The sequence below is a fragment of the Bartonella phoceensis genome, assembly GCF_902825145.1.
GTDB classification, from domain to species: Bacteria; Pseudomonadota; Alphaproteobacteria; order Rhizobiales; family Rhizobiaceae; genus Bartonella; species Bartonella phoceensis.
This window is the reverse complement of the sequence record NZ_CADEAD010000008.1, coordinates 1-45,111: the sequence shown is the minus strand read 5'-3', so window position 1 is coordinate 45,111 and position 45,111 is coordinate 1. Positions and strand designations below refer to the sequence as shown.

The 45,111-nt window shown below is 37.7% G+C and carries 37 protein-coding genes and 1 pseudogene; 12 read left to right on the top strand and 26 right to left on the bottom strand.

The features are described 5' to 3' along the window. Positions 1-136 precede the first annotated feature (136 nt). From J7R07_RS07120 to J7R07_RS07030, 19 genes and pseudogenes are all read right to left on the bottom strand, one after another. On the bottom strand, positions 137-2,176 hold the full coding sequence (locus J7R07_RS07120; protein WP_208436179.1) for a BID domain-containing T4SS effector: 2,040 nt from the start codon (positions 2,174-2,176) through the stop codon (positions 137-139). 205 nt (positions 2,177-2,381) lie between these two features. After that, positions 2,382-3,680, bottom strand: a complete 1,299-nt coding sequence (locus J7R07_RS07115; RefSeq protein ID WP_208436178.1) for a BID domain-containing T4SS effector — start codon at positions 3,678-3,680, stop codon at positions 2,382-2,384. Between the two features lie 308 nt (positions 3,681-3,988). Continuing rightward, the gene (locus J7R07_RS07110; protein WP_208436177.1) at positions 3,989-4,831 is read right to left on the bottom strand and encodes a BID domain-containing T4SS effector; all 843 of its coding nucleotides are present in this window, start codon (positions 4,829-4,831) and stop codon (positions 3,989-3,991) included. 322 nt (positions 4,832-5,153) lie between these two features. Then, positions 5,154-6,752 carry a BID domain-containing T4SS effector gene (locus tag J7R07_RS07105; RefSeq protein ID WP_208436176.1) on the bottom strand — a complete coding sequence of 533 codons (1,599 nt, stop codon included), beginning with the start codon at positions 6,750-6,752 and terminating at the stop codon, positions 5,154-5,156. A gap of 588 nt (positions 6,753-7,340) precedes the next feature. Next, positions 7,341-7,742: pseudogene (locus tag J7R07_RS07100) on the bottom strand (type IV secretory system conjugative DNA transfer family protein); the annotation flags it as partial. Between the two features lie 133 nt (positions 7,743-7,875). Further along, positions 7,876-9,504: a BID domain-containing T4SS effector gene (locus tag J7R07_RS07095; RefSeq protein ID WP_208436175.1), complete on the bottom strand. Its 1,629-nt coding sequence runs from the start codon at positions 9,502-9,504 to the stop codon at positions 7,876-7,878. 586 nt (positions 9,505-10,090) lie between these two features. Further along, positions 10,091-12,010 (bottom strand): Ti-type conjugative transfer system protein TraG, encoded by a 1,920-nt coding sequence (gene traG, locus J7R07_RS07090; RefSeq protein WP_208436174.1) that lies wholly within the window; start codon positions 12,008-12,010, stop codon positions 10,091-10,093. A 111-nt stretch (positions 12,011-12,121) separates the two neighbouring features. Beyond that, positions 12,122-13,780, bottom strand: coding sequence for a BID domain-containing T4SS effector (locus J7R07_RS07085; protein ID WP_208436173.1), 1,659 nt, complete (start codon positions 13,778-13,780; stop codon positions 12,122-12,124). Positions 13,781-14,098: 318 nt separating this feature from the next. Then, positions 14,099-15,580, bottom strand: a complete 1,482-nt coding sequence (locus J7R07_RS07080) for a BID domain-containing T4SS effector (RefSeq protein ID WP_208436172.1) — start codon at positions 15,578-15,580, stop codon at positions 14,099-14,101. A gap of 236 nt (positions 15,581-15,816) precedes the next feature. Beyond that, positions 15,817-16,887: a P-type DNA transfer ATPase VirB11 gene (virB11, locus tag J7R07_RS07075; protein ID WP_208436171.1), complete on the bottom strand. Its 1,071-nt coding sequence runs from the start codon at positions 16,885-16,887 to the stop codon at positions 15,817-15,819. Next, a complete protein-coding gene (gene virB10 / locus J7R07_RS07070; protein WP_208436170.1) occupies positions 16,884-18,041 on the bottom strand; it encodes a type IV secretion system protein VirB10 in 1,158 nt (385 codons plus the stop codon). The genes virB11 and virB10 overlap by 4 nt, the downstream gene beginning before the upstream one ends. Continuing rightward, complete coding sequence (gene virB9, locus J7R07_RS07065) at positions 18,034-18,900, bottom strand: P-type conjugative transfer protein VirB9 (protein WP_208436169.1); 867 nt, start codon at positions 18,898-18,900, stop codon at positions 18,034-18,036. Before virB9 ends, virB10 begins: the two co-directional genes overlap by 8 nt. Then, positions 18,897-19,565 (bottom strand): VirB8 family type IV secretion system protein, encoded by a 669-nt coding sequence (locus tag J7R07_RS07060; protein WP_208436168.1) that lies wholly within the window; start codon positions 19,563-19,565, stop codon positions 18,897-18,899. The genes virB9 and J7R07_RS07060 overlap by 4 nt, the downstream gene beginning before the upstream one ends. After that, positions 19,552-19,845: a type IV secretion system protein VirB7 gene (locus J7R07_RS07055; protein WP_208436167.1), complete on the bottom strand. Its 294-nt coding sequence runs from the start codon at positions 19,843-19,845 to the stop codon at positions 19,552-19,554. The genes J7R07_RS07060 and J7R07_RS07055 overlap by 14 nt, the downstream gene beginning before the upstream one ends. Positions 19,846-20,058: 213 nt before the next feature. After that, positions 20,059-21,084, bottom strand: a complete 1,026-nt coding sequence (locus tag J7R07_RS07050; RefSeq protein WP_208436166.1) for a TrbL/VirB6 family protein — start codon at positions 21,082-21,084, stop codon at positions 20,059-20,061. After that, on the bottom strand, positions 21,071-21,517 hold the full coding sequence (locus J7R07_RS07045) for a type IV secretion system protein VirB5 (RefSeq protein WP_208436165.1): 447 nt from the start codon (positions 21,515-21,517) through the stop codon (positions 21,071-21,073). Before J7R07_RS07045 ends, J7R07_RS07050 begins: the two co-directional genes overlap by 14 nt. After that, on the bottom strand, positions 21,514-23,877 hold the full coding sequence (locus J7R07_RS07040; RefSeq protein ID WP_208436164.1) for a VirB4 family type IV secretion/conjugal transfer ATPase: 2,364 nt from the start codon (positions 23,875-23,877) through the stop codon (positions 21,514-21,516). Before J7R07_RS07040 ends, J7R07_RS07045 begins: the two co-directional genes overlap by 4 nt. Next, the gene (locus J7R07_RS07035) at positions 23,874-24,185 is read right to left on the bottom strand and encodes a VirB3 family type IV secretion system protein (protein WP_208436163.1); all 312 of its coding nucleotides are present in this window, start codon (positions 24,183-24,185) and stop codon (positions 23,874-23,876) included. The genes J7R07_RS07040 and J7R07_RS07035 overlap by 4 nt, the downstream gene beginning before the upstream one ends. A 14-nt stretch (positions 24,186-24,199) precedes the next feature. Beyond that, entirely contained in the window at positions 24,200-24,514 is a 315-nt protein-coding gene (locus J7R07_RS07030) for a TrbC/VirB2 family protein (RefSeq protein WP_208436162.1), read from the bottom strand. 374 nt (positions 24,515-24,888) lie between these two features. On the opposite strand from J7R07_RS07030, the gene J7R07_RS07025 reads away from it, so the two are divergent. Then, entirely contained in the window at positions 24,889-25,632 is a 744-nt protein-coding gene (locus J7R07_RS07025; protein WP_208436161.1) for a thermonuclease family protein, read from the top strand. A 1,459-nt stretch (positions 25,633-27,091) separates the two neighbouring features. Further along, positions 27,092-27,232, top strand: coding sequence for a hypothetical protein (locus J7R07_RS07020; protein WP_208436160.1), 141 nt, complete (start codon positions 27,092-27,094; stop codon positions 27,230-27,232). Positions 27,233-27,405: 173 nt separating this feature from the next. On the opposite strand, the gene J7R07_RS07015 is transcribed toward J7R07_RS07020, so the two are convergent. From J7R07_RS07015 to J7R07_RS07005, 3 genes are read right to left on the bottom strand one after another with little or no spacing between them, the layout of a single operon-like run. Next, positions 27,406-28,149 (bottom strand): ABC-2 family transporter protein, encoded by a 744-nt coding sequence (locus tag J7R07_RS07015; protein ID WP_208436180.1) that lies wholly within the window; start codon positions 28,147-28,149, stop codon positions 27,406-27,408. Between the two features lie 28 nt (positions 28,150-28,177). Next, on the bottom strand, positions 28,178-29,002 hold the full coding sequence (locus J7R07_RS07010) for an ABC-2 family transporter protein (RefSeq protein ID WP_208436159.1): 825 nt from the start codon (positions 29,000-29,002) through the stop codon (positions 28,178-28,180). Then, on the bottom strand, positions 28,977-29,996 hold the full coding sequence (locus J7R07_RS07005; RefSeq protein WP_208436158.1) for an ATP-binding cassette domain-containing protein: 1,020 nt from the start codon (positions 29,994-29,996) through the stop codon (positions 28,977-28,979). The genes J7R07_RS07010 and J7R07_RS07005 overlap by 26 nt, the downstream gene beginning before the upstream one ends. 608 nt (positions 29,997-30,604) lie before the next feature. On the opposite strand from J7R07_RS07005, the gene J7R07_RS07000 reads away from it, so the two are divergent. Next, entirely contained in the window at positions 30,605-30,793 is a 189-nt protein-coding gene (locus tag J7R07_RS07000; protein WP_208436157.1) for an antitoxin VbhA family protein, read from the top strand. Continuing rightward, positions 30,783-31,517 carry a Fic/DOC family protein gene (locus J7R07_RS06995; protein WP_246464870.1) on the top strand — a complete coding sequence of 245 codons (735 nt, stop codon included), beginning with the start codon at positions 30,783-30,785 and terminating at the stop codon, positions 31,515-31,517. The genes J7R07_RS07000 and J7R07_RS06995 overlap by 11 nt, the downstream gene beginning before the upstream one ends. Positions 31,518-31,635: 118 nt before the next feature. Here the strand turns inward: J7R07_RS06995 and J7R07_RS06990 are convergent, their stop codons facing one another. After that, positions 31,636-32,001, bottom strand: a complete 366-nt coding sequence (locus J7R07_RS06990; RefSeq protein WP_208436155.1) for a hypothetical protein — start codon at positions 31,999-32,001, stop codon at positions 31,636-31,638. Between the two features lie 1,033 nt (positions 32,002-33,034). Between J7R07_RS06990 and J7R07_RS06985 the strand changes: the two genes are divergently transcribed. Further along, positions 33,035-33,880, top strand: coding sequence for a TIGR01459 family HAD-type hydrolase (locus tag J7R07_RS06985; RefSeq protein WP_208436154.1), 846 nt, complete (start codon positions 33,035-33,037; stop codon positions 33,878-33,880). Beyond that, the gene (locus J7R07_RS06980; RefSeq protein ID WP_208436153.1) at positions 33,880-34,881 is read left to right on the top strand and encodes a bifunctional riboflavin kinase/FAD synthetase; all 1,002 of its coding nucleotides are present in this window, start codon (positions 33,880-33,882) and stop codon (positions 34,879-34,881) included. The genes J7R07_RS06985 and J7R07_RS06980 overlap by 1 nt, the downstream gene beginning before the upstream one ends. 392 nt (positions 34,882-35,273) lie before the next feature. Here the strand turns inward: J7R07_RS06980 and J7R07_RS06975 are convergent, their stop codons facing one another. Continuing rightward, on the bottom strand, positions 35,274-35,639 hold the full coding sequence (locus tag J7R07_RS06975) for a protein tyrosine phosphatase family protein (protein WP_208436152.1): 366 nt from the start codon (positions 35,637-35,639) through the stop codon (positions 35,274-35,276). Between the two features lie 734 nt (positions 35,640-36,373). Then, positions 36,374-36,526 (bottom strand): hypothetical protein, encoded by a 153-nt coding sequence (locus J7R07_RS06970; protein ID WP_208436151.1) that lies wholly within the window; start codon positions 36,524-36,526, stop codon positions 36,374-36,376. On the opposite strand from J7R07_RS06970, the gene parA reads away from it, so the two are divergent. From parA to J7R07_RS06940, 6 genes are all read left to right on the top strand, one after another. Continuing rightward, positions 36,519-37,148 (top strand): ParA family partition ATPase, encoded by a 630-nt coding sequence (gene parA / locus J7R07_RS06965; protein ID WP_208436150.1) that lies wholly within the window; start codon positions 36,519-36,521, stop codon positions 37,146-37,148. The two genes, J7R07_RS06970 and parA, sit on opposite strands and share 8 nt — an antisense overlap. After that, positions 37,145-37,375 (top strand): hypothetical protein, encoded by a 231-nt coding sequence (locus tag J7R07_RS06960; protein WP_208436149.1) that lies wholly within the window; start codon positions 37,145-37,147, stop codon positions 37,373-37,375. The genes parA and J7R07_RS06960 overlap by 4 nt, the downstream gene beginning before the upstream one ends. 1,445 nt (positions 37,376-38,820) lie before the next feature. After that, complete coding sequence (locus J7R07_RS06955) at positions 38,821-39,036, top strand: EexN family lipoprotein (RefSeq protein ID WP_208436148.1); 216 nt, start codon at positions 38,821-38,823, stop codon at positions 39,034-39,036. A gap of 51 nt (positions 39,037-39,087) precedes the next feature. Beyond that, positions 39,088-39,294 (top strand): EexN family lipoprotein, encoded by a 207-nt coding sequence (locus tag J7R07_RS06950; RefSeq protein ID WP_208436147.1) that lies wholly within the window; start codon positions 39,088-39,090, stop codon positions 39,292-39,294. 1,160 nt (positions 39,295-40,454) lie between these two features. Beyond that, positions 40,455-40,598: a hypothetical protein gene (locus tag J7R07_RS06945; protein WP_208436146.1), complete on the top strand. Its 144-nt coding sequence runs from the start codon at positions 40,455-40,457 to the stop codon at positions 40,596-40,598. Positions 40,599-41,488: 890 nt separating this feature from the next. Next, on the top strand, positions 41,489-41,932 hold the full coding sequence (locus tag J7R07_RS06940) for a flagellar protein FlgN (RefSeq protein WP_208436145.1): 444 nt from the start codon (positions 41,489-41,491) through the stop codon (positions 41,930-41,932). A gap of 314 nt (positions 41,933-42,246) precedes the next feature. Here the strand turns inward: J7R07_RS06940 and J7R07_RS06935 are convergent, their stop codons facing one another. Continuing rightward, complete coding sequence (locus tag J7R07_RS06935; protein WP_208436144.1) at positions 42,247-44,856, bottom strand: autotransporter outer membrane beta-barrel domain-containing protein; 2,610 nt, start codon at positions 44,854-44,856, stop codon at positions 42,247-42,249. Positions 44,857-45,111: the final 255 nt, after the last annotated feature.

Here is a 45,111-nt window from a genome sequence, read left to right as displayed (position 1 = left end):
TAAAATTTAATCAATAAGTTATAGCAATATCTTAGTGAGCTTTTGCTCCACCATTACACTCTCTTTTTGGTGCAAATTCTTCAAAACGATTTGCACCAAAAATCTGCTTAAAAACTAAATCTTATTTCATCTTTCTTCAAAGAGCGAAAACTACTCCTTTTTCGCCTTTACCTCTTTGGTGTTGAGTCTGTTGCCTTTCTTGAGATTTCTGAATCTTTTGTGTAATCTCTTGTTTCTGGCTTTCTGACGCATCAACGCATCTTTGTTGTACTTCTTGTGCTTGTGTAATATCTTCTCGTGCTTCTTGTACAGCGGCTGCGTAAGCTTTCACAGCGTGCTGAAGGTGTTGTCGAGACTCTTCAGCATTTCGACGTGCACGACTTCTGAAGCCGCAGATGCTATAACCGGCGAGTTTATGAAAAGATGTAGGACTTGTTGTGAGATCCTGTAAAAGTTGTTCTGCTGTTTCAGGACTTGTTAAAATATTCTCCATATGCTGCCGAAAAACATTCTCGTTGCCAAATACAGAGTTGCTCCAATATCTAACGCGTCTGTGTTGCCTTTGAACATTATCGTCATTTCTAACCGCGGCAATCACTTCCGCATTTGAGAGAGGAGCTTTTGGTGGAGAAACTGTTGCCTGCGCTGTTGTAACTGCCGATTTGCTTGCTTGCATACCAGGCTGTGAAATCTGTTGCTGTTCTTGTAAGATAGCTGCTTTTGCATCTTTTACAGCAAGTGTGTAACGTTCTATAGCCTCGTTGAGGTATGAGAGATAATTTTCAGCATGTACGCGCGCAGCGCTTTTAAAGCCGCATATGTTATGACCGGCAAGTTTATGAAAGGATGCAGGTTTTTCAACAATCTTCTGTGAAAGTTGTTCTCCCATAGCAGGATTTTTTAGAATATCCTCCATTGCTGTTTGAAAAATATTCGGGCTGCCATATACAGATTGGCTCCAATATCTGACTCGTACGTAATGTTCTTGAACAGATGGGGAATTGCGTAAACGAGCAATCTGCTCATTTGAGAGAGATGTTTTTTGTGCTGCTGTAACTCCAGATTCGTTTGGTTGCGTGTCATGCTGTGGAGCGTATTGCTCTTCTGGGATTGTCGGAAGCTTTTGTCTCAGTTCTTGTTGCTGGCTTTTTGACATACCAAAACGTTTTTGTTGTGTTTGTTGTTTTTTTATAATACGCTCTTTTGCTTGCTTTACAGCAGATAGGTAATTTTCAAGAGCCTCACACAGGTATACCACACGCTCCTCAGCACATATGCGCGTATTACTTTTAAAGCCGCAGATGTTATGACCGGCGAGTTTATGAAAAGATGCAGGTTTTTTAGTAAGATCCTGTAAAAGTTGCTTTCCCGCAGCAGGATCTTTTAGAATATCCTCCATTTGCTTCTGAAAAACGTGCGCGTTGCCATATACAACTTGGCTCCAATGTTCGGTTCGTGTGTAATATCTTTGAACAGATGGATTACTTTGGACTAATAAATGGGTTATCCTTTCGTTTAAGAGAGATTCTGCCTTTTTTCTAGCATCAGATGATTTTCCTAGGCTTCGTTCCATCACTGCATTTTGTTTTGGAATCCTGATGCCCATATTTTTGTATGCATATTCTACAGCTGCTGCATAAACATTAATGGTGGAATGTAAGTAGGAAAGACCTTCTTCAGCTTGTTTACGTGAGGTTGTTTTCAAACCACATACTTCCATACCTGCAAGACCATGAATAGAGGCAGGACTGTTTGCCACGCGTCTTAAAAGTGAATCTTTTATCGCAGGATTTTTGAGGATCTTGTTCGTTTCTTTACGTAAGGCATGCTTATAACCATAAACAGTTTTAGACCAACGTTGGATTTTTTCTGCACACACTTTGACTGCTGGATCACTTTCCACCCTTTTAATCATTTCTTCTTTTGAGAGAGGTGGTCTTTGTGGTGTAGTTGTTGTGTGTGAAGGCTCTGAATTTAAAAACATATCTTCATTGCCATAGACAGTTTTGGACCAACGTTGGATTTTTTCCATTTGTAGGCCGGTCATTGGATTATATTGCGTCTTATCAATGGTTTTCTTATGCGAGAGAGGCGATCTTTGTGTTGTGGTTGCTGTATTGAGAGCCTCTAAATTAAAAGATGCTGTGCTAGATTTTTCAGGGTGTTTTTTTCCCATACATTTGTTCCTTTCAAGCTTTTACAATATCTTTCTAGAAAACTCCTTTAGGGTATTTCTTATGCCCTTTATTGGATAGTTTTTATGCAAAAGAATCCTTTAATCTGAACGATATTATTATACGACACCTTTGGCGCAAATTATCTTATAAAATTCACGCTAAGAAACCAAATTAAAAGCTGCAGCTTATCTCATTTATGCAAGCTTAGCTGGCAAAAGCTAGCGTTTTTGATTCGGGAGCTTTGCGTGGCCGAACATTTTGTACTTTTTCATGTTTATGTTTAGAAGTTTCAGGGACCTCTGTTGATGAACACTCAGGAGATGGAGAATCCTTCGAAAAGCCTCGTTGTTTGTGGAGGTTTTGAGAGAATACAAAAAACGGTTTTCTAGATTCTTGTGCCTTCTGATGCGTCGGTAAGATACCTTCTTGTACCTGCTGTATGGTCTCGGCAAGATTATTCACAGCTGCCACCAGTTGCGGTATCGTTTCTTCAGCGTGTTTGCGTGCGTGATTTTTAAAGCCACATACCTTGAGACCAGCAAGTTTATAAAAAGAACGAGGTTCTTCTGCAAGTTGCTGTGTGATGTCAACTGCCATAGAAGGATCACCCAATATATCTGCAATTTGTTTCTTTAAAGTATCTGCCTTTCCAAAAACAGTTGTACACAAATTTTCTATTTGTTCTTGAGATCTTTTAACTGCAGAATTTTGTTTAGTTATTTCAATAACTTCTTCCTTTGAAAGGAATCCGCTCTCCCCTCTGATACAATATGAGTCTTGTAAGATTTGGGACAGTTTATTACTACCTAAGATTTCCTCGTAGCGCCTTAATTCTAATTGTGGGTGAAGATGCAGACTTTCCCTTGCAACTTTTACAGCTTCCCCGTAACAATTAAGAACATCACACAGGATAATCAAACTCTTTTCAGCTTTTTTGCGTGTTTTATTTTTTATGCCACATACGTTGATACCAGCAAGTTTACCGAACTGGTCATGATGTCCTGCAAGTTGCCATGAAAGCTTTTCTCCTAGAGAGGGGGTGTGCCGAATTTCTTTAGCCTTTTCCTGCAAAATATCTTTTTTGCCAAAAGTTTCAGCAGACCAGAAGGCAATTTCTTTTTCATACGATTTGACCCACGGATCATGCGGTATGAGGCGCGTAATTGTTTCCTCTGAGGGGGCAGGGGCTCTCCTTGGTGGAGCAATTATTGTGTATATAGTCTTTTCTGGGCTTTTCTCCTCAGTGGCTCTCTCTCTTTGCGGATTTTTTATAACAATCGATGCGTATGTATGTTCTTCTTTATTCGCTGCTGTAGTACTTTCTTTCAAAGGAGAGATATTTTTCTCTTCTTTTTTTGGCGTAGGAAGTGGGCTTTTGTGGTTGTCGACGCCTGTTGTACGAGAGGATTCTCCTACAGATGATTGTGCGGCAGTCGCTTCATAGTATTTTATGAGTTCTTTTACCGAAAAATGTGGAGAAGGGGATGGTTGATTTTTTTTCATGTATGTTTCCTTTCAATAATCTTTCAGAAAACTTCTTTGGTGCATGCTTCACCTTTATGTTTTTATAATTCTGATACAAAGGAAATATCAAATTTGATGACCTCCAAAGGATTTGTGCTATTTGTAATATGAAGAAATATGTTTTTTTAATTTTTAATATCAAAACGTTATAAAAATTAGGGGCTATTTTTTATTGGATATTTCTTGCAATATCCCATCCCCCGTCTCTTGACATAACCAAAATAAAACAATTTATGCCAAGAGCTTAAATTAAAGACAAAAGCTTTTACGCATTACATTATGCATGCTTATAGAGCCATGCCCATTCCTTTTGAGGGAGATTTGCGTGTTTGCTCCTGGTCTCCGGCAGTTTGTTCTTGTGTTTTATGATGTCTGACGGCACCTCGCCTCTGAAGTGCTTTGTGTTCTTGAGGCTCAGGACGAAATAATTCTTGTTTTACCGCTTGTACATTTTCTGCATGTCTATCAAAAGCTGCACACAGTTTGACAAAACCATCTTCAGCGTTTTTGCGCTCTTGATTTTTCACGCCAAGCACTTTTCTCCCTGAAAGTGGTCCAGGACCTTCAGGATTTTCAGCAAGAGACCACGAGAGTTGCTCTGCTTGACTCGGATTAATAAGAAGTTTTTCAAGTGTTCCGTCCAAAGCGTTTCTGTTACCATAAACAACTTCACACAATTTTCTAATTTCTTCTTGACCACTTTGGATGAGATCGTTCCTTTGAAGCCCTCTCGTAACCGCTCCTCTCGTAAGAGGTCCTTCTCTTTTTGGCGAATCCGCATATGGAGAGGCTTGCTCTGATCCATATCCGCCACCAGGTCCTCTTGGTCTAACCGTTGCGTATGTTGGCTCCTCTCGGTTATTTCCACCACCAGGTCCTCTTGGTCTAACCGTTGCGTATATTGGCTCCTCTGGTTTTGGTGTTCTAGGGCTGCTACTGGATTCTGGTAGATTAAGATCTGCGTAGACAACTTCCTCTGATTCACGGTTGCCACTCGATCCTGGTAGATTAAGATCTGCGTAGACAACTTCCTCCGGCTGATTTGGATGCTGTGTTCTTCCTTGTTTATTAACCCGTGCATACAGTTCTTCTGGATTAAATGGAGGACGGGAAGGATTATTTTTTTTCATATTTGCTTCCTTTTAGTTTTTTTTATTTAGAAAACTTCTTTGGCGCATTCTCCATCATCTAAATGCTTTGATAGCTTTTATACAAAGAAGAGCGTTGCTTTGAATGATCTCTAAAAAATCGTCCGCTATTCACATTTATCTGTAATAGACATTTGTGTCTTTAATACAGTTTTTTTGTGATATTCTATTCATGTATTCTATAAAATTATGAGGTTTATTGTGATAAAGATTTTCTGTCACATTGGGCAACAACACTGAGTACAATTTACATAAAATACTTTGTTTCAAGCAATCAGATACAAAAAGAAAACCATATCCATGTTTAATTGCTAAAAGACATGGATGGAATACGATTAACCCTAAAGGAGCGTGTCTGATATTGTGCTACTTTCATGCGTTGCACAGTTTGAGAAATTTCCTTAGCTTTGCTTTCTGATATACCAAGAAGACGAGAAAGTTTTGTACAATTGTTTTCCTTTATGGCTTTATGATCTTCTGATGATAGACGATTTTGTAATTGACGCCAAAAAATATGGAGTTGTCGTTGCAGTGTTGTGGAACGAGAGAGGACGTCTGTTTGTTTTTGTGGTGGTAAGGAGAAAAGGTTTTGCAATTCTTTCCCTGGTTTTTTGACGGATTTGCCTAGACGGTTTTGTTCTCTTTGATGTTGCTCTAGAATTTCCTCCTTGGTTTGTTGCGTTACTATAACATAATTCTTGATCATTTTACTGAGTTGTGGAACTGCCTGTTTAGCCCGTCTGCGTTCTGGGCTATTCAGACAAAATATTTTCATACCTGCAAGCTTACAGACTGATTCAGGATTTTGGGCAATCTGATTGGCAAATACTCTACCCAATCCTGGATTTGCATCTATCATATCCATTTTCATACTTAAGATTTTCCGGTTGCCATAAACAGTCTTTGACAATTGCTCAATTTCTTTTCGGCATGCTTTGACATAAGGATTGTTTGCAATTTTTTCACACAATTCACCCTCTGTGAGAGGTGCTAATTTTTCTGCGGGAATGAGTATTTCTTGTAAGTTTTGAACATTGGACTTTTGAAAAGAGAGATAGTCACCGTTGCGTAGTTCTTTCACGTATTCTGGGGGTAGATCATCTTTGTGGGCAACAACAAAAATATCTCCTACCTCTATAACAAAACCTTCTGCTGCACAATCTCTGTAAATACCATCATAAGACACACCTTCTTTTGCGGCGATGACCATGCAATTATTGATTTCTTCAAGTCCAGAATGCTTCATCTGAGAAACAAATTCCTTCAAAACAAGTGATTTTTGCGGATGGGTAACATCCTCAAAGAGATGTTGCATCGGTTCTGAATTGCCATGTTGCATTGCTTCAATACTGGCATGTGTCAAGCGTTCTTTTGTTATAAAGGAAAAGTCAATGGGATGGCCTGCAGCTTGTCCAAGTTTTTCCATAAACATTCGTTGTGTACGCCCGTTCCCTTTTCTGAAAGGATGCGCGTGGTCGAGAAGCATAAAGACTTCAGTAGCATTTTCAGCAAATTCTTTGCGCGATAGACCTCGTAAATTATTCTTTTCAAGAAGTATTTTCTCTAATTTCTTAAGATCTTTTTGAATCTGTGAACCGATGGCAAAAGGAACTTCATAGCCTTTTGGTCGTATAGCTGGCATACGCGCTGTGCTCCCATCTTCAAATGTAAAAGTGATATCGCGAGTCTGTCCAGCCCATTCAAAACTCTCATGGAAAAGGTTCCAGTGAATTAATTTTAGATAGGCAGCATCAAATCTTTGTGGTAGTGGTTCATAGCGGAAATTTACTGCCGCTCGGTCTGCGTTATGGGTACAGCGTTCATAAAATTTTTGTGGGTTTTTAATACCGTATTTATTTTTTAGTGTTGTACTATTCTTATATAGGTAATTATGCTCTAACATATATTCTCTCCTTGTAGGATAGGATAGCTGATGAAAGAGTATTGAATTTTTTGCGCAAAAAGTACCCCTTTGCATACTCTTTCGAGATTTCAGGCATTTTAGGAGGATGTATTATTACCTCAAGTCTGTAGGTTTTGGATTATATCAACCGTTTCACGGTGCTTTCGTAATTCTTTTTGTGTGAGGAATACAAAATGATCCGTGTAGGTCGTTTTGATGCATATTTTACTTTTTTATTTTTTTGTATAAACACTCTCCGCTGCATTTTTCATTCTTAAATTATTATTGTTAAACAGACAGAGCTTTCTAAACGCTTTTTCTTCAAAAAAGCTGCATTCAAAAGTTCTTTGAGGGGTGTTGAAAATGTAGATATGATTGCTATTAATTTTTGGATTATTGCGCGACTCCTCTTAAAGAATGTTGGCATTGATAGCCACACGCATCAAAACAAAAAATTAAGGATTTTTCTTGTTAAATCGTCTAGAAATTCCTTTTTAATGAGTTGTGAGGAGAGAGAACGTGCACTTTTTACCTTCTATGCGGTTGTTTTTGTGGCTTTAATGGTCCATACACATGAGAAGGCCTTTTTTATTTTTTCTTTGCTTGTGGGGCAAAACGGTTCTTTTCAGCAGCCGCTAACATTTCTTTTCTTCTAAAATAGATTGCTCTACCACATCGTAAGGGAGGCTGTCCTTGCATAAGAATAATTTGTTCATCTTGACGCATTTCTTGAATAATTTCGTGTGGTAAAATCAATGCTCTTTGTTGGTAGTTGATGTTGTAAGAGCTTTTTCCTAAAGATAAACCTCTCGATTTGTTTGTACCAGCTACTTCAACGGTCATTTGACCACAACGCTCTGAAATGTCTTTAGCTGTTTGGAGATCTTTAATGGCAGCATAACTTACAAAGGAGCAGCTTTCAAACCATGAGCGCGCACCCGATTCCCCAAAGTGATTGACCAACTGACCAGAGGATTGGTAAAAAAGCATCTTCACCAAGGAACGCCGTACAATGATATCTTTAAATTTAAAATGATGTTAAGCACCCCTTCTCCATGAGCGGCAGAATATCAAAATATCTCCGCTCATGAATGCTTAAATGAGGATAGAATACCTCATGCTTTTAGCTGGCTATAGCGAGTGCATTTTTGCGCTGTATTTTGTATTCATAGGCTTGCTGATGTGCTGTTTTGGCTTTTTGAACAATGCTGGCAACTTCTTGTGCTTTTCGTTCTGATACTCCAATATTTTTAGCAAATGTTGCATGAGCATTCTGTCTGATCGCTCTCAAATCATCTCCTGAGAGACGCAATTCTAAACTGTGTACAAAATTACGAAGTTCGCTGTACAATGCAAAATCTTGAGATAAGACTTCTTTTTGTGTTTCTGGTGATAAGCGAAGGAGTTTGTTTAAACTTCTACTCGGCTTCTCTATCTTGATTGCGCAGCGTTCTTGTTCATTTTTATGTTGTTGAGTGACTAAATGCTTCGCCTGTTTGACAGTTTGTCCATAATCCATAACTGCAGTACAGAGCAAATTAAGACGATCTTCAGCATTTGCACGCCTTTGGCTTTTTATGCAAAGAAAATCAACACCTGCAAGGGGAGCAATAGAGCCTGGAGAGTGTTCAATCTGATAAGCAACATGTTTGCTTAAGTCTGGATTTTCGAGCATTTCTTCCATATGTTTATTTAATGCTTTTGAGTTGCCATAAATAATTTTTGATAAATTTTGGACTTGCTCTTGAGCTGTGCTGACGTGGCTATTTGCCAAAATCCTTTTGTGAAGTTCACTTGTTGTGAGAGGCTCTATTATTTGTTCGGGGATGAGTGTATTTTCAAGCGTGTCGTCTTTTGGTGCTGTAAAGGTAATTTGATCACCGGGTTTTAATGTTTCCATTTGTTCTTGCGTGAAATGCGCTTTATCGCTGATGATATAAGTGCCGTATGCGTCGATCATTACGCTATTAAAATTAGTACCTCTATAGGTACCCATGTAAGTTATATTTTCTTTTGCAACCATAACAGAACGATTATCAACATCGCGTCCAAGATCTTTCATGTTATTTATGAATTCTTCTAGCATACATATTTTGTCTATATTGGAGATATCCTCAAATATATGTTGCATAGGCTCTGGATTGCCATGTTGTATTGCTTCGGTACAGGCATGCTTCATGCGTTCTTTTGTTACAAGAGAAAAATCAAGGCGATGGCCTGCTGCTTTAGCGAGGTTTTCAAAGAAAATTTCTTCGGTTTGTTCATTGCCATCTATGAATGGATGTATTTTTTTGAGCGAGATAAACATTTCTGACGCTTTAGCAACGAATTCTTTGCGCGTTAAGTCTTGCAAATTGTTTTTTTCGGCAAGCTTTTTCTCTAATCTTTGTAGGTGTTCAGGGATTTCCTTATCGGTTACAAAAGCCTTATTTCCTTCCGTACTTTTCATTTCTGGCATAGCGGCAATGCTACCATCTGCAAATGTAAAAGGAGCGGAACGCATCTGTCCAGCCCATTCAAATGTTTCCTTAAACAGCAGGTGATGAATATGGCACAGATAAGCGGAATCAAGAATTTCTGGTACCGGTTCTTTACGCAGAACCTCTTTTGCCTTTTCTACATCACGCAAACATTTTTCCTGAAAGCGCTCTAAATTTCTTTCTCCATATTTATTTCTGAGAACTTCAGTACCAGGATAGATATAATTATGAGGTGAGGGGATTCCTTTTGTTTTTGATTTTGCTTTTGGCATTGGTATATCTCCTTATAACGTAGTGTTGTCTATAAGAATGTTTAATTTCTCTAGTGAATATTCCCCTTTAGGTATTCTTTTGAGATTTCAAGCATTTTAGGAGAGTGTCATTACCTCAAGTCTGTAGGTTTTGGATTATATCAACCGTTTCACGGCGCTTTTGTAACTTTTTTACGTGGAAGAATATAGAATGATCCGTGCAGAGGTCATCTTTATACATGTCTCACTTTTTTATTTTCTTGTACAAATATTCTCCGCTGGGTTTTTCATTCTTAAGTTATTATTGTTAATTAGACAGGACTCTTTCAACTCTTTCTCTTCAAAAAAGCTGCGTTCAAAAGCTCTTTGAGGGGTGTTTAAAATGTAGATATGATTGCTATTAATTTCTGGATTATTGCGCGACTCCTTTCAAAGAATATTGGCACTGATAACCACACGCATCAAAACAAAAAATTAAGGATTTTTCTTGTTAAATCGTCTAGAAATTCCTTTTTAATGGGTTGTGAGGAGAGAGAACGTGCACTTTTTACCTTCTATGCGGTTGTTTTTGTGGCTTTAATGGTCCATACACATGAGAAGGCCTTTTTTATTTTTTCTTTGCTTGTGGGGCAAAACGGTTCTTTTCAGCAGCCGCTAACATTTCTTTTCTTCTAAAATAGATTGCTCTACCACATCGTAAGGGAGGCTGTCCTTGCATAAGAATAATTTGTTCATCTTGACGCATTTCTTGAATAATTTCGTGTGGTAAAATCAATGCTCTTTGTTGGTAGTTGATGTTGTAAGAGCTTTTTCCTAAAGATAAACCTCTCGATTTGTTTGTACCAGCTACTTCAACGGTCATTTGACCACAACGCTCTGAAATGTCTTTAGCTGTTTGGAGATCTTTAATGGCAGCATAACTTACAAAGGAGCAGCTTTCAAACCATGAGCGCGCACCCGATTCCCCAAAGTGATTGACCAACTGACCAGAGGATTGGTAAAAAAGCATCAAGGATGTGCCGTATTTACGACCACGATCGCGCGCTTCTTCTAAAATATTCATATAACCAAGAAGATCTACCTCATCCAAGACGAACAAAACACGCTTTTTATAATTTCCATCAGCTGTAACCATTGCATTGAGAAAGGCGCCAATAATGACCCGTCCAATTGCTGGATAGCTGTTCAAAATGTTTGCAGGGAGATTAAGAAATACATCTGTATTGCCATTTGTAATATCTGAAGATGCAAAATCACTTCCACAGACAAGATCAGCATAATTGGACAAAGAAAGCCATTGGGTGTCTTTTGATGCGGTTGTGTAAACCCCTGAAAAAGTTTGCTCTGCCATTTCTGTGAAAATACCGACCATTTCACGAATAAAAGGAGAAGGCGTTGTTTCTTGAATCATGCGTAATTGATTGACAACAGCTGTTTCTGATTGAGATAAAATCCCACGCAGTGTTTTTAAATTGCGCTCATAATCTTCATATTCATCAGAAAATATCACATGCGCAAGAAGAGCAGTTAAAAGATTATGCGCTTGTGTTGAAAAATATTCTGCTGAAGAATTCTCTGATTTCTTATCCGTGAGAAGCAATTTGGAAAAACCAACAATATTGGCCTCGCGTTGTGTGCGTGGTACACTATCGTCTAAAAGCCAATCGAGCACATTAAAATTTTTTGTTAAAATCGAATTTGGATCAAGAACAATAACATTTCTATTGCCCATCCTTTTTCGCGCAAATCTCACCATTGGTGCAACTTCAGTTGAAGGGTCAAGACAAACAATAGAACCTGGATATTGTAAACATGTCGGAATCACCGTACTCGTTGTTTTATATCCACCAGAACCAGCAAAAAAAATCATATGGGTTGAACCAAAATCCAGATTAAAGGTGAGCAAAGGTGCTTTTCCGCCTTTTCCCCATGTGGTTTTATTGCCAGGTGCAAAGGGAATATTGCATACACTATCTTGATCAACACGGTATCTCTCGCCAACAACAATTTGGCCATTTGCAGGAAAAATTTTTGCGGCCTCTCTTAAATTCATCCATGAGGCATCACCGAAGATTCCTTTTTTGGCTCTTTTGACTTTGTTTGTGCGCGGCGCAGTTGTGATGAATTGAATGATTAAAAGAGCCATACCGATAACAATACCAAAGACAACCATAGAATCCATAAACTGTATAGCATAACTCCAGGTTATCCCTTGCTGACCAATGTAGGGGCTTAAACGTTTTATTTCACCAAAAACATGGTAAAGAGCTGTGATCACAAAAAAGAAAGCCGAAACAAACGTGATCGCTTTTCGTAGGTGTAGCTTTTGTGAGAGGCTATAAAATAATGAAACAACAGCAACCAGCACCAATACCAACAAAGGCTTTGCGCGAAGATACCAATAAATTTGATTACTCTCCACCTCGTTTATTATAAACGATAACAAATAAGGAACAAGGAATATTGTTAAGGCACCTAAAGGAATTGGTGTTAAAATAAGTGCTAGCTGCGTTTTTGTGTATTTCATTTTTGTTTTAACTTTCAACTTATATGAATATACCCTAGAAGGTACCTTCTTATGAGACGCGATATTATTAAAACAGTTCTTTCCTAATGAACATCAAAGTGAAGATACAAATTAACTCGCCATAATAAGCGATTTTATACGGTTCATTTTGATCATTGGGGGTTGTCGAAGCGCTTGTTTGGTTTTTCTAACGATGTCTGCGATTACTTTTGCTTTACTTTCTGATATGCCAATACTTTTAGAAAGCTTCACATAATCATGATTCTTGGCGGCTTGATGCTCTTCTGGTGAGAGACGATTATTTAGTTTACACATAAGATTACCGAGTTCTTGTTGCAGTACAGGAAAATTAGCTAAAATTTCTTTTTGTTTTTCTTGTGGGAAAGAAAGAACATTTTGTAAATCTTGACTTGGCATCTCTATTGCGCATGCACGACGTTTTTGTTCTTCTTGATGCTCTTGGAGGGGAGCTTGTTGAGCTTGTTCAATAATACCCTTATAGTTTCTAATTGCAAAACTAAGGAGTGAAATATTCTCTTCAGCTTTTTTACGTGCTGGACTTCGCAATCCACATATTTTAATACCCGCAAGACGCGCAACAGAGCGAGGAATTTGTTCAATTTGATCAGCGAAGGATTCACACAAATCCGGATCTTTAATGACCTGTAGTATTTTTTCATTCAGTCTTTCAGGGTTGCGATATACGCGCTTTGCAAAACGTTGAATTTGTCGTTGACCTACAAGAATACTGCCATTTTCTGAAATCATTTCAAAAAGTTCGCGTTTTGTTAAAGGGGCTAACTTTTCTCCTGGGATGAGATTTTTCTCAAAGTTTTTGTCTGTAGGGATTTTAAAGGTAAATTTATCACCAGTTTTTAATGTTTTCACTTGTTCTGGTGTGAGATGATCTTTCTTGCCGACAATGTAAGTACCATCCATATTGAGAGCAAAGCTTTCAGAACCAACCTCTCTGTAAGTGCCCATGTAGGTTTCACCTTCTTTTGCAGCCATAACAACACAATTATTGATATCGTATCCTATATCTTTCATATTGTGCATAAATTCCTTTAAAATACATATTGTTTCTGGATTGGAGCTATCCTCCAATATATGTCGTATAGGCTCTGAATTGTCGTATTGCTTTAGCGCAACCCTAGCACGATTCATACGTTCTTTTGTTACAAGAGAAAAATCAAGGCGATGGCCTGCAATTTGTCCAAGTTTTTCAAAAAAAACCCCTTGTGCACACCTGTTACCTTTTAAAAAGGGGCGGATATGTTCGAGAGAGACAAACATTTCCATGGCTTCATTGATAAATTTTTCGCGTGTTAAATATTTCAAATTGTTTTTTTCGATAAGCGCTTGATCTAATTTTTGTAAGCCTTTTTTAATTTCATTGTCGGTTTCAAAAGGAACTTTCCATCCCGTTTTTTTCGTTTTGCGCATAGTGGCAGAAGTGTCATTGGCAGATGGAAAATGCTCGTTGCGGGTCAAGCCAGCCCATTCAAATGCATTTTCAAACAAACAAAGATGAATATATCGTAGATAGGAACTATCAAGCTGTACTGGTGGAGATTCACTGCGCAGGTTGTTCATTGCTTTTTCTACATCATGTGAACATTTTACAGCAAGAGCTTTAGGATCTTTTATTCCATATTTATTTTTCAGTGTAACACCATCCTTATATGTGTAACTACGAGGATAGGTATCATGATGGGAGGAAATTAATACGGATGATACACTTGTTTTTATAGATTTTACCTTTGGCATAGTTACTTCCCTTACAATTTGATCCATAGGAGGAGCATTAAACTTTCTGCGTGAAGTACTCGTTTCACGTATTACTCTAAAATATAAAGCGTTCTAGAGAAAACGTGTGTCCTTCAAGTCTATGGGTATTAACAGCCACACCAACTTTTCTATGATGTTTTTGCCTATTTCATTGTGTCTTACTTTTGGTTTTTAGTGGGGCATAGTGTAAAATACTTTTCCATTGATGTTATAGTATATCTCCTTTTTTCACAGAGAGAGTGTTCAAACAATTTCTGCTCCGACCTGTCTCAATGCGGGAACAGGATCCCATACTTTTTAGCTGGCTATGGCAAATACGTTCGAGCGACTCATTGTATACGCTTGAGAATGATGGTACATTTCTTTGGCTTTTTGAACGGTATTTATAATTTTCTTTGCTTGGTTTTCTGTTGTATTCATAGCGCTAGCGATTGTTTTATAATCACCATTTTTGATCGCTTTATGTTCATGTGAAGAAAGACGTGTACTGACGTTTTTTAAAAAATCACTGAGTTCTTTTTGCAGCGTGGGGGAATTTTTTAAGACTCTTTGCTGTAAATCTCTCGATGAAACAAGGGCATCTTGCAAATTTTCACTTGGCATTGCAATTGTTTTTGCGCAGCGCTTTTGTTCCTTTTTATAATCTGTAGCAATTTCCTTCCTAGCGCGTTGTACAGCAAATGAAAAATTTGAAACTGCGTAAGCGAGAAGATCACAATAATCTTCTGCATTTTTGCGTGTCGAATTTTTCAGTCCACAGAAGTTGATACCTGCGAGTTTGGCGACAGATTCAGGTGCTATTTCAATCTGATTAGCAAGTCGGTGACCATATAATGGGTTTTGAATAATTTCCACTATTTTGCAGTTCAATGTTTTTGAACTTCCATAAACAGATTTTGATAATATTCTAATCTGCTCTAGATTTGTATGTACACCGGCATCTTCTGTTACCATTGCAGAAATTTCACTTTCCATTAAAGGAGGAAGTCGCTTGCTTGGGATGAGAACGTTTTTAGAGTCTTTGGCCATGTCCTCTTCACCACTTTGCTTTCTTTCAGGGCCAGTATGCTCTTTTTGTTTTATTTTCCTATGGCTCCTAGCTTCCTCTAAAGCACGCACTTTTTCTGGATCTGACATCTGCTCAAACAAAATAACCAAAGGTGATATATCGCCCTCTTCTGATGCTTTAATACTGGCAAGTGTTATAGAATCTTTTGTTGCAAGCGAAAAATCAAGCGTATGACCTGCATTTTTGGCAAGATTTTCAAAAAATAACTGTCGTGCAAATCCATTGCCTACTCTGAAAGGAGCTATATGGTGAAGAAAAGCAAACAATTTTGCTGATTCATAGGCAAATTCTTCGCGTGATAAATCTTGCAAATTATTCTTCTCGAAGAGCATTTGATCCAGTTCTTGTAAGCCTTCTTGGATTTCATCACTGTTTGCAAAAATATCACCCCACTCCGAACTTATCATTTCTGGCATGGCGGCAGCGCTACCATCTTCAAATACGAAGGGGACATTACGTAGCTGCCCAGCCCATTCAAACATGTGAGAAAACAATTTTCTGTGAAGATGGCACAAATAGAAGGAATCAAAATAACTTGGCAATTGCTCTTTACGCAGACGATCCATTGCGGCTTGTGTATCATGCAAATACTTACCCTGTAAGATATCAAAGCTTTTTATTCCATACTTATTTTTGAGCGTCTTACTGCCAGGATAAAGATAATTATAGGGTGAAGGGGTCCCTTTTGTTTTCACTTTTGCTTTTGGCATAATGACCTCCTTTTCATATCTTGTGGTATAGCATTGCCTATAAGAATGTTAAATTTTTCTCGTAAAATTTTCCCCTTCACGTATGCTCGTCAAACTTTAAAAATAAACGTTATCTCTTCAGACATATAAACTGGAGGCTATACCAATTCTTTTGCAGTATTTTCTTCATTTATTTTTCCTTTACAGTTTTTCAACAGTTGCTTTTAAAAAGTCTTTTTGTGTAGGCGCGGTTCTTTTTAATTTCCTCCAAAGATGTTTCGTTGTTTGAATGGGTCATAATAGATTTCTGTGACCTTAAATTTTCCTTCAATCCGTTTACATTGAATGATAACATCAATCATTGAAATCAACAGACATCGAATATCATCACGCTCTAAATCACCTCCACCTTCACTTTCTTTGACCAAAAGGGTCATTTGTTCAAAGGCAGAAAGTGCTGTTGAGGCGTGAACCGTGGTAATCGAACCTGGATGACCCGAATTAACATTGCGGATATAATAAAAGGCTGTACCATCGCGAAGCTCTTGTAAAAGAATGCGGTCAGGACGCATGCGCAAAGCAGATTCAAGCAATTCTTTGGGCCCAACAGCAGATAAACCCTGCCCATCTTTTGAATAAATCATAGAAACATGGTTGGGTTGCGATACAACAAGTTCTTGTGTGTCTTCAATGGTTATAATACGTTCATCACGAGGAATTTTAGCAATTAATGCCTTTGACAATGTTGTCTTCCCCGAACCAGTTTTTCCAGAAATCAAAATATTTTTCTGATATTTTACAGCTTTATTTAAAAAGGAGACAAAATCCTTATTGCAATAGGTGGTTACCAAGTCCTGCTCTATACTTTTCAGTTCGCTTAAACACACTTGATAATTATTTAAGGGCGTAAATGATACCTGTTCACACATTGAAAAAAGACTGTTATTAGCAAGGTCCTCAAGGGAAAAATTCTGTGAGGATGGTTTGCGAATTGTCATACTGATCGTATCTTTTTCTACTGCCGGAGGGATAACAATCTGAATGCGCTCATTATCCGGTAGGGTAGCAGATAATATCGGATTTTTATCCGATATACTTTGCTTAGAATAGGAAGCGACAACTTTGGCAATTCCCATAAGTTCATTAAACGAAAGGGCTGGTACTTCTATTGTTTTCCACCCTTCAATCCCTTCGATCATCACTTGATAGGGACGATTGATAACAATTTCAAAAAGGCTATCATCTTTCAGATAGGCACTGATGGGTTCAAGTTTTGTTAAAACAACAGCAACGGTTTCGTCGTGCAAATTTTGCAAATTTTGGTTCATTTCAAAGTCATCGCAGGATTCTTATAAAAGTTTCTTGAAAGGGCTCGATTCATAATTTGTTTTTTGTTTTCGATAATTTTCAATTTATACACATTGGAAAAATTTAAATCACGGGCAACAAAAACATTTACCATTTCGCCTTGGTTTTTGCTTAGTGTCGGAGGAATATTGGCATAATTCTCTGTGAGAATATTCGCAATATTTTCTCCAGAAGAGGTTGTTTCAGTATTTTCCTTATTTTCTCCTTTTGATAAGCGCCCTTTCGTATAGTTTGTTGTATCTTTGATAATTGATAAAAGAAGTGCAGTTCCAATTCGCTCTAACCAATGATTATCAACATCTCCATCCATACCAGCACGTCCTAAGGAATCTGTAGCTGGTGAAGCTAATGTGATAATGACACCAGTTGGTGTTTTTGCTCTCGTCCAAAGCACAAAGAGACGATTTTGCCCTTTTTTCAATCCACCACGATATTCACCAATAATTTGTGTGCCTTTCTCAAGAAGAATAACGCGTCCATTGTCTGATAAGATGTCTCTGGAGACGATACAACTAGTAAATCCTTGTTGGTCACTGTTGACCGCTGTTTCTAAGATACAAGGAATGGAAGTACCCATCACAATAATATAGTTACGATCACCAAGTGTTGAAGCGCGAACACCTTCAAAAACTGTTGGCTTGAAAAGATTATTAAAACGTTTTGCTGTTTCATCGGGTTTGTTTTCGGCTTTGTTAAGCAAAACACTATTGTCTGAAGCCGCACTCGCTCTTTCTTGCTGTGTGATTGCATAGGCCAATACAGGAGCACGTTGTGCCGCTTCCATAAGTGAGTCATCAGGTTTTGATTGGCCTATTTTAGGCGTTGGTAGCTCAACCTTGGGCAACAAAGTGTTGTTTTGTTCGGTTGTCTCAAGGGGTATAGGTTTGGGCTGTGCAGGGCGAAAAATTTCTGTTTGCTTAATAATTCCTTCTTTTGGAAGTTCAGCGGGTTGCTTTTTTTCTGTAGCAAGTGTGGAATATGCTAAGTAAGCACAAACACCGAGAAGAATGAGAAGAGCGGCTGCTTTACCTACATTACTGTGTTGTTTTTTCCCGTGAAAGTCTTTTATCATATCACGATCATTGATATTTTTTTCATCCATTTCATCATTCATGGCGGTTTCCTACGTTCACTTCACGTTTTACAGATGGTGATGTTGTACCCGTTTCAGGATTAATCCCTTCGGGTAAGAATCTTCTATTGAAGATACACAGTACGTCATTCCCACGGCGCAAGGTAAACTGTGCAGCTATGGCATGAACAATGACTTGGTTGCCTTTAATCGATTTTGGAACAAGGGATTCTTGTCCATCAGATGAGACAATATAAATGGCCGGAATCTCGACATTGCCCAAAAATGTAAAGGTTGTTGTTTTTCCGTTATCATAGACTGCAGCAGGCTCAATTAGAACCGAGCCTTGGGCTTCATAAGCCCAATTACGTGGTCCAAAATTTTCATGGATATCTAAAACATCATTAACAAACTCTGCTTCGCGCTGTGCTGCTTTTTCTGCTTCAGCTAATTTCTTACGTAGGGCTTCATCTTCTGGATAACGAAATTTTACCAAGAAATATGTCTCATTACCTGCTGAAACATCACCTTCACGCACTCTGAGTTCAAACTGATAAGACCGTTTTGTTCCATCTTGACGATTTGTTACAATTTGTAAATTGGTGACGGGTTGAACTTCACGTGGTTTTAGAAAAACAAAGTGGCTAGCTGGTGCAACTTGCCAAGCAACGGAATTGCCAATTCCCACATAAATTACTTCTTCATCATCGGCAAACTCAAGTTGCACCGAAGAGCGAATAGAGCCAACGATTTGTGTGACATTGTGGGGGTCATAATTGACAAATCTGATGCGATTGTCTTTGCGTGCACTTACAGGAGCTATTTCTGCAAATGAGGAGGTTATATGACAATTTATTGCGATAACGAAAATTAAAGAGATTGTTCGTACAAATCTAATCATTTTATCACCTCTGGATCGGATCTATATTCCGACACCTGAAAACCAAGTGGGTTAATTAAGCGGTCCTCTGTTGAAATGCGTGCATTAACGTAAGAAAAATTTAGGATTGAAACCCAATGGGAGATTGTTTCTTTTCCATTTCGTTCCCTAACCGTTTTATAGTAACGCACTTGAATCAGGTTTTTACTTAAGAAAGAGATTGATTTGATTGTGACTGTAACAATCATGTTCTGATAGATATTTTGTGGGCTTTCTGGGTTATTCCCAGCATACCATTTGGCAAAACGGTTTTGTTCTTCTGGTGAGGATAAAAGAGAGATCAAGCGAAAATTATTTTGTGCCTCTGGTGCTTGAAAGCCCTCACGTGCACGAACATATTTGCTAGCAAAATAGCGTGTTATCGCTTCATCATAATTGTTGGGGGATTCTTTTAACGCGCTAATCGTATCAACAATACCTGTTGAATTATCAACACGGATAACAAAGGGCTCTACGGTTTTTAGGGGTGTTAATGCTGCCACGGCCAAAGCTAAGGCAATCGTCATTAATCCAAAAAGTACCGTCAAAGCTACAGCGATTTTCATCCGCACGCGCATGCCATGCATGCGATCAATATCGAAGGAGCGCGCTTCTTTTATGTATTCATCAAATTCATTGCTTTTCACGTGCAGCCTCCACAGTTTTATCAGAGAATGTTGCCTGGTTTACCGGTTTCAATGAAGCTGCGTTTTCATTTTCCAGCGTGTTGAGGATGATAGGCGCCGTAACAGGCTTTGCAATTTTTTCGCGTAAGACGATACCTTTATTTTGCCAATCCCATTTATCTCTATTTAAAATACGCGTGTGTCTCCCATTACATCGCGGTGCTTTTTTAGGACCACTTAGAGAGGCACAACCGCTAAGAATGATTGTTAAGATCACAAAAAAAGTTATTTTTCGTTTCATTTTTTGAACTCACAAATACTTTGGAATACAACGTACTGGAGCTTTTGCTCTAAAAAATCTCACAAAAGTACGCGATGAAAGAGTTTCGTTTGTCTTATTGTAAAAAAGCTAAGAACACCAAGTGTTTTACGCGGTAAACACATGGAACGTGTGCTAAAAAGCACACGCCATGTAAAAACAAGATTTCTTGTTTTTTTTAAAATGTATTTGGTGTTAAAATCGACCACGTCCTCGACCTCCTACACCTGCAGCTCTGGCTGCGGTATTTGCAACACCACCTGCAGCTTTGGCCGCTGCGCCGCCCGCAGCTTTGGCTGCTGCACCGCCTGCAGCACCAGAGAGTTTTGAAATTGCACTTTTGGCCGCATTACCACCAGCACTAGCACCACTGGAAAGCATATGGAAAACCTGTCCTCCTGAAGCGACACCAGTGTTAAAGTATGGTCCACCAGAGGCCAGGGCAGAAGCAATACCAGGAAGTGCGCGGAAGAGAATAGCTCCCACTATCGAAATCACAACGACAGGAGGGAAAAGAAGATAGATCGATTCATATGTACCATCGAGAACGTGCAGAATAATCTTACACATGATCGTACCAAGCATAATTACTAAAACCTGCAAAATAGTAAAGTTAGCTAGTGTTGTAATCCATGCATCTGTAAATTTCCTTGTTGCATTGAATAAATATAAACTAATAAAAAGTGGTCCAAGACCTATAATCATTACAAGTGCAACCTGTGTAAACATTTGCACAATAAACCCCCCTATACAAAAGACAATAACAGCTAAAATCATTAAAGAACCAAGAAGACCAACCATAATTTTTTCAAGGAACCAAGCTTTTGCTAAGACTTCTTGATAACGCGTACTTGACTTTAACAAAATATGATCAAAGACATTAGAGCCCGTAGTATTATTATTGAGCGCATTTCCAATAGCGTTTACTAAATCATTAAAGAAAACATCTTTGACATAGATATTAAAAGTATCCGCATTCGTTGCCATTGTCGTCACAACAACGATTTTAATCACATTATTGAGAAGGCTATTCATGGAAAGAGCAGTGCGACCCGTCATAACATTATAGCCATATAAAAAGATAAAAATGATTGAAGCAAGATTGAGTGGTGTTGAAATAGCAGAAGCCAAACCACTCACAGCCGCATTCATCACATTATCAAGTGGTGCTAAAATATAATCAGAAATGCTTTTAAAGGGGGCACTACTAAAGTTTGACATCAGAATTCTCAAGTTCTTTTCTTAATTTTTCTGCAAGATCTTCGTGTCTTTTCTGTACTTCTGCCTCACGAACTTCATCCCTTGTTGGTGAGTCTTTTGATTGAATTATATTTAAAGATTGAAGCTTTACAGAATCCGCCTGAAGATTTGTTTGAAGAATAGACAATTGCGTTTGAAGAGCCTGAAGTTCTTCAGGTTTCACTTTCTCCTTTGATGTTATAGCTTCGAGTTTTTGACGTATCTCTGCAATTTTTTTTACAGTTTCAACTGCAGAGGAATAAATGCTTTCAGCTGTTTCTGATTTTGTTATACCCGAATCTGGTGTACCTTCTAATGCATTTTTATAATATTCATCTACATCGGTGGTAGTTTGTGACACTGCATGAGAAATAAAAGCTAAAGATAATAGCGTAACTAAACCATATTTTTTCATTGACTTTCTCTCCTTTGATGAAATATGGGCAGCCACGTATCAGGATCTGTACCATATTCATTAATAACTTGATGCATGAGTTCAATATTCTTTGTTGTACCGCTTAGAACGGCAATTTCATCGTTCATTCCGCGCAAATTAAGTTCTGCAACAACGGAATTTTGTCCTTGTTTAATGAGAAAACGACGAGATTCTCTGCTCAATTCTGACTGTATGAGTTCAAACTCACGTTCAGTCAGTTTAAAATCTTCAACATAATCTTGGTAATTTGCTTTTTGATTTGGAAAAAATATTTGGGTAGGACATTGTTCAATAATCGTGTGCGCAATTGTTGAGTTTAAAGCATCTTTAGGGCTTTGTGTGGCAAAGAGCATCATACCATTTTGTTTACGAATTGTTTTGAGACGATCTTGCGCAAAAGCCTTGAATGAATCATCTTCAAGCGCTTTCCAAAATTCATCAACGACAATGATAATGCGTCGTCCATCAATAAGATCGAGGATGCGATGAAATAGATACATCATCAAAGGACGCCGAATTTCTTCATTGTCTAAGAAATCGGTCATGTCATAACCAATGAACTGTGCGTTTAAATTGAGATTATCTTCATCATTATCAAAAACCCAACCTAAAGCATTGCCTCTAATCCAGGGTTGTAACCTTATAGCAATCCCTTCTTTTGACGTGTTATCAAAAAACAGTTGAAGAGCACTAAGAGAGCGTTGTGCACGAGGTAAACTTTCCAAAGAATCAATAGCTTTAGCAATATCCTGCCGCTCTTCTTCTGTCACCGTTTGACCTTCAGCTGTAACAAGCTTCAAAACCCAATTGCGAAGAAAGATTTTGTTCCTTTCAGTGTATTCCATGCCTTTTAAGGGGGCAACACCTGTGGGTTCCCCATTTCTCAAAGGCTTATATTCTCCCCCTCCAGCACGCACAAAAATCTCTGCTCCCTGATCTTTGTCAAAAAAGACCATTGTCGGATTGTGTTTTTGTAATTGTGCGAGAAGAAAATTAACAATCACCGTCTTACCAGAGCCCGATGGACCACAAACAAAGGTATTGCCAAGGTCACCATAATGAAAATTAAAATAATAAGGTGAACTAGCCTGTGTTTTTAGCAGCGCTACAGCAGCCCCCCAAGCATTGTCTTTCAATTTGCCAACAGGGAAAGAATGGAAGGGCGATAAGGCTGCAAAATTTCTGCTGGTAATGGCTCCAGAGCGCGCACGATAGCTAAAGTTTCCAGGCAACTGTGCCCACCATGCGGCTTCTAACCCTAAGTCCTCTCTGGCGATAACCGCTCCCCCGTTGGTCAAAAGCGAACGCGCTTTCGAGAGATTTTCAGCCAACATTTTAGGATGGTCGGCAAAAACCGCAAGAGAAAGATGATGCTCACCTAAAACAAAACGATTTGACTCTAAATCATCAAGTGCTTCATCAAGTGCATCAATTTGTGAGCTAGCACGATCTGCCGCATTAATCATTTGATTTTGTTTACGACCCATAATAGCACTGGCAGCTGCTTTACTTTTAAAAACAAAAGATTGTGTTAAAATGAATTCAAACGGTGCTGTAAGCAATTCATCGGTCATGCCAGGGCGTGTTCTTGAGGGATATTCTTTCCACCCAAACATGCCAACAAAGCGTTCATTACTTTCATGGCGAATTTCGATAATTTCTTTACCAAAAATAACACGATCTGAGTAAATCGTTGATGCAATCGTGCCAAATGTAAGAGGAATACGCTCACGTCTTCCTCCTACCAACTGGTGCAGAAATTCACTTTGTTCAGAAAATAAAATGCCTTCATGTTCATAAACTGACAAAAGGCGTGCGTTATAGACTTCCAAACCTTGTATAAAATCTTGGCTTAACTCTTCGATTTTTCGAACAGCTTCGCTATCTGGTTCAGATTGTGTGTTCTTCGCTTTTGTTAAGCGCTGAAAGAATGCGGCAAGCTGTTCTGTTTTATCGGATGCTGGATTCCAGAGAAGCGAAACAAATAGATCATTTCTGTAGAGCTCTTGTGAAACCATTTTCTTTTTATATTTTTCATCTAACGTCGTAGCAAAAGATGAAAGAAAACGGCCCTCTGGATAAAGCATTTCGCGCCGCCGGATGATGTGAGAATATAAAGCAACACGTTCATCTGCGATGTTTTTTAAGAGCGTGTTTAATTGATTGTGTAAGGAGTTCAATTGATCGATATCTACAGTGTCAAAATTTACACCCTCAACAGCAATGACAGTCATTAAACAGCGTGAGTTTAATGCAATAACATGTTTGTTGACGTAGCGTACATAAGGAATATATTCTTCAGGCAAAGATTCCTTTTTCATAATTGACGCCTGTTTCATCTGCTCAGTTCCTTATAGGTACGAACAAGGAGTAAGGGAGATGTAGATCCCCCTCCCCACCTTTTAAGGTTCTTTTGTTTTCCTCGAGTATTGAGCCAAGCAAATAATACGCGGAATTGATTGTGATCATGTTTTGTGACTTCACGCAAAATAAAATGCACTCCAACACCAAGACCAATCATGTCAAAACCACTTGTCACAATGAAGAGAATAGACGTTGCCATAACATTAAGAGCCATTGCTTCCATCGTAACACCTGCAAACATAGTTGGCCTTGTACAAGCAAGAAAAAGAGTATCTTCATTCATTTATGTTATACCTGTTAATTTATACCTGTTAATTTTGCGACAAGAGCATTTGCTCCAAAGACAATACCAATACCGAGAATACAGTAAGCTGCTTTGCGTAAATCAATAAAGCCATACATCCAGCCAATACCTACGGCAGCAACACATATAATTGCAATGAACTTCGCTGTTGTTCCCGTCATCATCTGGACGATGCTCTCTAACACACCATCAAGACGCCCTAACCCACTTGTAGCAGTAGAAGCATAAGAAGGATCTAAGATAAACAAGGCACCTAAAAGCAACATGATAGTAATAAACACGATATTCTTGGATCTACAGTTCGTCATTTTACCTCTCTTAAAAGAATTACCTCAGGAACATCCTCTTGTCTCTCATGGCTAAGGAACCCTGTTTTTTTATTATGCATTGCGATCTAAATCACGCTTCAGTCATTTTTGTTTTCTATAACACTTCAACAGTGCTACTCATTCACGCACTCTCAAAATTCCTTCCTCAAAGGACAAAAGATTTCCAGTGTAAGATTCTGTTATATGAAAATGGCAATTTTAAGTTATATATTTCTTCCAAAAAGGCAATATAAAATACTATAAGAATAATATTTTTATTTACAAAATGAAGTTAATTTTCAAAAAATCCTGCTGAAAGGTTTCTTTCAATATTAGATAAGCTGTTGATAAAAATGTAAGAAGGCAGAAATACAATGAATTTTTTGATAGAGTTTATGAAACGGGTGCGATTTAAGTTAATTGTTATTGTTTATATTATGTGCATGTCCCTGTGGGGGATAAGTCAATATAAAGGTACAATGGACTTGAGCGCTTTCAGGTTGTTTACGGTGCGAGATGTCCAAGATATTGTTGGTACGCATTTCGAAGAGAGGGGGGAAACAAGGCCCAAAGTCAAACAGCGGTTAGAAAAAAATGAACCAACTCTTGAGTTGCAGAGAAGTGTTTCATTGAACAATGCGGCTGTTTTTCGTGGTATAGCATCTGTTACAAGTGGTGTTACATTTAAATTGTTTACACCTGTTGCGCAATCTTGGCGTACACATAGTACGCGCAATATTCATCTCTATGGTGTGGATACTTGTGCACCGCGTCAAAAAGCAAAATTAAATGGTCAAGAATGGCCCTGTGGTGCGGTTACAACGGCTTGGCTTGTCACAAAAACACTTGGTCAGCATTTATCCTGTAAGCATGCTCTTATACAAAATGGTATTTTTTATGCGCAATGTTTTGTTAATGGGGTTGATCTCGCTGAAGTAGGGCTTGCAGAGGGTATGTTGGTACTTTCAAAAGAGAGTAAACAGCCTATTCCAACACAATATCGTCGTGCGGAAGAAGTTGCGCGCAATAATAAAGTTGGTCTTTGGTCAAGTCAGTTCACGGAACCTTTACAATGGCGGCGGGATAATGGATCTTACAATCCCTTTGCAGGCTTTTGATTGACTGCAACGAACAGATTTACTTAAACCTTTATAGAAAAAACTTTACCCATAAAATTGCATCAGTCCATAGGGCAAATTGGCATAAACCTTGAGAATATTTGTGTCTTTTTTCATAGAGGTGAATGCGTGAAACCTCCGTTTTCAAGACAGATTCGCTCTTAAAATAGCTTCTTTCCTTGGGTACTTTCCAAAAAAATTTGAGGAATATCACTTTGGGTGGCAAAGGGTTCTTTATCGTTTGCGCTTGAAGGAGAAAGTGAGAATATAAGAACGTTCAAGACACGGGATTATAGAGCGAAATTGATAAAAGTAAAAATTGAATAAACCCAAAAATAGTGTAACGTTTGATATAACCGATAAAACATTTTACAGTGGTTTGAAAGAATTCACAGCAAAAGATTTTTTTAACCAGAATTTTATAATCAGTATTGGGGTAATGCTGTTTCCTTCTTCAAAGCGCATCAGGTTGTCGCATGTGCTCCGAAGCTTTCATATATAAAGTTATTTGCTTCTCAATGCCGCCTTTCAAATGGTGGATCTCAAATAGATTCTTACGAAGATTTCTTCGTCAAAATGATTTGTATCGTTGATTGTATTCTTTATATTCTGAGATCACTAAGCGTAAAAAATGGGCATGAAATAGCTATAACATAAGGGGGAAATCAATAACCAAAATACAAAGAAGCAAAAAGGGATGAGTCCTTTTCTTTTTACGGATTCGTGGTTCATTGATAGTGGTACTAAGCGTTATAATGTGCTTAGAGATTTTCTAGGGCGCATAACAATTCCTATCGCAGGATCGCTCTTTGCAGTTCGTTGGACAAAAATATGCGTGCGCCTTCTGATTCCATGCATTTGTGTACGGTTTTGGCTCTTTCCTTCTCATTGTATTTTATGACAAATCATACGATGGCTGTCGTGAGCTTTTCTTGCATTATTTTACTTGGAGTGTTCACGGTAAAAGAAAACAAGGGATAATGAAGCTGGATTGCACAACAGTATGAAAATTCAAAGCTCATTTTGAGGGATGATTTTAACAGATAAGATAGTGTAAAGAGGGGTAAAATGCAAAAAATTATTTATTATGTATGACTCTATTATTCGTAGTGGGGGGGGGGTGAAAAAAATTAGAGCGTAGAGGAATTTAAAAAAGATACAAAGTTGAGAGAAGAATGGGAGAAGAAATGTTTTTTTGGGTTTAGTGGGAAATAATCTCAAAATTGTCAAAATTTATTACAAGCAGATAACGAAATATTTTTTTCGCAAAAGCCTGTTAATTCACGACCATGAGAAAAATTTTAATAAGCGCATATTTCAACAGTAGAATGTAATATATAAGTTCTAAATAAAGAAGCTACCGTTCAACCGATTGTGGCGTCTTTAATTTTTATAGCAGAAATTCTCATGATTTTTTATTCTAGATGATTTCCTGAAATTGTATTCGCAACCATATTGTTTGTCGCAACTTTATCGGATTGGGGATTATCCTCGCTCAAAATTTCTTCTTGTATCTTTTGGTGAAGTTTGTGGAGCATTAGGATTTTGGGTGCAAGAACATGCTTTTAAAGAATTTATAACAGATACCGCGTGTTTATAGCAGATGTATTAAGCGCATGTCGTTTATAATGATACACATCATTTATAATAAAGAGCGTGCCCACAGTAAAGAGGAGGGTACCCTTTTAAAAAATGCTGCAACCAATGTAGAAAAGAGAGATGTATAGGATTTCTTAATTTCAATTATCATGCTGGCATTATGCTGGTTTTGTATTATCCGCCAAGTCCGTTGAATTTACCGATTGTTTTCTTATAGACTGTAAAAGTTGTGGCGATGGAGAGAATAGCGCTTAAGAAAAGATATTCGATATGCCATTCATTTTTACCAAGCAACAGTGACACGGGTAGGGAAGCAGAAAAAGCCATGGGAAGAAAAAAGAGCAGCCATTTCACAACGCTTGAGGGATAGATTGCTATGGGTGTAAAGGAAAGTTGGTAAACCATTGCATGAAAATATGCGACGGGCATCTTACGGCTGGTAATGAATGTTACAAAGTTGAACATCATGAAAAAACAGAGATTGACGATCAAAACACAAACAATTGCAACGATAAAAGAAAACCATCTCAGCTTCATCTCTGACATATCCGGTAGTGATACAAAGAGAAAGGCAATCACACAAACAATAAAGAGCTTGACCAGGTAAAGAGGTTTGCACCAGCCAAACAAGATTAACAGCCAAACTGAAACAGGCTTTGTTAGATATGCCTCAATTTTACCTTCTGCGACTTTTTCAAAAAATGTTTCAACAGAATTGGTAAAAATATTCAAAAATATCTCAAGCAAAATGAAGACAACAAAGATAAGATGAATTTCATCTCTGCTATAGTTCCCAATGCTTCCTGAAAAAGAAGAGATTTTGTCAATAAAGGTGAATTGAATAAAATAGTAGCACAGAGAAAGAATAAATTCTCCAGTGAAGTTTTTACTGTAAATAATTTGTTGGCGCACATTCATCCTGATAAAGTAAAAGATTGTTTTCACTTCATCCTCCCGCTCCGTGATACGCTTTCATTCCTTTATTCCAAGCAATATGAATGAAGAATAAAAGACACAAAATATAAAAAACACTTCCCACAATAAATTGTTGAAATACTGCTAGGTTCTTTGTGGAGAGAAATTCGGCAGGAGCCGATATCGTGAAACGATAAGGATTAAACTGCATCAATGGAGTAAGCCATGTTGGCCAAAAAGACGGAGGCAGAAGAGTACCACCAAGAAGCGCTGAACTGAGAATACTAAAAGAGAGCAAGACATTGTATTCAATCACCCAGAAACTCAATAAGGCAATTGCAAAGGAAAGGAAAAAACACAGCAATTGTGAGAGGACAACAATGAGAAAAAACAACAAAAAAGCTATGATCAATCCTAAAATATTTTCGTATGATAAAATAAGTTTTACAACAAAAATAGCCAGTAAAGGCAGGGAGTATAACACATTTTCACCCAAGAAGGTAAACAATATTTGTGTCATGTAACTGAATGGTTTGATGAGATATACTTCTAATTTCCCTTCTTTAACATGCTTGGAGAAAGATTGAATTAAGTCATAACCATTATTTAAGCGTGAGAAAATTAAGGCAAAGGCGTAATAATACATCATATCATGAAAGCCAAAACCGTTTATGCTTTCATCCCTATGAGAAAAAAGTGCATTCCACAACATAAGTTGAATAACGAAGGGCGATAGCGTCCCCATAACAACATCGGTAAAAAACATTGCTCTGTCACTGAGGATGGTGAGCAATCCATTTTTGGCAAAGAGAAAGAGAGCAAGGTAATGATTAGATAAATTCTTTAAATTTAACACGAAGCATTTCTTCAAGTGAGGGAGTGGATACAGAAAACGGACATTTAAGTTCTGTTGCGATTTCTCTTATGAAATGTGGCACATCTTCACGAAGTAGTGAAATTTCAAGTATACATTTTTCATCATTAAAGTGTTTCTCTTTTAAGGGAGCGGACAATTTTAATGCAAGTTTATCAATACTATTTACAAGAAGTGAAGGTGTTGGCAAGTGTTCACAAAAAAGCGTTATTCTTACCAGAGAGGGGATCATCTCCTTAAGCGTATCAATATCGCCATAAAACTGTTTTTTCCCTTTATGCAAAAGAATAATATCATCGACGTAACCATCGATATCTCCCATATCATGACTGGTGATGATGTATCCTATATCTTGCTCTTTTTTGAGTTTTTTAAGCAACTCTCTGATTTCATGTTTGGAGGTAATATCAAGCCCAATACTTGGCTCATCTAGGAACAATAATTTGGGTCTAAAAGACAAATTAAATGCTAATTCACTTTTCACTCTCTCCCCAAGGCTTAGCATACGCACTGGCTTATCCATGATATGCTCAATGTTTAGGAGCTCAGTAATCTCTTTGAGATCACGGGTAAAAGCATTTCTGTCAAGGCCATATAATGGTTGAATCATCTCTAAACTATAGCGTAAGGGTAAATCCCACCATAAGCAATTTTTGTGACCAAATACTACGCCCAGATATTTGAACAGGTTTTTTTGGGTTTTATACGGATTCACGCTTAAGACTTTAACATCTCCCTCATCCGCAGCTTGTATACCGGAAAGTATTTTAATCAATGTTGACTTTCCCGCTCCGTTGGGACCAACTATTGCGAGTGACTTCCCTGAAAACAAGGTAAAACTGATCTCTTGTAGTACCTGATGTTTTCTATAGACTGGCTTGAAAAGAGAAACCACTTTGTTGGTAAAACCAGTTGCACTGTTTATGCTGCGATATGTTTTTGAGACCTTGTTAAGGTCAATCAACAATGACGCCACCAGTCTCCCCCTTCAATGCCTATTCTCTTTTAACGTTCTCGTTCTCTTTAAAATTCTGCTCTTCACCCAGTAAAAAAACCTATCCATAGGTCTTTATGGCAAATACGCCTTATACTTTATTATCTTAATTTTGCATAGGTATATTTTTGAGCATAATGGGGCCGCTTTAGCGAGGCATTCATACGTCTTAAGCATTGGTTTTTTTGTAAACGATGCGTTTTTGAGAGAAATGAAGGAGCTATAAGAATAGAGATTTAAAAGAGGCACTTTATGTGGGGGGATTGTGCAGCAAAAATTATGAACCCTAAACCGTATCAGACGGTATTAATCATAGGAGTGTTTTTTAGATAATGGGAAATTTCGAAGCAGTTTATTTCTTTCGTGTTATGGTTCAAGGTTTCAGGAGCAAAGCCGTTAGAAAAATTGACAGTGATCTTTATTCTTTTGCTAAATGCTTCAAAATTTTTGCAACAGAGAGAGGCACACGATCAAAACCATGCGATAACATGTCTAAAATTAAAGGATATAATGTGGTCAATAAACGTAAAGTATTTTGTTTTTAGAGCTCAATTGTGTTATAGTAAAGGATAGGTAAGGGAGGTTTTAATATGTTGAGTGAAGACGAAATTAAGCTGCGTCGTCTCTATGCTGAAAATGCATTGGCAAGCCAACGTTTAGAGGGGTTGGAACCAGATCCAAAAGTTGTTGAGCAAATGGAACGGGTGATTATTGGAGAGCTTGAAATAAGTGAGGTCATCGAAGAGTATATAGAGCGAGTAAAACGTGGTGAAGTATGAGAACAAAGGCGATCCTTATACTGATCCCGAAACCGGTGTGATGTATAATCGGTTTGGTATTAAAGACAAAACCACATTGGAGCGTGTCGAATCTACTTTTGCTTATCTGCGGTCTTTTGAATTTGTGCAAAGTTCCACTCATGGTAAGTTTGATCTCGATTACATAAAAGACATTCACAGAAAACTGTTTGGTGATGTATATGAATGGGCAGGAGAGATCCGTTTGGTGGATATTACCAAAGGCAATAGCATATTTGCTTATTATACTCAGATTGAAAGTTATGCGCCGAAGATTACAAAGCAGCTTGCAAAAGAGCAATATCTACGCGATCTTGATGCCGATGAATTTAGCCAAAGGGCTGGATATTACATGGGCGAGTTAAACGCGTTGCATCCGTTTCGAGAGGGCAATGGGCGTACTCAGCGTGAATTTATTGGGCAACTTGCTCGTGAAGCTGGTTATTATATCGAATGGAATGGTATCGAACGACAAGAAATGACACGTGCGTCAATTGAATCATATTATGGCAATTCCGATTTAATGTCTGCACTCATCCATCAAAACCTCATTAAATTAACCGAGAACAGAAGTGATAATGTTTCTCTAGGTTTTGGGGAGAGAGTTTTCCCTTACGTTGATCCAAACAGGGAATGCTTGCAAAAACAAGAAGAAAAGATTGAAACACTTTGGGATGAAGCAAAGACTAATTTTAAAAAAGCTTGAAAGATTTATAGGAAAACTGCGGCAGCAAGGGAGATATCGGCATAACTAAACAGTTTTCCTGCCGTTTGATTGCATTCCACATCCATTCTCTCGTCATGGTGCACTCTGTTGCGTCAGATCAATCAAAAAGTCGCAACTTAATACCGGGCGGTACTAAGCGTAATACAAGTAGATCATAGTACCAAGGGACATAGAAGTAGCCCAGAATCATGGTGATTGACATCATTATGATCGGTACTCCAAACAAGAGTGGCATCCCTTCTCTTCCATTTAGCATGTAATTCGCTGACCAGAATATTAGATTGACAATCCCTGCTACTCCCATGATACCTGACATAAATATAACCGGCCTACGAGCATTGTAGAGCACAAGGAAGAGTGCATACTTAATTATTCCATATTTTTTCGGACGTCTATAGAGTAAAACGCGATGTGTTTCGTCTAAAATTTCTTCTTCATCATCATATGCGACTGAATCGTCCATTTATCCCCCCATATTTTTTGATTTACCAGACACAGCTTCATTTGCTATTCTACTGTGTGTATCATTACACAGTATAAATAAAATACACAAGCATTACTTTTTATTGAAGGAGTATCATTTGTCGTCAGGGAGTGTTAGATATAATCAGAAGACATGTTGGTTAACGCATTGTACTATACGTCACCAGAGCCATAATAAAAGTTTGTAATTGATATTCCTCACTTTTTCGTGCTTCTTGCGCTTTCTTTTTTCTCATTAGTAGATTATAAAAACTTACCTCTCCTGTTCAAAAAACACAATCCCACTTGTATTTTTGCGCATTTAAACAGCTTGAGTAGGGGGAGGGGAGAGATCATGGTAGCTATAATCCTGTTAACCCTTAAAGATTTTCAGAAAACAGCAAGCAAGTGAAGTGATCATCCTTTGAAGTACAGAGAAAAGTTTTTGTTAAAAAAACAGCAAAAATTCGCCCCATTAAACAGTTTTTACTGCTTCATAACAACAAAGTGTTTGAAAGCATCAATCTCAAATATTAAACAATCTTATCACTCTCTAATCTATAGCGGGTTTTTGGCTCCAGGGCCACTGCATTGCATAAAACAATGACGTAATATTTGGTGTTTCCAAATGCGTTGGCGCACAAATTAGTGTGTCCCTTTCTCAGGGAAATGAAACTTTTTTTAAAATAATTTTTTATGCAAATCTTTATTCGTTCATTTTGAAAATAAAAACTTGAGTATTGTAGATCAGAAACTGTATCAATACAATGATTTTTAAAACTAAAGATTTTTAAAATTAAAATTTTTATACATGAAAGAAGCATTGGAGAAGTGTAAGCTTTTGATATGCGATGTTTGAGAATTTTATACTCTTTAAGGATACCTTATCATTTTCATGATCTCTCTACGTGATGCAAAGCGTGATACAGTAAAATACAGTGTGGAGAAAGCAGATGACAGAAGAGTGAGCTTTCGATGAGTGGTTTTAAAGTGCAGGATAGTTTGATAAATGGCAAAGATATAATAGGTGTGACATGAATGAACTGACTCATATTGATAGTATTATCACACATTACGACGCTGTTTTTTGCGATATTTGGGGTGTGGTGCACAACGGTGTGCATGCATTTGAACCAGCATTGAAAGTGTTGTACAAAATTCGACAGATGGGAAAAAGTGTTATTTTATTGACCAATTCACCCCGATTACGGGAAAATGTTGTTGCTCAGTTACAAAGTATGAAAGTGCATAGCGATTATTATGATGCCATTATCACTTCAGGGGATGTGACACGTGATCTTATTCACGCTGCTCCACGTAAAGTTTTTTTTATTGGTCAGCAACGTGATTTGATGCTGTTTGAAGGATTAGATTGTGAACTGGTTGAAGAATGGGAAGCTTCTGTTGTGGTGTGTAGCGGCTTTCTTGAAGATCTTGATGCACAACCCTCTGCTTATGAAGATATGTTTTACCGTATGCGCGCGCGGAATTTGCCTTTTATTTGTGCTAATCCCGATGTGATTGTCCATTATGGTAATCAAGAATTTTGGTGCGCTGGTGCATTGGCGCGTCTTTACCAACAATTGGGGGGAGAGGTTCGTATTGCCGGAAAACCCCACGCACCTATTTATGAGTGTGCCTTTGAAAAACTGCAAAAAATTCGCGGAACAGTGAAAAAAAGTCAGATTTTAGCTATTGGCGATGGTCTTTTGACCGATGTGAAAGGCGCAACGCATTTTGGTCTTGATGTTCTTTATATCATGAGCGGTATTCATCGTTATGACTATATGCAAAACGGCGTGGTGGATAAGCAAGCTTTGGACTCTTTTCTTAAACATCATGGCTATAAGCCACAAGCAATCATGTGGGCACTTCAGTAATGACTGATTTTTTGCGTCTTCAGGGAATTCAGATGTTTCCTTTAGCTTGGCGGAGAGCAGTGTTGGCGCTTGGAAATTTTGATGGTGTTCATTATGGACATCAGATGGTACTCCAAAAAGCACTTGATTTAGCGCGTATAAAAAATAAGCCAGCGGTTGTTTTAACCTTTGAACCGCATCCAAGGAGCTTTTTTCAAAGTACAACGCCTGTTGATCGCCTGACAGAAGCTCCTGAAAAAGCTGAAATTTTTAAAATCCTTGGATTTAATGGAGTGATTGAACAGCCATTTGATGCGGATTTTGCTGCTCTTTCAGCAGATGAATTTATCAATCTAATTTTAAAGAAAATTTTTGATGTTTCAGTGGTGGTAACGGGTGAAAATTTTCGATTTGGACATCAGAAAAGTGGAAATTCACAGCTTCTCTGTCAAAGGGGGAGAGAATGTGGATTTGAGGTTATACAGATTCCTTGCGTATCTCATCCACAAGATCTACAATCGTTGATCATTTCCTCTAGTTCTATTCGTGAGCTTCTCTCACAAGGTCAGGTGGGAACAGCAGCTCATTGGTTAGGCTATCATTATCGGGTACGCGCAAACGTTATTCAGGGCGAACAGCTCGGCCGTCTTTTAGGGTTTCCTACTGCTAATCAGATGCTTCCTCCTCAAGTCAGCTTGGCGCATGGTGTTTATGCCGTACGATTGCGTCGTGCTAATGGTGTTTTACATGATGGGGTTGCAAGTTTTGGTTGTCGTCCAACGGTTGTAAAAGATGGTGCACCGCTTTTGGAAACTTATTTGTTTGATTTTAACGAAAACCTTTATGGAGAAAGTTGTACGGTTTCTTTTTTTCAGTTTTTGCGGGGGCAAGAAAAATTTGATGGGCTTGAGCCTTTGATTGCACAAATGCAACGTGATGAAAAAGCAGCAAAAGAAATTTTGACGATGGTGCAGCCATTATCGCAGTTAGATAGACTGCTTACTTTTAAAAATACATCTTAAGTTGATCGGAAAAGGATATCAGAGCAGAAAAAATAGCAGTTAGACTAACTATGATCACAAGCATATATTCTAAAATATCACGAAATATATGCGTTTTTTGTTGTTTTGAGGGGGAATTTAGTATCTGAATATCTGATTTTTTAAGCATTGTCTTTGTCTTTTTCATAAGTTTATGAAATTTTATTATCGTTCAAAAGCTTACCGCTTGTTTCTTTCTAATCCGTTAAGGCAAGTGATAAACGGCAGGCGAACCGATAAAGACCTATAGAGCGTGTTTTATGGCGGCAATATGGGTGAAAAGAGTGATGGGGGCTTTTTTCCAAATTGTTTGCATGGTTACAATATTTTATTTCAGAATTTTGTAAAAACTTATGATTTTTGTCGTGCAAAGCCTACGGTTTATTTTTTTGATCCATTGAGGCAAGAGATGAAGGGCAGGCTAACCGGTAAAGATGTATGGAGCGCGTCCCGTGGTGACAATAGGCGAGTAGAGGTTTGGAGGCTGTTTTTAAAATTGTCTTCATAGTTTCAATATCTGTTTGTTTGATGGTAGGGGGCACGATAGGAATATGATGTGCTGTTATGCCATGTGCATGTGCTGCTGCTTGAATGATGGAAAAATCAGGTTGATGAGGTTCTTCTTGATCGGGGCGATTACAGATAATTGTTTTAAAGCCAGCTTCTGCTAGGGTTTTGATGTTTTCAACGCTGATTTGGGCGCTGATAAAAATATCAGGGTCAATTTGTTGTAAGCGCATTTTTCTTTATCCCCAATACAGCACTATTTCCGTGATGCTCTCTGCTATGCTAAAAGAACACTATAAGGATGAGATTTTATAATGGTATCTTAGCAAAAATCTTTCCTTTGTCGAGAAGAATAAACTTGGCTGATAAAAAATAAACAATGCTGTGGAGGATTATCTTATCTGCAACATGTTCATTATTTTATATCTTATTTTGCTTAACTATTTGATTTATATTGAAGTGTTGAGATCTTTACATCATGTAAAATAAAAGAATCCAAGAGAGCCATATTTTCTTGCGTTTCTCCCTCTTATATCAACCCAAAAATCATTTACTTTCACATTACAAGAAAAATGAGCCGTTGAATAAAAATTGTTTAGAAAAAATCTTGTCTGCTTTATCAATTGTTTTCATACAGGGGTAATTGCAAGACAGAAGGGGCGCGATGGTTTGGGGTTATGAGGCTATCATTTGCACTGTGGTGTGATTTTCTTTATACGAGAGGTTTTTATAGAAAGCTTAGTTTTTAGTGAGAAAACGAAAACAAAAGAGATGGTTTAATTCTAAAGGCTTTTTTTCAAGTTTTATGGAGTATCGTGTACCGGCAGATTTTTGAGTGAAGATAGCTTTGTTTAGGGTGCACCATGTGGAGTAAATTTATATCCTCAGTGGAGAGTGATTTGTTTTTCAAGAAATATGGTTTTTCTCTTTAAGTGGATTGTATCGACTGGTCAAAGGAGAAGCGTTTTCAAGCATTCAATAGCAGCTTGGTACATTGTTTGTCGCTTTTATTGTGAATGATGGGAGGTGATTGTTTTGCCTGTACTGGATGCTTGCCTCCTTTGTTATTTTCTGTATAACCGTAAAAACGATAAAGCTGAAAGGCGTCATTCATGATCATTGGACTCTTGAACCAAAAAGGGGGGGTAGGAAAAACCACGTTGAGCGTGAACCTTGCTGCGAACTTCGCACGTACTGGGGCACGTGTGTTGCTTATTGATGTCGATCCGCAAGGGAGTGCATTGGATTGGGCTGCTGCCCGTGAAGGTGCTCCTTTGTTTTCGGTTGTTGGTTTACCGCGTCCAACGGTTCACAAAGAGATTGTGCAGATTGCTCATAATTATGATCATATCATTATTGACGGTCCTCCGCGCGTGACCGATCTTGCCCGCAGTGCCCTTATGGCTTCGGATTTGGTGCTCATTCCTGTGCAGCCTAGCCCATATGATATTTGGGCGGCTGATGGAATTGTAAAACTGATTGATGAAGCCCGTGTTTATAAAGAAAATCTGAAATCTGTTTTTGTTATTAATCGTAAAATAGTCAATACAGCGATAGGACGTGATGTGGGCGAAGCCCTTGCGGTATATCCTGTGCATGTCCTTTCTGCTAGCGTTGCTCAGCGTGTGATTTTTGCAGAAGCTGCAGCACAGGGAAAGGCTGTCTATGAAGTTGATAAGCAAGGACCAGCGGCAGCAGAGATCGAAGCTGTTGCAGCGGAAATCAAGGAGTTAGCACGATGAATAAAAAAATTAAAATTGGTACAAAGCCAACCCATAAATCAATTCCTTTAACGGCCGATGCATGGGTAGAAAACCATAAAGGGAGCATGGATGGAGGTATGAAGCGTCTCACGATTGATGTGCCGGAAAGTTTACATCGTTTGATTAAGATGAGTTGTGCAAGCCGTGGAACAAAAATAGCAGATGAAGTACGCGAATTACTTTCACAGAAATACGGAAAAGTGTAAAAAATGATATACGATAATACGTTTTTATTGACATGATTTATCTTCTTAAAAAGCAAATATGGTAGATGTAAAACTTGGTTGGGATATGTTGTGATTATGTACTATAGTCTGATTACTTTGTTCCTTTGCATTCCTTTCAAGAGTTTGCATAAATTTGCTATTGGCTGGTTATTTTGTTATGTATAACAGCTCTCTTATCGTTCGAGAATAAATTTGGATGGTGCAAATAAAAGTTAGCATTTTTGATGCGAGACATCCTATCGCGGCAATGAAAATGAAGGCCGTTGTGATATTCAAACAGATAAGAGAGAGCATATTTGATTTAAATTCATCTATGAAATTTCGCCATTATGTCTTCTGTAAGCTGCAATCTCGCAAGGTCAACTTCATCAACAAAATACTGCATATGGTGAATTTGTTTCATGGTACGCACTTTATCTAAAAGGAATATCAATTGTTTTTGATACAAACTATGTAAAGACAAAAGCATTTCTACTTTTGTTATGGCTACTTAATACCATTTATGCCGTAAAAAGAATTGTTTTGCAGCGTTTAAAACCGTATAACTAAATCTTACAGACAATTCTTTTTCTTCATCTCTTCCTTAGAGGGATGCTTATCTTAAATTTAACATCGCGTATTTTCTCTAGAGATTTGTACCGTTTTTAAAGAATTTTGTTGATAATATTTCTAAATGTGAAGTTCTTTCTTGTTTATTTTATTAAAGAAAAGTTAATAATATGACTGAATAGTATTGCTGGTTGTTTTTCAGCTATCCATTATTTGTGAATCTATATTCAATTTCGGAGGGGGGATAAGTAGTTCGTTTACTAAGATTTGTGCTTTATAAAATTTAATTCTCTTCAAACGTACAAAAGAAATTATTTATCATTCTATGGATATTATTTTTTTTGCATTTGTGCTGTTTTATAGTCGCACATTATTTGATGTTACTATAATAGGGTCTTAGGGGGATTTAGCCTGATTTCTTAGTTCTGTTGAGATATGTAAGATTGTTTTTTGAATATTTCTATCGGCATTTTGTAAGTGTATGGTGAAATGACACCAAAACTTTCTTTGTTTTTTCGGTGATTTTAAGTGGTGAGGGTGCAATCAGGGGATTGGAGAGATGTTGTTTTTGTTTGCTGGTAAATTGCAACGATAACAGGCATTATTATGCTTATCACTTAGATGTTTATGTTGCTTGATATTGAAAAGCATAAAACTATCAAATTGTTGCTGAATTTCAAAAACTTCAAACATAATAAACAGATGTACAGGCACTGTTATAAATGCACATCTTACAAAAGTGCGTTGTATTGTCATTTATTACACGCATATTGAAGCTGCACGTATTCGTCCAAGGGAAGTATTTCAAGAACAATAGAGAGATTATGTAAAACACATTGTTTTATTGAATTGAAAGACAGACGGGGAATTTATTGATGAAGAAAGTTATCATTACAGTATTGCTGTTTTGCACTGGACTTGGTGTTGCTGGTTGTGAAAAAACTTATAGCGTAGAAGAGTTTAAGAAAAATCACAAATTGCTCGATGAATGGGGAACAAAATGTGAAAAGATGGGACCATCTTCTGTAAAGACATCCAAAAATTGTAAAAATGCCCAACAAGCATATGTGGAACTTTTTATGGGACGCTAAAAAAATTATTTCAAACTTCGTGAATTTGAAAAAGAGAAGAGGAATTTATTTATGAACAAAGCCATTATAACAACATTGCTTCTTTGCACTGGACTTTTTGTTGCTGGTTGTAAAGAAAAAAATTACAGCGTAGAAGATTTTAAGAAAGATGGAAAATTACTCGACAAATGGTACCTGAAATGTCGATCTGGAGGTCCATCTTTACAATCGTCTCAAAATTGTAAAAATGTTTTACGAGCAAGTCGAGGGCTTGATTAAGTCTATCAATACGATCATCTCAAAATTATAAAATGCTCGATAGGTGGTTGCTGGGACCTCTTTTTAGAGGTTAAAAAATTGAGTTTCAAATTTTGTGCATTTGAAAGACAAAAGAATAGTGGTGAAGTTATAAACAAGATTCATTGGAACAATATTGTTTTTTATTCTTTTTCAAGTGAGAGATTGTTTTGACTTAAACAGCAAAGATAGAGGCTTCAATCAATGAAAAACCTCCTCTCTATTGTGGAGGTTTTTTCTCTTTCGTATGCAAGTATTTAGTAGCTCTTAATACAAGTAAACAGATTTTCATTTCAAATAATGTGAGCACAAATTATATCTCATACATTTTATCAAAAGCTAATAAGGTTTCATTTTTTGGTTTTTACTCTTTGTTGAGAGAAAAATGACAAGATGATCTGTCGTGTTGTAAAACATTTTTTCAGGACGATGATAGAGCACATGCATGCCTTTTTAAAATATAATGCCCTCTCTTTGCTTTCAGTTTTCTTTTGCATCAATCAAGTATAGAAATATAAAATTCAATGGGATGTTTAGGACAACATTTCTTTCGTGCGTCTATGAAGTGAATCATCTCATTCATTAGCAAGATAAAACCCATTTGAGAAACAGCAAGCTTATTACAGAGTGATAAAGAGAAGAGGCTCCATTTTTTAGAGAGAGAGAAGCGGATCAATTTAAAAGAATCATTATGATTCAAGATAGAAAACATAAAGCTTCATTATGAAATCTACACACAAAAAGCAAAGAGTAATACAAGAGAATAGGTGGAAGTGATAGCTAGAATTGGGGTGCAATATACCTCGCTGACTTAAAATCCTTCTTCAATCTTACGCGAATTTGAGAGAGCTTATAAAAATTTGGAGCACCCAGTTGCGTAGATCATAATAAAAGGTTAAAAAGCGTGTTTACTGCATCTCTATTATGAGAGCTAAAACGACCACAGTATTGATGGTGACAATCAGTGTTGAATAAAGCATAGCAGTTTTTATTATTTCAGCCATAAGAACCTCTTTCTGTTCTTTGCGGTATCAATTTTGTAAAGAATATTATGTTACAACCTGTAATATATGTTGATACAATATCCTCAGCAAGCTTAAAATTTTTTTATGAGGATGTGATGCGCTTTAGCCTTAGGCAGTATGAAAAAAAGCGAAGATTTTCTGTTAAAACTGCTTTCTGAAAAAATATGCAATATGATTATTGAAGGGGAAGAGCTGCAGTTAGCCTCATCGTTGAATGTTGGAAATAAAGGAAAGTTCACAGCAGAAGCTTTATTTTTGTAGAGGAAACCTACAATTTTTGTTTTTTACGTATAGAATGAGCGTAAAACGATATGAATAGCGACGAACCACACATTATGGAGTATAAATCGTACCAGAAGACTATTTTGTCAATAAAATACCGACAATATCAGTGTGAGATAATTTTAAGAGTTTATGGTATTGAAAGATTATATGGGTGTACGTTTTTTAAGAACTCTTGAAAGGGTTTTAAAAATCCTATATAGTTGCTCACTGCAAAGAAAAGCGAATGATCATTAAAAAAGGGAGATTTATAGCTATTGAGCTAGTATGAGATATCTTTTTTAATGTTGCCGTATGGTTAGTCTGCGCAGGAGAGTATTTTTTGTTGTACACAGAGTGTTGTGCTTATACGGAATTGAGCATGTAAGGAGGGTAAATCTTTCTGAATGGGTGTGGGCTGATTCCGTGGAGTGCCAAAACTATACAGCATTTAGTACGTGGCGTAGAAAGCTAAAGGTTATGGAGAGTAAAATGCTGCAATCTTTAAAATTTTGAAGTCTTTAAAGGGGCTAGGCCTTTATATGTACCAAATTTAGGGGCATATGCTTGGTTTCAACGCGTTGTCGTTTTTTCCAAGAGAGGCGGAATAAATTTGAAGATTTCTGATTCCACTGCAGAGTGATTTGGGGATTTACAGCGTTTTGGTGAATTGGTATCGCACCAATGGCAATTTGGGAGCAAAGCAAAAGAAAATGTTTCATTTAATGCGTTAAAAGTCGGATAGATATACGCTGTGAGGATTATTGTGCTGTTGTTGGAGCACTATTCGCGTAATGAATTCAATTGAGCGTAGCAGCATTGAAGGGAAGCTGTTTGATTTCCCTTATTTGAAAGCAAGATTAAATAATACTGTTGAAGGGGAAGTGAAAATGTCTGTAGTGCAATATGGTGATGAGAGTTTTGTATCAAAAGCAAAAGTCCTTGATAATACTCTTATTGATCGTGATTGGGCAATGACAAAGTTTGTTGCAGCTGTTAAAGGGTTGGCACAAGTAGTTGATTATGAAAGCAATATGCTAGAAAGCAGTGGTGTGCCGGATTATGAAGAAATAAATTTATGTAAAATACGTGGCTTACGTGACCTTAATAAGTCTATAAGCGATATGAAACGCTATATGAATGAAGATATTGAAAATGAGGTTGAAAGTTTGTTATCGGATTTACAAGAAAAATTACATCGTAATAGCGAATTGCTTCAAATGCATTTGGATGCAGTCAATGATCTTTCTCAAGCTATGCAAATAGCTGCTCGTAAAAAAGAAACGGATGGAATTGGTGATCCAGTTTCGGTCAATATCGAACGTTCTAAGTGATAAAATAATTTATGGAACGTAGAATTTATCGTGTGGTTGCGCCTCTTTTAATCTCTTTGGGCGGTTTAATAATTTGGCTCAATGATTTATGAAATTTTAATGCTAACAAAAAATCCGCTTCTTACTATGTCTTACTGTGAAAGTAAATGATTCTAAAAGGGGAAGATGGAGGCATTCCTATCTTGTTGATTAGAAGGCATTTTTACTTTGATATCAGGTGATCTTGTATAAGATTTTTTTAAAAAATAGCAGCCTCATTAACAAAAAAGGCAACACAACGTGTCGCCTTTATTAAATAAACATCGATTCTTCTCTTAAAAACGGTAGCGTACTCCGCCAGAAAAACTGGTCCCAGATACACCAGTTTTCTGAAGTTTTTTCCGATAGCTAATATCACCATGGAGTGCGATATTTTTAGAGAAGTAAGCATTAACACCAACACCTCCTTCAACAGAAGCTCCGGTAGGGTCAAGATAAAACGTATCAGTGATTTTTATCGTTCCATCATCACCAAAGGTCTTAATAACATTCAACCTACTATAGAAGGCAAGAGCATTATCTTCTCCTAGGGTGGTGAGAGTTTGTGTTAAACGCCCACCCATCTGTATCAACCATTGATGCGGATTACCCATATCAATTTTCAGATTGTTGACATCTAAAATGTCATCAAACATGAGTTTCTGATACATAAATCGCATTTGCGGCTCAAATGTTAGCCCTTTTGTAGCAGTTGCTAATTTTTTGCCAAGAGTAGCAGATAAATTTAATGTCTCCGTACCATCTAATTTTGCGACATTTCCAGAAAGAGCTGTGGTAACATCGCCTTTCAGAGTACTGTAGGAGAGAAGTGTATTAACGTATACACCATTGCTATGCTGGATGCCGTTATAGATCGTGAATGACCATTTATTAAGTGTTGTCTTTTCAGAATCTTCCATATCCTTTGGAGTAAAAGAAAGTTTTCCGTGCGTACCTAGAATTCCAAAATGCGTACGGATATTTTTGCTTTCCAATGCAGCTAATGCAATACCCATTTGCACAGCATTATAGTTTACATCAGCACCGTAGCCATAATGCAGTGGACCACGGTCCGAAGATAAGGTAACTCTCTCACCGTAGGAGGATAAGAAAATACCTTTCTTTTTATCATTCTCTGTTCCAAACACTGTTGCTTGTATATCATCGAGCAGCACATTTTGATTGTTCATATCGGAAAATCCGGCAGAAAATAAACTCCCGGGCGTGAGAATGTAATTTACTACCTGCGGTAAAAGTGCTCTGACCTTCTTATCTTTGTCAATGTAGTCATTTTGCACACGGAAATCCCAGAAATTACGATCATTCCTGCCAAAGAGATTTTGGCTTGCATGGGACGTGCCTGGTGCATAGGAAGCCAGTATATATTTATAGGGTGATCCATCTATTGTGGTGTAGCCATTTGCAAGCTTAAAGGAATTTTTATTCGCTTTTCCTGAAACTTGAATAACCGAAACTCCCTGCGTTTCTAAAGGTAACGAAGATATTTCTTCTCTCCAAACAGAATTACCATCGCTTATTTTTTTATCGTTTTTCAGAAGATTAATGTGGATTACAGTACTTCCTGATACATCACCACTAATCAAAAGACGGTCAGTTTCTTGTTCAGTTACCGGAGCATTTTCGCTCCATTGAGAGTTTAAATGAATTTCTGCAGTCCCTATTGTACTATAAACCACTGGTAGTGCATCGGAATCTTCTCGTTGCAGGTTAGACCCCACAAACAATGTTTGGTAATTTTTCCCCATTGGCTTATCAAATACAATCGCACTATCTGCCAGCTTCAATGTAGAAAGATTAGAATATGACTTTTGATTAAAACCAAACTGCTCACGGTCAAATAAGTCTATATCCTCATAACTCAAAACGTTTTTACTCGTGTTTAAAAACCACTTCGTTCCCTTCTTTAGATCAAAAACTGTTTTGTTTTCTTCTAATGTTCTTACTCCCCCTTTCAACAAGGAATGATCTGCAGTTAACGTGAAGGTATTTCCTGGAATACTTTCACTATCTTTATGTTTTGTATTTTTTAATAAAGCATCAGCATGAATTTCCGAATCCTTAAGACTGACTTTAGTGTTCGTAGATGGACCATAAATACCGATACCTATACCGCGTTCAACGAAAATTTTTGTATTTTCTAGGACTACATTACTGGGATCAAATTTCGGAGCATTAGGCTTGTTTCTTATTTCAGCACTCTGATTCACAGGGAAATTGCGGCTGTCTTTAATAAGAATACCATAAGCTCTACCATCACCGGTAACAACTACAGTTGAATTTTTCAGGTGCATTGTACTATTTGCGATTAACAAACCAGCTTCGCGCGTCGTCATAGTAACATCGGTTGCATCAATGTGTCCGCCATTTGCTGAATTTAATGCTGCAAAGTCTGATAAACCCCTTACTCGGCTTAATTTTATTATTGAACCCTTATTTTGTGCATCTGCGATAATGTATTGACTGCGTATTTTAATATCACTCTGTGTTACAGTATTGCCTTTAACAGATTCAATTGGAGATTGTAGCTTTTCATCTTGTAGGGGGTGTATAGGTGTTAAACGTTCCGGTGATAGGGCCCCAGCCACTGACGCAGGAATTAGTGGAAGCGATACTGGTTGCGCAACTCCAGGCCCTGAAGGCACTTGTAATGTCGTTGGTACCTGTCGTGCAGAGCTTTCTCGCGCACTTAATTGTTGTCCAGTCTCAGAATCTTTTGGATGAGATATAGAACTTCCAGACGGTTGTGCTGGAGGAGTTGCAGGACTAGGTTGTGGGCTATAGGATGTAGAGTATGTAGTAGCCATTTCTGGGTAGGCATAAGACAAAGTGGAATAAGAACACAACAAAATCCCAGAAACTGTGCGTAGTAAAAAGCTTTTCTTCATATAGATATATCCCTAAATATTCACTCCCCCCTCTCTAAACAAAAATTTTTAACTCATTATGTTACTTTTGTAAACAACAAAAGAAGCATATGTAGTGCTGATTACATTTCAAGATGTGAATCAAAGATTTTTAGAATCGGTAGCGCATTCCACCGGAAAGATACATTCCAGATACACCAGCTTTTTGGAGTTTTTGTTGATAATTAACATCAGCATGGAAGACGATATTTTGAGATACTTGCGCATTCACACCAA

Excerpts from the sequence above, each read along its gene's own strand:
- J7R07_RS07120 (WP_208436179.1), bottom strand. The coding sequence starts at position 2,176 with ATGGGAAAAAAACACCCTGAAAAATCTAGCACAGCATCTTTTAATTTA.
- J7R07_RS07115 (WP_208436178.1), bottom strand. The coding sequence starts at position 3,680 with ATGAAAAAAAATCAACCATCCCCTTCTCCACATTTTTCGGTAAAAGAA.
- J7R07_RS07110 (WP_208436177.1), bottom strand. The coding sequence starts at position 4,831 with ATGAAAAAAAATAATCCTTCCCGTCCTCCATTTAATCCAGAAGAACTG.
- J7R07_RS07105 (WP_208436176.1), bottom strand. The coding sequence starts at position 6,752 with ATGTTAGAGCATAATTACCTATATAAGAATAGTACAACACTAAAAAAT.
- J7R07_RS07095 (WP_208436175.1), bottom strand. The coding sequence starts at position 9,504 with ATGCCAAAAGCAAAATCAAAAACAAAAGGAATCCCCTCACCTCATAAT.
- traG (WP_208436174.1), bottom strand. The coding sequence starts at position 12,010 with ATGAAATACACAAAAACGCAGCTAGCACTTATTTTAACACCAATTCCT.
- J7R07_RS07085 (WP_208436173.1), bottom strand. The coding sequence starts at position 13,780 with ATGCCAAAGGTAAAATCTATAAAAACAAGTGTATCATCCGTATTAATT.
- J7R07_RS07080 (WP_208436172.1), bottom strand. The coding sequence starts at position 15,580 with ATGCCAAAAGCAAAAGTGAAAACAAAAGGGACCCCTTCACCCTATAAT.
- virB11 (WP_208436171.1), bottom strand. The coding sequence starts at position 16,887 with ATGAACCAAAATTTGCAAAATTTGCACGACGAAACCGTTGCTGTTGTT.
- virB10 (WP_208436170.1), bottom strand. The coding sequence starts at position 18,041 with ATGAATGATGAAATGGATGAAAAAAATATCAATGATCGTGATATGATA.
- virB9 (WP_208436169.1), bottom strand. The coding sequence starts at position 18,900 with ATGATTAGATTTGTACGAACAATCTCTTTAATTTTCGTTATCGCAATA.
- J7R07_RS07055 (WP_208436167.1), bottom strand. The coding sequence starts at position 19,845 with ATGAAACGAAAAATAACTTTTTTTGTGATCTTAACAATCATTCTTAGC.
- J7R07_RS07050 (WP_208436166.1), bottom strand. The coding sequence starts at position 21,084 with ATGTCAAACTTTAGTAGTGCCCCCTTTAAAAGCATTTCTGATTATATT.
- J7R07_RS07045 (WP_208436165.1), bottom strand. The coding sequence starts at position 21,517 with ATGAAAAAATATGGTTTAGTTACGCTATTATCTTTAGCTTTTATTTCT.
- J7R07_RS07040 (WP_208436164.1), bottom strand. The coding sequence starts at position 23,877 with ATGAAACAGGCGTCAATTATGAAAAAGGAATCTTTGCCTGAAGAATAT.
- J7R07_RS07035 (WP_208436163.1), bottom strand. The coding sequence starts at position 24,185 with ATGAATGAAGATACTCTTTTTCTTGCTTGTACAAGGCCAACTATGTTT.
- J7R07_RS07030 (WP_208436162.1), bottom strand. The coding sequence starts at position 24,514 with ATGACGAACTGTAGATCCAAGAATATCGTGTTTATTACTATCATGTTG.
- J7R07_RS07025 (WP_208436161.1), top strand. The coding sequence starts at position 24,889 with ATGAATTTTTTGATAGAGTTTATGAAACGGGTGCGATTTAAGTTAATT.
- J7R07_RS07015 (WP_208436180.1), bottom strand. The coding sequence starts at position 28,149 with ATGAATGTGCGCCAACAAATTATTTACAGTAAAAACTTCACTGGAGAA.
- J7R07_RS07000 (WP_208436157.1), top strand. The coding sequence starts at position 30,605 with ATGTTGAGTGAAGACGAAATTAAGCTGCGTCGTCTCTATGCTGAAAAT.
- J7R07_RS06990 (WP_208436155.1), bottom strand. The coding sequence starts at position 32,001 with ATGGACGATTCAGTCGCATATGATGATGAAGAAGAAATTTTAGACGAA.
- J7R07_RS06985 (WP_208436154.1), top strand. The coding sequence starts at position 33,035 with ATGAATGAACTGACTCATATTGATAGTATTATCACACATTACGACGCT.
- J7R07_RS06980 (WP_208436153.1), top strand. The coding sequence starts at position 33,880 with ATGACTGATTTTTTGCGTCTTCAGGGAATTCAGATGTTTCCTTTAGCT.
- J7R07_RS06975 (WP_208436152.1), bottom strand. The coding sequence starts at position 35,639 with ATGCGCTTACAACAAATTGACCCTGATATTTTTATCAGCGCCCAAATC.
- parA (WP_208436150.1), top strand. The coding sequence starts at position 36,519 with ATGATCATTGGACTCTTGAACCAAAAAGGGGGGGTAGGAAAAACCACG.
- J7R07_RS06970 (WP_208436151.1), bottom strand. The coding sequence starts at position 36,526 with ATGATCATGAATGACGCCTTTCAGCTTTATCGTTTTTACGGTTATACA.
- J7R07_RS06960 (WP_208436149.1), top strand. The coding sequence starts at position 37,145 with ATGAATAAAAAAATTAAAATTGGTACAAAGCCAACCCATAAATCAATT.
- J7R07_RS06955 (WP_208436148.1), top strand. The coding sequence starts at position 38,821 with ATGAAGAAAGTTATCATTACAGTATTGCTGTTTTGCACTGGACTTGGT.
- J7R07_RS06950 (WP_208436147.1), top strand. The coding sequence starts at position 39,088 with ATGAACAAAGCCATTATAACAACATTGCTTCTTTGCACTGGACTTTTT.
- J7R07_RS06945 (WP_208436146.1), top strand. The coding sequence starts at position 40,455 with ATGAAAAAAAGCGAAGATTTTCTGTTAAAACTGCTTTCTGAAAAAATA.
- J7R07_RS06940 (WP_208436145.1), top strand. The coding sequence starts at position 41,489 with ATGTCTGTAGTGCAATATGGTGATGAGAGTTTTGTATCAAAAGCAAAA.
- J7R07_RS06935 (WP_208436144.1), bottom strand. The coding sequence starts at position 44,856 with ATGAAGAAAAGCTTTTTACTACGCACAGTTTCTGGGATTTTGTTGTGT.